Source organism: Flavobacterium sp. W22_SRS_FP1 (assembly GCF_052113685.1).
GTDB lineage: Bacteria > Bacteroidota > Bacteroidia > Flavobacteriales > Flavobacteriaceae > Flavobacterium.
Map to the genome: position 1 here is coordinate 1 of NZ_JBGQOE010000015.1, position 57,671 is coordinate 57,671.

Below are 57,671 nucleotides of genomic sequence, written 5' to 3' on the forward strand. Positions count from 1 at the left end.
GAAAAAAGGAGCAAAAAACTATAGTTTTCTACTCCTTTTTATTAACAATTAATTCCTAAAAAGACTTTTTCAGTGCCTTCGTTTTAAACTGAAGCGGTTTTTTAGTCTAAATTGTCCTATCCTGAAATTCAAGAAAATTTTCTGAATTTTGCATACACATTTTTAAAACTTTAAAAATTTGAAATTTAGATTATAGTATCGCAATCATTGAGATTTCTACATTCACATTTTTTGGCAAACAGGCCACTTGAACCGTTTCACGTGCTGGAGCGGTTTTTTCGTTAAAATAAGATGCGTAAACGGTATTTATCTTGCCAAAATCATTCATGTTCATAATGAATATAGTCGTTTTTACTACATTTTCAAATGTCATTCCTGCAGCATCCAGTACCGCTTTCATGTTTTGCATTACCTGTTGTGTTTCGGCTTCGATGCTTTCTGTCACTAGTTCTCCCGTTTCTGGGTTTAGTGCTATCTGACCGGACGTGTATAGAGTGTTTCCTGTAAGTACCGCTTGGCTGTAAGGACCAATTGGAGCTGGAGCTTTTTCTGTAAAAATTATCTTTTTCATGCTATAAAAGGATTATTATTTGAGGGTAAAATTATGTTTAAACTTGAGCCGGCATAGAAAACCAAGAATTTATCGTGTTGTGTTTGTACTTCGTTTATCCCATTTGATGTCACTTAAGACACCTGATTTTATTCCAATAAAGAAGCCCCAATTTGCATTAGTTCCAAATGGAGTCCAATTAAAGTCCATTCTCCAACTCAGTAAGTCGCGCTCAAAACGCAGTTGGGTGAAGGTAACTCCATTTTGTACGAAGTCATAACCGGTCGATATTCCTGCTTTCCATTTGGGTGTCAAATCAGTATTGGCAGAAATCATTATGGAGTTTCCTATGATTTTTTTTTCTCTATTGTTGTTTCCATATGTTAGTGAGTAGGCGAATGTCATATCCCAAGGCAGTTTGGAATTAAAAAACTCCGATATTTTGTCTTCTCCTGTTTCTTCACTTCCGTCGAATTGGCTTTTGGTATTGTCGTTTAGCACAGTATTTTTCCCGAACAGATCATCCGCACGACCACCATTCCTTTGGCTTTGATTATTTTCATCTTTCTTTGCGTCGCCTTTATCCTTACTTGAGAGTGAGTAATTTAATGTCATGTTTGCGCTGGTCATCCTAAATAGGCTTCCCCCATTATTAATATTAAAAAGATTAATTCGGTTTCCAGAATTGTCTATAGCATAAGGGTCTAGGGTTGCTCCAAAATTTACATTCATTTTATTGTCTAACAACTGAGTTCCACCACTAACTCTGACTGGTGACCAGGCAAGGGCGGTTAGCCCGTCTGCATCCAAATTATAGCTAGTTGATAAATTTAAATTATTAAGCAGCATAATTTTTTTAGCTTCTACTTTAGTGCTGTCTTTGTCTTTTACTTTAGCTTCAAAAGTATTGCTCAAGTCAAATCCCATTGTTTTAGAGTTGCTTAAGCCTGGGGCTCCAAATATTCCGCCTTCAAATCGGGAATACTGTTTACTTGTTGTTCCACTTGCGTCTAAAGCATAAGTGTCATAATACTTTTCGAAACTCGGAGTATAACCATAGGAAACTGATGGTCGCATTACGTGTCTAATGGATTGTATTTTTTTGTCTTCACCAAAATTGAAAGTCCCATAAATCGTGGTTCCTACACTAGATGAAAATGAATAGGTTCTAAAAGCATCAAAACCACTTACGGTTTTGTCGACTACTTTACTTTGATCGGCATCATAATTTCTTTCGATCGTTTTGGCGTACCAAACTTCTTCATAGTTTAAAGAAGTTGAAGCGCTAAAATATTTAAATATTTTAAAATTGGTGCTTAAAGGGATACTATGCTGCATTCCTAACTGTGCATCTCTAAACATTTGAGGTTTAAAGAACAACGAATCGGTTGTAGTAATTGTATTTCTACCGCTTAAATTGTACTGCAAATTTATATTCTTAATAAAACCTTTTTTAGTCCCATCCTTTCCTACGAAAGGATAGATGCGATCCAAGCTAAGCTGTAGTGTAGGCAACGTCATATTAATCACTTCCGTTTGTGTGTTTTGTGAATGTGTAGCAGATAGTGACATTCTAACTTGTGGCACGGTATTAAATGTTTTTGAATAAGAAATAGAGGAGTTTAACGTATTATTTAGATTAGAACCAATATTTGCTAGGTTTATCGATTGTTTAAAGTATTTACTACTTCCTAGGTTCACGGAGGCTGAGAATGTAGAGTTTGGATTTGCTTTTGAATCTCTGGAATGGGACCATTGTAGATTATAAATATTTTGTTTTAGATAATCAGGATAGCCTCTTTCACTAGTTATTAAATTTTCGAATCTGAAATTCAGATTGCCGCGGTAGTTGTATCTTTTTGCGTAATATGACTCAAAACGCATTCCGTAGCTTCCATTTGTATAATAATCTCCTGAAACTGTTAAGTCGTAATGATCGTTTAAAGCAAAATAATACCCTCCATTTTGTAACGAAAACCCCCTATTATTAGAATCGTTGTAACTGGGTAATATTAGTCCGGATATATTAGTCTCTTTACTCATTGGAAAATAAGCGAAAGGCAATGCTATCGGAGTAGGGACGTCTGCGATGACCATATTAGTTAATCCCGTTACCACTTTTTTGCCTGGAATAAATTTTACTTTATTGGTTTGAAAATAGTATTCTGGATTATCAATGTTTTTAGAAGTTGAGAATCGCGCTCCTTTTAAAAAGTAAACAGAATCGTTCTCTTTTTTTGTGATTTCAGCCTTAATTTTAAATTCCCCTTGATCTGATCTGGAATTCCAAATTAGAGCTTTTTGTGTCTTAAAATTAAAACGGATAGAATCCGGTTCCACCACATTATCACCTTGCTTAAAATTGGGGTATTGTGTGTATTTACCTGTAGAATCTTTAATTCTTCCGGCATACACTTCGTTTTTTTCGTAATTCAATACAATTATCCCTGCCTTTAACTCAATGTCTTGATAGTATAGTTCAGCTTTGTCGTAGAGTGTTATGAGTTTATTCTTTTGATCAATTCGGGCATATTGTTCCGACTTGTATTTCACTTTTCCGTCAAGAAATGCTTTAGCGGACTTGTTACTATCCTTTTTTTTGATAGAATCGGTTGCGGTTTTGGTGTCTGCAATCTTTTTCACTTCTTCATTAACAGTTGAATTAGAGTCTGTTGATTCTTTTTTAGGAGGTATTATGCTTGTTGCTTTTGAAATATCTTGCGCATATAAGTTTCCACATCCTATTGTTAGGAAAAATGATAGTAAAACGATATTAAATAAGTTTGTCTGCAAAGGTTTAAATGCTATTTTTGTATAACTGTGGCCTGTTTTTTGAAGTGTCAAACTTACAGATTATTTTTTGGCAAAAATAATCAAATAAAAGAATAAGTACCAGTGTGCCAATAAAATTAAATTTTACTTATGAAATTCAATTATTGTAGTTTTTGTTTGATAACAATTTTTATGTTTTTGACCAATACTTCCGCATTTTCTCAAAATGATGAAACCTTTACAATAGTGCTAGATGCTGGTCATGGTGGTAAAGATCCTGGAAATTCTTATCACGGATACACTGAAAAAGGTATTGCACTTAAGACAGTACTTAAAGTTGGTACTTTTTTGGAAAAAACTGATAATGTAAAGATTATTTATACTCGAACAAGTGATGTATTTATTGAACTTGCCAACAGGCCAAAAATAGCAAACAAAGCGAACGCTAATTTATTTGTGTCTATTCACTGTAATTCAGTCAAAAGTTTTCAGCCTAGTGGGACTGAAACTTTTGTAATGGGTTTATCACGAAGTGATCTCAATCTTGAGGTAGCAAAAAAGGAAAATTCTGTTATTTTATTAGAAGATAATTTTAAAGATACTTACCAAGGATTTGATCCAAATAAACCAGAATCTTTAATTGGGTTGACAATCTTACAGGAAGAGAATTTAAATAACAGTATTATATTAGCGACTGAAATTCAAGATAATTTCACAAATAATTTAAAGAGGAATTCGAGAGGTATAAAACAACAACCGCTATGGGTTTTAGATGCTGTATATATGCCCAGTGTTTTAATTGAGCTCGGTTTTTTATCAAACAAAGAGGAAGGTGAGTTTTTAAATTCAGAAGAGGGCCAAGATAAAATGGCTTTGCAAATAGCAAACGCAATTGTTGAATACAAGAAGAAATATTTTGGAACTGGACGGATTGTCGATAGAACGATTCAAAATACTAAATCAACTTTACCTACTGAAACGGCTTCGGATGGCAAAGAAAGCGTCTACAGGGTACAGCTTTTAGCGAGCTCTAAAAAGATTGCTTTAATACCTAGTAATTTTAGAGGATTAAATAATATAACGAGTACGTTTGACAGTGAAATATATAGATATATGTACGGTGAAACTTCTAGTCTTGACACAGCAAAAAAAATGCAGTTAGAAGCTAAGCTTACAGGATATCCAGATGCATTTGTAGTCTCATTTAAATAAAAGAGAATTTTTTTCTTGGGATAGCCATTGTTTTGGAATAATAATTAAATAAGTAAAAACAAATAAATTTTGAAATTGATAAATATTAATAATAACACTTTAAAAGTATTATTATTTCTGTCCTTTTGGACTAGCAGTCTTTCTTTTGGTCAAAACAGTAATTTTAAAGTAACCTTAGATGCGGGGCACGGCGCGCACGATTTTGGTGCGGTCTATAATGGGCATGTCGAAAAAAACATTGCTTTAGCAGTAGTATTAAAGGTAGGCAAATTATTAGAGGCTAATTCGAAAGTTGATGTGACTTATACTAGAAAAACTGATGTTTTTATCGACTTGGTTGAGAGAGCTAATATTGCAAATAGAGCCGATGCCAATATTTTTGTTTCTATTCATTGTAATGCAAATAGAAATACCGCCGCTGATGGGACAGAAACTTACGTAATGGGTATGAACAAGGTTGCTTCTAATTTGGAGGCTGCCAAAAAAGAGAATTCCGTTATAACATTAGAGAAGGATTACAAACGCAAATACGAAGGCTTCGACCCGAACTCTCCTGAAACAATGATTGGGTTGACTTTGATGCAGGAAGAGTACCTTGATAATAGTATATCATTAGCAAGTAAAATAGAAGATTCATTTGATGGACTTGGTAAACGAATAAGAGGTGGCGGTGTTAAGCAGGCTCCATTTATGGTGCTGCACAAGGCTTATATGCCAAGAGTCTTAGTGGAAATGGGCTTTATTTCAAACTATATAGAGGGAAATTTATTGGATTCTGAAGAGGGTCAAAATGAGATTGCCAAAGCGATTGCTGATGCAATCATCAGCTATAAAAATGAGTATTATGGTAATGGCGGAGTTGAAATTAACGAAACACGACCTTCGCAAAAAAATATAGAAAATAATAGCAAAGACAGTTCGATTCCGGTTGAACCTAAAAAAACAATACCTAAGCAAGTTAATTCTAATATTCTTTTTAAAGTTCAAATTTCAGCTAGCAGCAAAAAAAAGGAATTGAGACCTACTAACTTTAAAGGATTAAGCAATATCTCCATTGACTTTGATAGTACCATATATAGATACATGTACGGGGAAACTTCAGATTATAATGAAGCAATGAGGCTATTGGATCAAGCAAAAGAAAAAGGCTATGGTTCTGCTTTTCTGATTGCGTTTAAAAATGGGAAAAAGATTAGCCTGCAAGAAGCAATTAAATTATAACAAGTCCATTATTTTATATTAAATTTGTCAAAAACACTTACATTTTGAAATTAACGAGGGAAATAAAAACGTCAATCTTAGTTATTGCATCTATATTGTTATTTATTTGGGGATATAGCTTTTTAAAAGGAAGAGACCTGTTGACCAGTTACGTAACACTATTTGTAGAGTATGAAACGGTTGAAGGTTTAACTACATCTGCTCCAGTAACTTTAAATGGATTAGTTATCGGTAGAGTAAAAGATATCACAATACAGCCCAATACTGGGAAATTATTGGTAGAACTGCAAATCAAAACTGATTTTCCAATTTCTAAATCTAGCGTTGCAACTATTTATGAACCGGGCTTTATTTCAGGAAAACAGATTGCAATTGAGCCGAATTTTAAAGACAAATCTATTTCAGTAGATGGTCAAATAATAAAAGGTAATATAAGGTTGAGCCTTACTGAAACTGTTGGGGATAAATTAGTTCCAATAGAAGAAGAGTTAGAAAAAATTATGGCGAATGCGGATATTTTAATTACGGGGATCAATAATACCTTAGATAAGAAAGCTCAAGATGATTTAGGCAAAAGCCTGAGTGAATTGAGTGCAACTATGGTGCAATTCCATAAAGCTTCACTGAGCATGAATACAATTTTAGACGAAAATAAAGCTCAAATAAAAGGAGTTGTCAGAAACTTCAACAATATTTCTAACGACTTTTCAAAAATATCGGATTCATTAAATAAAGCTGACTTAGGCAAAACGGTTAAAGAGCTAAACAAAACGCTAGCCAAAGTTGACGGTATAATGAATGGTCTAAAATCTGGAAATGGGACAATGGGTAAATTGTTGAATGACGAAGCCTTGTATAACAATTTAAACAAAACTTCTCAAGAGTTGGAGCTATTGCTGCAAGATGTTCGACTACACCCTACAAGATATGTGAATGTTTCTCTTTTTGGAAAAAAGGACAAACCTTATAAAGCGCCAATTAAAGACACGATCTCACAAAATAAAAACTAATTTTAATGAGCTATCTAGACAATATATTATTTGCTGTATTATTGATTATTGGTTTTGGTTATTTTTTTATTAGCATAAAAAAAATCAAACGAAATATAAATCTAGGTATAGAAGTAGACAGGAATGATAATCCAGGTGCGCGTTGGAAAAACATGGCTATGATTGCCATGGGACAGTCCAAAATGGTAAAACGGCCGATAGCTGGAGCGCTTCATGTTGTTGTTTATTTAGGATTTATAATTATTAACATTGAGTTACTAGAAATAATCATTGATGGTTTATTTGGTACACATAGAGTTTTCGCTTTTCTAGGTTCAACATACGATTTTTTAATTGGCTCTTTTGAAATATTGGCGGTATTGGTTCTAGTTGCCGTAGTTATTTTTTGGATAAGAAGAAATGTAATAAAGTTGAGACGTTTCGTAATGGGAGACTTAAAAGGATTTCCTAAAAATGACGCCAATTATATACTCTACTTTGAAGTTGTTTTAATGACATTGTTTTTATTGATGGATGCTTCTGATCTACATTTACAAAACGTGTCAGGTGGTTTTTCCCATTTTATAAAAGCAGGTTCTTTTCCAATAAGTCAGTTTATTGAACCTATATTTAATGGAATGTCAAATGAATTGGTGATGCTTCTTTTTGAAGTCTTCTGGTGGTTGCATATTGCAGGGATTCTAGTTTTTATGAACTATTTGTATTTTTCGAAACACCTACACATACTTTTAGCTTTTCCAAACACATATTTTGCCGACCTAAACCCTTTAGGACGATTTGATAATTTAGAAGCAGTAACTAAAGAAGTTAAAATGATGATGGATCCTAATGCTGATCCTTTCGCTGCTGCTCCTGCCCCTGAAGACGATGTTCCAAGTAAATTTGGTGCAAGTGATATTCAGGATTTAAATTGGGTACAACTGTTAAACGCATATACCTGCACAGAATGTGGCCGATGTACATCCGCTTGTCCAGCCAATATAACTGGTAAAAAACTGTCGCCCAGAAAGATCATGATGGATACTAGGGATCGAATGGAAGAAGTGGGTAAAAATATTGATGCTAACAAGGGTGTTTTTATTCCAGATAACAAAACCTTGTTGAATGATTACATTACAGCTGAAGAACTTTGGGCCTGTACCTCATGTAATGCCTGTGTAGAGGAATGTCCGGTGAATATAAGTCCTCTCTCTATTATTATGGACATGCGACGTTATTTGGTCATGGAACAAAGTGCTGCTCCAATGCCTTTAAACGCGATGATGACAAATATTGAGAATAATGGAGCTCCATGGCAATACAGCCAGCAGGATAGGTTAAATTGGAAAAACGAAAACTAATACCATTCAAAAGTGGTTCTATTAAGGGGTTTATAGTTGTTTTTTAATAATTAGGTTAGAAACAAACTATTATAATTCTAGATAATTAAGTTAGCACTCAAGTTTATGATTACAGCAGACACCAATAAATATTAGATTTCAGATAGTTAAAAATTTGAAATTTGATTTTTAAACTTTAAATAATATATATATGTCAGAGAATTTAATAGTGCCTACCATGGCAGAAATGCTAGCCGAAGGGAAACAACCAGAGGTTTTATTTTGGGTAGGTTGCGCAGGAAGTTTTGATGATAGAGCAAAAAAAATAACCAAAGCATTCGTACGAATTTTAAACCGCACAAATGTCTCTTTTGCAGTGCTCGGCACGGAAGAAAGTTGTACTGGAGACCCAGCTAAAAGGGCTGGAAATGAATTTTTGTTTCAAATGCAGGCTATGATGAACATTGAAGTTCTGAATGCGTATGAGGCAAAAAAAATTATCACAGCCTGCCCGCATTGTTTTAATACTATAAAAAACGAATATCCAGAATTGGGAGGAAAATACGAAGTATTGCATCATACTGAGTTTTTGAAATCTCTTTTAGATGACGGAAGATTGACAATCGAGGGAGGACAATTTAAAGGAAAGAAAATAACATTTCATGATCCATGTTACTTGGGAAGGGCTAATAAAGTCTATGAAGCTCCAAGAGATTTAATTCGTAAACTCGATGTGGAATTAGTTGAGATGAAACGTTCTAAGGCTAATGGATTATGTTGTGGAGCTGGTGGAGCACAAATGTTTAAAGATGCAGAAGCTGGAAACAAGGAAGTCAATATAGAAAGAACGGAAGAGGCATTAGAAACCAAACCTGATATTATAGCTGCGGGTTGTCCGTTTTGTAATACAATGATGACTGACGGTGTGAAAAACAAAGAGAAAGAGGGAGATGTAAAAGTAATGGACATTGCCGAGTTAATTGCTAATGCGGAAGATTTGTAGTTAAGAAAGCATAGATATAAAAGAGGTTAAAACGTTAGTCGTTTTAACCTCTTTTTGTTTTTAGTGTCGATTGTAGTTGATCGAGATGCTTTTTTCAATGCTTTTCACAATAGAATGAATTTTTTATCGACCTAGGTTTAGTTATCTAAATTGAAAGCCTTATTTTTGTATTATAAATTTTTATTATGCTAGTAGATTTTAATACACTTCCTGAAGAATCCAGAATATGGATCTATCAATGCAATCGCAAATTTTCGGACGCTGAATTTTCAGAAATCGAAATAGGCTTAAAATCTTTTCTTGAAAATTGGGCCGCGCATGGCACTGGCCTTTCCTCGTCGTACCAACTTAGATACAATCGTTTTATAATTATTGCTGTTGATCAAGAGGTTCAGGCGGCAACTGGATGTTCGATAGATTCGTCTGTGGAGTTCATACAAGGTTTAGAAAAGAAATACAATGTTGATTTATTGGATAAAATGAATGTGACTTTCAAATTGGGTGAACACATAGCTCATAAGCCGTTAATTGACTTCAAAAAAATGGTAAAGGACAAAGCTGTTACTGAAAACACTGTTGTTTTCAATAACTTAATCAATAATATACAAGAGTACAATGAATCTTGGGAAGTTGCCGCAATTGATAGTTGGCATAGTCGTTTTTTCTAAAATAAAGATACCTTAATGAAAAATCTAGACATCAGAATTTATATTCTCTATGTCTTGTTTTTTTTTATAGCCAGTTGTAGTGGCATAAAACAAAATAAGCCAAAGGTAGTCTTTTCCCCTATTCCTACCGAGGTCGTTACCGCGGACATTGAACAAGTACAGAATAAAGCAACTCATTTTGATCTATCGGATAACGGAAAAAAATGGGTAGACAGTGTTTATTCTTCAATGAGCTTGGAGGAGAAAATTGGGCAATTGTTTATGGTCGCTGCTTATTCAGACAAGGACGATGCGCACGGTAACATCATTGAAAAACTCATAACAGAAAATAAAATTGGAGGTTTGATTTTCTTTCAAGGCGGACCAGTGCGTCAAGCTAAATTGACCAATCGTTTCCAAGAGAAATCAAAAGTACCGCTGTTTATTGGGAATGACGCTGAGTGGGGACTAGGTATGAGACTGGATTCAACTTATAGTTATCCTTATAATATGACACTTGGAGCGGTTCAAGACCTTAAACTCATTGAAAAAATGGGGGTTCAAATTGGTGAGCAAAGTAAAAGGCTTGGATTGCAGTTTAATTTTGCCCCGGTGATCGATATTAATACCAATCCCAAAAACCCTATTATTGGTTTTCGTTCCTTTGGTGAAGACAAATATAAAGTGACCGAAAGAGCAACCGCAATAATGAAAGGGCTGCAGCGTGAAGGTGTTTTTGCGACCGGAAAACATTTTCCAGGCCATGGTGATACCGAAACGGATTCTCACAAAGGCCTACCTACAGTAAACTTTTCGAAGGAAAGATTACAAGTCATGGAGTTTTACCCATACAAGAAAATGTTTGAGCAGGGACTTTCTTCCGTTATGGTGGCACACTTGAATGTTCCGAGTTTGGAATCAAGAAGGAATTACCCGTCTTCGATTTCCTATAACGTGGTTACTAATACCCTTCAAAAAGAACTAGGTTTCAATGGCCTTATTTTTACCGATGCACTTAACATGAAAGCAGTTAGCGACTTTAATAAAGAAGAAATAGTAGATCTAAAAGCTTTTATGGCGGGTAATGACGTATTATTATTTCCCAAAGATGTACGGGTAGCAATTGAAGTTTTTAGACAGGCCTACCAAGACTCCTTGTTGACGGAAGAACGAGTGGCTTTCTCCGTAAAAAAAATCCTGAAATTTAAATATTTGGCGGGTTTAAATTCTTATAAACCTATAGAAACAGCGAATGTGCATCAAGATCTTAATTCTTCAAAAAATGATGCCTTGCAATATGAATTGTACGAGGATGCCGTCACTGTTCTAAAAAACACAAATTCTATTTTGCCAATCAAGGAATTGGAAAATCAAAAAATAGCGTATGTGAAAATGGGTGACGCTACAAACAGTACTTTCATTTCAACCCTTAAAAAATATGCGGAAGTTACAGAGATATCGGAAGCTAATTTGGACAGCTTGCAATCAAAGTTAAAATATTTCACTACCGTAATTATTGGATACCATAAATCTGATGTAGCATTCAAGAATTACGATTTTACATCTGAAGAATTAGCTACTTTGGCTTTTTTATCCAAAAATAACAATGTAATACTAGATATTTTTGCATCCCCTTATTCATTACTTCCCATTACTAATTTTGCGGACATAAGAGGTTTGGTAGTTTCTTATCAAAATAGTGCAATCGCACAGGAAGTTTCTGCTGAACTAATTTTTGGTGCGATAAGTTCCAAAGGAAAGTTACCGGTTACAATCAATACTGATTTTGTTGCTGACTTTGGCCTTTCCACTGAAAAACTAAATGTATTAGGTTTTACTGCTGCCGAAAATGTAGGTATGAACCCTGCGATATTATCGAAGATTGACGGTATTGCCCAAAAGGCAATAAGCGGAAGAATGGCTCCCGGTATGCAGATCCTTGTGGCGAGAAAAGGAAAAGTTGTTTTCCAGAAATCGTATGGTTCTTTTACTTATGATGGTGATGTTAAAGTTTCAAACACCGATTTATATGATGTCGCTTCTCTGACAAAAATTTTATCTACTTTGCCCAATGCCATGTTGCAATATGATGCCCAGAAAATAAATATGGAAACGAGATTAGATTCTATGTTGCCTATTTTTAAGAATTCAAATAAAAAGGACATCCGCTTTAAGGAGTTATTATCTCATTATGCTCGATTACAGCCTTGGATTCCATTTTATAAAGCCACCATAGATAAAAACGGTAATCCTTTGGATGCATATTATAGAAAAGTTAGTGGAGTTCCGTTTTCAACGAAAGTAGCGGACAGCCTTTTTTTAAGGAATGATTACCATGATACCATTATGGAAATCATTGCGGACACTAAGTTGTTGCCTCAAAAAGGATACAAATACAGTGACTTCACTTTTATAATCTTAAAAGAATATTTGGAAAAGTTAACGGGAGAAAAACTGGATGTCTTAAGTCACGAAAATTTCTATAGTCGCCTTGGTGCTAATAATACCATGTATAATCCGTTGCAAAAAGTAAACAGGAATAGAATCGCACCTACAGAAATTGACACTTATTTTCGGCACCAAACTATACAAGGCTATGTTCATGATATGGGAGCTGCCATGGAAGGGGGAGTGGGAGGCCATGCTGGCATCTTTTCTAATAGTATGGATGTTGCCAAAATAATGCAACTTTATTTGCAGAAAGGAAATTATGGTAACCAGCAGTATTTCTCTAAAAAGACTTTCGATGATTTCAACACCTGTTATTTTTGCGCTGAAGGTAATCGTAGGGGTGTTGGGTTTGATAAACCACAGTTGGGAAACAGTGGTCCCACTTGTGGTTGTGCATCAATGACTAGTTTTGGTCATACCGGATTTACAGGAACTATGGCTTGGGCAGATCCCGAAGCCGAAATTGTCTATATCTTTTTATCTAATCGAACTTATCCAAATGATTCTGTAAATAAATTGTCAAAAGAAAATATTAGGGAGGACATACAAGAGATAATATATGATTCGATTGAGGATTAATATATTTCTCAAATGCCCAACTATAATTAGAATTTAAGATTTATAATTTTTCTGTTTTAAAAGAAATGGCATTCCTATTTTTCATAAATTCGTTACTTTAAAATTCATCCATGAAAATTGCAATAGTTTGTTATCCCACGTTCGGTGGAAGTGGCGTTGTCGCTACAGAGTTAGGTCTTGAATTAGCGCGTCAAGGTCATGAAGTTCATTTTATTACCTACAGTCAACCTGTGCGTTTGGCATTACTAAATCCAAATGTTCATTATCATGAGGTAAATGTTCCAGAATATCCTTTGTTTCAATATCAGCCTTATGAATTGGCTTTGTCCAGCAAGTTGGTGGATATGGTCAAGCTTTATAAAATAGAAATACTACATGTTCATTATGCTATTCCTCATGCCTATGCTGGATATATGGCTAAACAGATGCTAAAAGATGAAGGGATTGAAATCCCCATGGTCACTACACTTCACGGTACAGATATAACCTTGGTTGGGAATCACCCTTTCTATAAACCGGCTGTGAGTTTTAGTATCAATAAATCGGATGTCGTGACTTCTGTTTCCCAAAGTTTAAAAGATGACACTTATAAATTATTCAATATTAAAAAAGATATACATGTGATACCTAATTTTATTGAGTTAGACAAGAATAACAATGATCCTGATATTGCCTGCCACCGCTCAGTTATGGCAAAACCAAGTGAGCGTATTATTACTCACATAAGTAATTTTAGAGAAGTAAAAAGGATTCCTGACGTGATCGAAATATTTTACAAAGTCCAAAAGGAAATCCCCGCCAAATTAATGATGGTAGGTGACGGACCTGAAAAAGAAAAAGCAGAGTATTTGTGTCAAGAGCTAGGTATACTTGATAAAGTAATCTTTTTTGGCAATAGTAATGAGATTGATAAAATATTGAGCTACACAGATCTATTTTTGTTACCGTCAAAAACAGAAAGTTTCGGTCTCGCGGCACTAGAGGCTATGGCTTGGAGTGTCCCTGTAATTTCAAGTAATTCAGGAGGTTTGTCTGAGGTGAATTTTGAGGGGATTTCGGGCTATTTAAGCAATGTTGGCGATACGGACCAGATGGCAGAGAACGCCTTGAAGATTTTAAGGGATGATAAAATACTTTTAAAATTTAAAGAAAATGCATTGTCGGTGGCCAAAAAATTTGATATTAAAAACATTTTGCCGCTTTATGTGGATTTATATGAAAAAGCGATAAAGAAATATTCGAAAAAGAAGAAGTTATTGAACGCACCAAAATAAGTATGAGTTTTGAAACTATCCGTAAAAAAAATAAAGAAAATCAGTTTGTCATTACTCATACTACTGCTTGTTTCTTGCGGAACTAGTGCTCCTGTAAATTCAGAAAGAGAAGCTTTGTATGAAGTTTTGACGCAACAAACTGATGGTGGTGCAAACATTCGTTTTTTTGAAATCCTGACGGAACCAAACGAGATCAGAATGTTACAGAATGACAAAAAGTTAAAAAATAAAATTAGTCCAGCCGATGTCCAAAAATCAAACTTTGTTATTTTGAATATGGGGGAGAAAAACACAGGTGGTTATTCTATTGCAATTGAAAGTGCAGTAGAAACAGAAAAAAACATAATAATCACAGTAAAAGAGAGTAGTCCTGAGCCTGAGGCAATGGTAAGCCAAGGTTTCACTTACCCTTTTTGTGTAGTGAAGATAAATTCAAAAAAAGAGATTATCATTAAATAAAAAACGCCACTATTTCTAGTGGCGTTTTTTGTAATATATTTAATGTTAGAATTGGTACCTAAGTGCTAAAGCCACATCAGAACCATAATTGTTTTTGTAATATCCATTTCCACCAATTTCCGGTCTGAAATCTAATGAAATTAACAACGGGATATCAAAATTATATTCAACACCTATATCCCCAGCTGCAAAAACAAATGTGTCATTATAGGAATTCCCATTATTGTCATAACTGTAACTACCTACACCCCCACCTACACCAGCGTACCAGTTGAAACCACCGTCAATGTTCCAAACCCATTGGTATAAACCAGTTAATTTGATAGCATCATCATCATAACCATTATTGTTAAAATCACTTCTGTTTCTCCAACCTAAGTCAAATTCTAAACGATTATTACTAGACAAGGCTCTTTGATAAGAAAGTTCTCCTCCAAATCCACCATTGTCTCCGAAACGAAGTCCTAATGCATTCTTTGATATGTCTTGTGCCTGTGCGCTAAATGCTAATCCAATTAGCATAAAAGCAGATAAAATAATTTTTTTCATAAATAATTTTTTGTTAAAGCAAAAGTATAACGAAAGCATAGTAAAATAATTATAAAATAATTGTTAATTGTTTCAAAATTCACATATTAGTAGCGGTCTTTATTTTGCAATAATGAATGAATTGATCATTTGGTTACTTATGATATCTTCCATTTCAAACAGGTTTTCTTCAACTGCATAATTAGAATCTTCGTATCGGTGTAATTTCCATCGTTTTTTGTTATATTCTAATGCTGTGAGATTCTCCACCCAGTCTCCAGAATTTAAATATATGGTTGAACCATTCTTGGTTTCTTTTTTTGTGATTTTGGGCTCGTGAATGTGTCCGCAGATGACATAATCATATTTTTTTTCAATGGCAATATCGGTAGCGGTTTCTTCAAAATCCGAGATGTGTTTTACCGCTTTTTTAACGCTTGCCTTTATTTTTTTTGAAAAAGAATAAGGCTCTTTGCCCATTTTTTTTAGGCACCAATTAACAAAACGATTTGCCATTATTAAATAGTCATATCCCCAGCCTCCCATCTTAGCAATCCATTTAGCATGATGAACCGAGGCGTCGAATACGTCGCCATGAAATATCCAGGCCCTTTTGTCATCAAGTTCCAATACTAATTTATCAACTAAAGCAAAATTACCCATATTTATGTCGCTAAACTTGCGGAGCATTTCGTCATGATTACCAGTAATATAGTAGACTTTAGTGCCTTTAGTGGCGAGGCTTATTATTTTTTGTATTACTTTTAAATGGGTTTTTGGAAAATAGGATTTTCTGAATTGCCAGATGTCGATAATATCGCCGTTTAAAACTAAAGTTTTTGGTTTAATAGAGCATAAATACCTATTGAGTTCAATGGCATGACTACCAAACGTTCCAAGATGTACGTCAGAAATGACAACTAACTCAACTTTTCTTTTTTTCAATTAAATAAAATTTAAAGTTTTACAAATAAAGCAATGTTCAACTAGAGTTGTTTTAATATAATGTTATCAATTTGTTTTTAGTATTAACAAAAGCGAATGCTATCAGGTTAGCATTTTGTTTATTAATGCTATTTTAAAATTTTTTATTTTAGGGCATAAAACATATATTTGTGCAAAACTATTTACAATGGCAGGAAACAGCTACGGCACACTATTTAGGCTAACAACTTTTGGAGAATCACATGGAGAGGCCTTAGGAGGAATAATAGATGGTTGTCCATCAGGAATAGAGATAGACCTAGAGGCAATTCAACTTGAAATGTCTAGAAGGAAACCAGGCCAGTCTGCAATTGTGACCCAAAGAAAAGAGCCAGATGACGTTCAGTTTTTGTCAGGAATCTTCGAAGGTAAAACTACAGGAACCCCGATAGGATTTATTATTCCAAATACCAATCAAAAATCAGATGATTATTCTCATATAAAAGACAATTATAGACCTAGTCATGCGGACTATGTTTATGATAAAAAATATGGGGTACGTGATTATAGAGGAGGCGGAAGAAGTTCCGCTCGTGAAACTGCCAGTAGAGTAGTGGCAGGAGCAGTTGCAAAACAAATGTTGTCTGAGATCAAGATCAATGCTTATGTTTCTTCTGTGGGACCTATTTTTTTGGAAAAACCCTACCAAGAGCTTGATTTTTCTAAAATTGAAAATAATCCTGTAAGATGCCCTGATGAAGAATCGGCGATCATCATGGAGCAATATATTCGTGAAATACGCAAACAAGGAGATACGGTTGGAGGAACGGTAAGCTGTGTAATACAAAACGTGCCAATCGGATTGGGCGAACCCGTTTTCGACAAGCTTCATGCAGAACTTGGTAAAGCAATGCTGTCCATAAATGCCGTAAAAGGTTTTGAGTTTGGGAGCGGATTCGCTGGCGCCAAAATGAAAGGCAGCGAGCACAACGACTTATACAATGCTGACGGTACTACAAAAACAAATCTCTCTGGAGGTATTCAAGGAGGAATCAGTAATGGTATGGATATTTATTTTACAGTCGCGTTTAAACCAGTCGCGACTATTATGCAAAAACAAGAGTCTTTAGATAATAAAGGAAAGATAACCGAAATGACAGGTAAAGGACGTCATGATCCTTGTGTGGTGCCTCGTGCAGTTCCTATTGTCGAAGCAATGGCAGCAATAGTTCTCGCCGATTTTTATTTGATAAACAAAACTTACAGTAAATAATAGTTATCATAAACCACTAACCAAATAAATGACCACAACCCCAGAAACTAAGAAAAAATCAATTTTCGCTAACTTAACTAGCCAAATACTTATAGCCATGGTATTAGGGGGTATTTTAGGTATCATAATTCATAATACAATCTCAGAGGAAGCCGCTTTAGGATTTAGCAACAAAATTAAAATACTTGCCACTGTTTTCATTAGACTAGTGCAAATGATTATATCACCTTTGGTATTCACTACTTTAGTTGTAGGAATAGCTAAACTAGGAAACGTTAGTGCTGTTGGTAGAATTGGCGGGAAGGCTTTGGGTTGGTTTTTCACTGCTTCTTTTATTTCACTTTTATTAGGGATGTTTTTTGTAAACCTATTGGAGCCTGGAGTTGGACTTAATTTATCGAATGTTGATTTGACATCAGCCACAGAAGTTGCAGCTAAGACACAAAGTATTTCCTTCGAAAATTTTATAGAGCACATCGTACCAAAAAGTATTTTTGAAGCGATGGCAACCAATGAAATTCTGCAAATTGTAGTATTTTCAATTTTCTTTGGTTTGGCCGCTGCTGCTATAGGAGACTACGTAAAACCGGTTGTTAATGGTTTAGATAAAATGTCTCACATTATTCTAAAAATGGTAAACTATGTAATGAACTTTGCGCCAATTGGTGTTTTTGGAGCAATTGCGGGTGTTTTTGCCGTTAGGGATTTTCAAGAATTAGCGATTACATATTTTAAGTTTTTCGGTTCTTTCTTAATCGGAATTTCTTCACTTTGGGTTATACTGATTCTTGTAGGTTATATTTTTCTTAAAAGTAGAATGACCGTTTTGTTGAAACGAATTGTAAGCCCATTAATTATCGCTTTCGGTACAACGAGTAGTGAAGCGGTTTTCCCAAAATTGACCGAGGAATTAGAACGATTTGGAGTTAAGGATAAGATTGTTTCATTCATGTTGCCTTTAGGATATTCTTTTAATCTTGATGGTAGTATGATGTACATGACTTTTGCCAGTATATTCATTGCACAAGCTTATGGTGTGCATTTGGACTTGGGAACACAAATGACTATGTTATTAGTACTGATGCTGACAAGTAAAGGAATTGCTGGAGTGCCAAGAGCGAGTTTAGTTGTCGTTGCGGCTATTTGTGGCATGTTTGACATTCCAATCGAAGGGATAGCATTAATATTACCAATTGATCATTTTTGCGATATGTTTCGAAGTGCAACTAATGTTCTAGGGAATGCATTAGCTACGTCGGTGGTCGGGCAATGGGAAGAAAAAAATGAAACGGATATGATTGCAATAGATTAGATTGATTAGAAAACCCCTGATTTCAGGGGTTTTTTATTGATAATAAGTTAGGTTTCTTTAATATAATAAAAATTAAAACATGAAAAAGCTCGCAATGCACTGGAAAATTCTAATAGGAATGGTATTAGGGTTGCTTTTCGGATTGTTGATGAAAAATTTGGAACAAAATGGATTAGTAATTGATTGGATTAAACCTTTTGGCACCATTTTTATCAACCTGCTTAAAATGATAGCCGTTCCATTAATAGTAGTTTCTCTAATAGTAGGATTAGCAGATTTGAAGGATATTTCTAAACTTTCTAAACTGGGGAGTAGAACTGTTTTGTTTTATTTATGTTCAACAGTAGTAGCAGTTACTATTGGTTTGGTTTTGGCAAACACAATAAAACCAGGAAGTTATGTAAATGAAGAATCTAGAATAACTTTGCTCGAGAATTTTTCAGGCGACGCATCACAGAAAATAGAATTAGCTGTAAAAGCTAAGAATAGTGGACCTCTTCAGCCTTTAATAGATATTGTTCCAGACAATTTCTTTAAAGCCTTAAGTGATAACGGAAGTATGTTACAGGTAATCTTATTTGTCATACTAATCGGTATTGGACTCATATTAATTGAAGAAAAAAAATCAAAACCGGTTATAGAATTTTTTAAAGGACTGAATGAGGTAATTATGAAAATAATTGACATTATTATGTTGTTTTCGCCTTACGGTGTTTTCGCTCTTATGGCGGCTTTAATGGTTGAAATACCAGATTTTTCTACCTTAGGTGCGCTAGGAATTTACGGTTTAACCGTTTTGTTAGGCTTGTTTGTTATGGCTTTTGTTTTCTATCCGACATTATTGATGATTTTTGCAAAAGTAAATCCTATTAAATTTTTCAAAGCGATTGCTCCAGCTCAACTTCTTGCTTTTTCTACCAGCTCTAGTGCTGCTACACTTCCTATTACTATGGAATGTGTGACCGAGAACCTTGGCGTTGACGAGGAAGTGTCTAGTTTTGTATTACCTCTAGGTGCTACTGTGAATATGGACGGAACTAGTTTGTATCAAGCGGTGGCTGCCATCTTTATTGCCCAAGCAATGCTTCCTGAGGCATTAGATCTTCAGACACAGTTGATGATTGTTGTTACGGCGACTTTAGCTTCCATAGGTTCTGCAGCTGTTCCCAGTGCCGGTATGGTGATGCTTGTTATCGTACTTGGTCAAGCCGGTATTCCGGAGGCTGGATTAGCACTTATTTTTGCGATTGATAGGCCTTTAGATATGTGTAGAACTGTTGTCAATGTCACAAGTGATTCTACAATAGCAACGATTGTTGCAAAATCCGTAGGAAAATTAAAAACACCTAAGGGATTTTAAGTGCATTTTTTATTACGGCGATAGATGATTGTAATGGTTATTAAAAGTCTAGTTTAAGTTAGTCGATTAGATTTATTGATTATTTGAAGTGGCACCATAGTTAAGTGTTAGTTACATCTAATGCCTCATTTTAATTTTTTAAATGAGTGTGAAACAGTTCGTTTATTTCTTACGACTTTGCTTTAAAATGTATTAAAAACCAAGTGATTAAACAATTCGCACCTGTACTATTAGTTAAGACTATTAATCAATTAATATTTATAGAGAAATAGAATTTTCTTTAGAATAGTATTATTATTATTATTATTATTTAAAATAAAAAATCGCAAAATCATATGATTTTGCGATTTTTTTTGACTCCAAAGCTTGTTTTCTATTTTATAGCTATGGTTTTTGCTATTCTTTGTTGTGCTCCTTCTTTTTTATCAATTGCTACGTGAAGGATTCCATCTTTATAATCGGCAGTAATTTTATTTTCATCTGCATAGTCTGGCAAACTAAAGGATCTGCGGAATGATTGGTAATTAAATTCTTTTTTATAATAATTATCTTTTTTTCTTGTTTCCTCTTTCTCTTCCTCTTTTTCTGAAGAAATAGAAAGCATGTTATTGTCGATTTCTACTTTAAAATCTTGTTTTTTCAAACCAGGCGCTGCTAGTTCAATTTCAATTTTTTTATCTGTTTCTTTTAAATTTACTGATGGTAGATTACTTCCCAGTGTAGCCAGACTTTGATTAGTCCAGTCTATGAGATCTCTTGATCCGAAATCATCAAAAAAGGCATCTACAGATGGTAAAAACGGATTTGTCACTAAAGGCGCGAAGGCGTTTCTTTTTACTAAATTTTTCATAATTAAAAATTTTAAAGGGTTATTTGTTATACAATTAAAATTACAAAAAAATAATATTGTTAAAGATAATAATAACACTTAATTAACTATATATGAAGTATTTACCTAATAAAAAATGCCCCTTACCAAAATGGTAAAAGGCATTTCTTACAGCTTAAAGATTATCTTTTGAATCTAATTAGTACCAACGTTTTTTATTTTGTTTTGAAGCATCTGATTTTCTAGATTTATGAGCACCACCACTTCTATTTGAATTCTTAGGTTTGGTTGATCCTTCTGGAGCAGTCTCAGGGCTTCCAGAATGCCAGGGATAAGGATGGTCACTAACGGTTTTAACGTCTACTTTTATTAATTTTTGAATATCCTTCCAATAACCGTGCTCATCTTTACTACAAAAAGAAATTGCGACTCCACCGTTACCAGCGCGGCCGGTCCTTCCGATGCGATGTACATAGGTTTCGGGTATATTGGGCAAATCAAAATTAATAACAAATGGTAGTTGGTCAATGTCGATTCCACGAGCGGCTATATCTGTAGCTACAAGAACACCAATCTCTTTATTTTTGAATGCTTCTAGAACACGTTGTCTTGCATTTTGTGATTTATCGCCATGAATGGCTTCCGCTGCGATGTTGTTTTTGCGCAAAGCCTTAACAACATTGTCTGCACCATGTTTTGTTCTTGAAAAAACTAGTACATCTGACAAATCTTGATTCTTGATCAAGTGATACAGCAAGTTTCTTTTCTCTGTTTTTTCAACAAAGTAAACATGTTGCTCAACATTCTCTGCTGTGGATGAAACCGGCGATACGGTTACAGTTTCGGGATTAGTTAGAAACATTTCAGCTAATTCCCTTATAGCGATTGGCATAGTTGCCGAGAAAAACAGTGTCTGTCTGTTTTTAGGTGTAAGTTTTACTATTTTTTTGACATCGTTCACAAATCCCATATCAAGCATTTGATCAGCCTCATCAAGGACAAGAGCGTGCAAGTGATCAAGATCAATAAATCCTTGCTTATGAAGGTCTAACAACCTTCCTGGGGTTGCAACTAAAATATCGACACCATTTCTTAGTGCGTCTACTTGCGGGTTCTGAGAAACACCTCCAAAAATAGTAAGTTGCGTCAAATTGGTGTATTTGCCGTAAGTGTCAAAACTTTGGCCTATTTGAACCGCTAATTCTCGAGTAGGAGTTACAACAAGGGCTCGAATTTGTTTGGCTTTTTTTGACGACCCTACAATACGGTGCAACTGGTGTATAATAGGAATGGCAAACGCTGCCGTTTTCCCAGTTCCTGTTTGTGCACATCCTATTAAATCCTTTCCCGCTAAAACTAGTGGGATTGATTGTTCCTGGATGGGAGTTGGGTTAGTGTAGCCTTGCTCATATACGGCTCTTTGTATACTTTTTGAAAGTGATAGATCTTCGAATAACATGTTATTGAAATTAAATATCCTGTATTAAGTACATGGATAGTTTTTGCAAATATAGGATTATTATTTTTGCTGTCGGTTTCTTATGTATATGCTAATGAAGTTATACTTAGGTGTGCTATATGATACTGCATGTTTTTATTAGGCAATGGCGTTGTTTGACTTAATAAAGTCAGTGACCAGATAACCTATCAATTTACCTATCAGGTGATTATTTTTTCCATCGTCTAAATCAGGAGCCCCCTCACATATATGTATGTAAGTGGCGTTTTTATTTTTGGCAAAAAATGAAATAAACTGCCTTAGTTCTTCCACAGAAAAACCACTCAGGGTCATGGCACTACTTGCTATATTGGGAAGTGCATCCAAATCAATTTCGATTCCGAAGCCATCTGTTTCGACAAATGCTAATGCGGTATTCATTTCCAGATAAAAATCCTTTTCTTTTCTAATCTTTATGCTATCATACGTATTATAACGTACGCGATCTTCAGTTTTTTTAATGATGTCTAGTACACTTTTAGAAGTGTGATTCTCATGCAAACCAAAAACAAAATACTTTTTCAAAAAGCCTTCTTCAAAAGCATAGGAAAAACCATTTCCGCTATGTCGTCCTTCCAAGATTCTAAAATCAGAATGTGCGTCAAAATTTATGGCATTTACCGGTTTACCTTTAGCCAGAGCAGCACCTTTTATGTTACCATACGAATTATTGTGCCCGCCGCCAATAATTATAGGAATTTTGCCCGCTTTTATAATATTAAAAATTATGTGAGAAACATCTTTGTCGATTCGCTCTACTAACTGACTTAATTTGGAACGATCATCCACATCATTGAAGTCTAAATGTTCGACTTCCTTCATCTCTTCACAAACATCAACTTGTCCCAAAACAATCAGCTGACTTCCTTTAGAAAAACGATTGTGTTGAATATTGGCAATGTTTTTTATGGCGCTATCCCACGCGGATGCTGCACCTGGCCTGCCGTAATTGGCTCTTATCCCTATGTCTTCCGGAATTCCTAACAGCACATACTTTGCTTCACAAGTTTTTAAAAATGAGATTACATCAGTATCTTTAGGAAGAGTAATCATCTTTTCTCCAAATTTAATTTCCCCACTTCTGTGGTTAGTAATTTTGGCGAGATCATTCATTGTAAAAGGCAAAAGCTTTTCCATAAAAAACATAATTTTTCCAAAAATACTATAATTGTGTTAACAATTGTTTCATCTTTAATTTATTTTCTTAAATTTGGAAAAAAAAAATTAAAATGGAAAATCAAAAAAGTAGTTCGAGTCTAAAAGCAATAATTGCAGTATTAGCAGTTTTACTAGTTGGGAGTTTAGTCTATATTTTTAAAATCACATCTGATGTGACCGCGGTACAAACTGAATTGAAAACGACAATGACTGAAAAAGAATCAGTTATGATGGATTTGGAAAATTTAAAAACAACATATGATGCAGCCATTGCTGAGAATACATCTATGTCTGATGAATTGATTCAAGAAAGAGACAAGGTTGTGAATTTAATCGCAGATCTAAAGAAATCTAATGGAAATGTTGCTAAATACAGAACTCAATTTATTGCTCTTCAAAGTAATATGAAAGCTTTAATGGCAGAGAATGAAGTTTTGAAAGAGAAAAATATTACTTTAACTACTCAACGTGATAGTACTGTAGTTGTATTGGGTGAAACCAAGAAAAATGTCGAAGCATTAGCAGGACAAAACGAAGAATTGGCAAAAGTGGTAAAAAAAGGTTCAAAACTGACTGTGTTGAACACAGCAGGAATTGCTTTAAAAGTTAGAAATTCTGGAAAAGAAATAGAAACTGAGAAAGCAAGAAGAGCTGACGTTCTTAGAGTTAGTTTTACTATAGCTGAGAATCAAATTGCTCAATCAGGTGATAAAACATACCAAGTTCAGGTGATTGATGGTAAGAACAATGTGTTAGGTGATAAAAAAACAGAAACTTTTGGAGAGAATACTTTAACGTATAGTTTTTCTACTAAAGTGGCTTATGAAAACAAAACGGTTAATGTTTCACAAGATTTAAAAGGAGATGATTTTGCTGAAGGGACTTATTATATTAATATTTATAATAAAGGTGAACTAGTTTCTAAAACAAGTTTTGTTTTAAGATAACAACAGTAGTTAGTAGATAAAAAAAAGAGGAGCCTAATAGCTCCTCTTTTTTTTATGTAAGATATTTTCCTTCGAGCATTACGGCATCAATTAAGTTGCTTGCAAATGCATATGGTAATTGATAGTAAGACTCAATTGGTTTTGTAATGATTAAGTTTGCTTTTTTCCCGATTGTGATGCTTCCATGAGTATCTGAGACTCCCATGGCATAAGCACCGTTTATGGTAGCGGCATTTATCGCTTCCTCGGGAGTCATTTTCATTTTTATACAGGCAGTAGCAACAACAAAATTCATGTTCCCCGACGGGGTTGATCCGGGGTTGTAATCTGTTGCCAAGGCAATTGGAAGACCTGCGGAAATCATTGCGCGAGCGGGTGTGTAGGGAATACTTAGAAAGTACGAGCAGGATGGAAGTGCCACCGGCATAGTTTCTGTGTTTTTTAAATCCATGATATCTTTTGGTTTCATAACTTCAAGATGATCTACAGACAACGCATTGTATTTTATGGCTGCTTGAATTCCTCCAATTGAATTGAATTGATTCACATGAATTTTTGGCTTTAAGCCAAAACGGACTCCTGCTTCCATAATTTGTTCTGTTTCTGCAACAGTGAAATAGCCAGTTTCGCAAAAAACATCTATGTACTCTGCTAGGCGGTTCTCAGCGATTTTAGGAAGCATCTCATTTATTATCAAATCAATATAGGCTTTTCTGTTTTCTTTGTATTGCAATGGAATGGCGTGGGCTCCCAGAAAAGTAGCTTTTATGGTTATGGGATAATGCTTAGATAGCCGTTTGATAACACGAAGTATTTTTACTTCCCCTTCTAAGCTAAGTCCATATCCAGACTTAATTTCTACCGCTCCAGTTCCCAAACGCATTACCTCCTCTAATCGTTCTTTTGATTGCTGGTAGATTTCTTCTTCTGATGTTTCATTCAGTTTTTTAGCCGAATTTAATATACCGCCGCCACGATTGGCTATTTCTTCATAGGTCATTCCGTTGATGCGATCTACAAATTCTTGTTCTCGGTTCCCAGCATATACAATATGAGTATGGCTGTCACACCAAGCTGGTAAAATCATTTTTCCAGTTGCATCAATGACATTATCCGTTTTTAGTCCAGACATATTTTCCATTGAACCAAAATCGGTAATCAAATCGTTTTCGATTAGTAAGTAGGCGTTTTTGATGGTTGGAAGAATAGCCATTTCAGCACCAGAAATTTTTACAATTCCAGCTTCTCGCACTTGCAGCAATTCCTTGATATTGGTAATTAGAGTTGTCATTTAAATTTATTCAGAAACTTTAATTTCAAAGAGTTTGTCCCAGTTTTTACCAGTTACAAAAATGGTTTTGGTCTTTGGGTTATAGGCGATACCATTTAATACGTCATCAGGAGTAGCATTAATCAACTTTCTTAAGCCAGACAAATCCAAGATCCCTTCAACGGCACCATTTGTTGGGTTTACAACTGCAATGGCGTCTTTTTGCCACACATTGGTATAGATTTTTCCTTCAATCCATTCCAATTCATTGATAGATTTTATTTTTGAATCTCCCGAATAGACATTTATATAGTCAATCATCTTTTGAGTTTCGGGATCCATTTTCCATATTTTTTCAGTTTTATCAGTTTGATAAATGTATTTTCCGTCATTTGTCATTCCCCAACCTTCGATATCTTTGTCGTAAGCGAATGTTTTTTCCAGCTTTAATGTGTTTGCATTATAGATAAAGCCTGTTTTTTCCTGCCAGGTCAATTGGTACATCTTACCGTTTACAAAAGTGATTCCTTCTCCAAAATATTTTGAATCAAGATCAACTTGTTTGTATACTTTACCCGTTTTGTAATCGTATTTTCTAAAAAAAGAGGAGCCTTTTTGACCGGTGCTCTCATACAACGTATCCTTATAGAACTCTAAACCCTCTGTGAAAGCGGCCGTATCATGGGGATATGTGTTTACAATCGTGTACTTAAGTAATTTTGGTTTCACATTGGAAACTAGTTCCACTCTTGCAGTTGCTACTGAGTTTTCTCCCTCATAGTATACTAAAGCTTTTAGGTTTTGGTAGCCTAATTTTTGCTCTTTTAATTCAAAGATTATATTGTTTGCGTCTTTTTTAGACGCTATCTTTTCATCATTTACATAGTATATAATGCTATCGACTTTCTTGGAATTCGGATTCAAAATCGCTAGGTTAAGTGCTTCTTGTGGCTGGTATTTAGCAGCAAATTTCGAACTATCGAAATTAAATATACTGTTTTCTCCCTTTTTTTTACCTCCACAACTAGAAACCGCAATTCCTAATAAAATGATAGATAGTAAGTTATATTTTTTCATTGTTTAAATTTTGAATACGCCAATATACAATGTTATTTTAACAGCACAAAGCACTTGCAAAAATATAAAAAGATTGTATATTTGCACCGGCAAGTCCTACACGACCAGCTCCTGCAGACTCCCCCAGGATGGGAACATAGCAAGGGTACGTGGTTGAGCGGTGCGATGTAGGTCGCTTGCCATTTTTTAATCTGAACTTGGTTCAGATTTTTTTTTAATATTTTCACAAAAGTAGTCTTCCATATGGAGGATTTTTTTATTTTTGGATCTTTCATATATAATCAATCACACATTATGAATAAAGTTGTTCTAATAACTGGAGGTTCCTCTGGAATAGGGAAGTCTATAGGGGAGTTTTTATATAATAAGGGTTTTATTGTGTATGGAACTAGTAGGAAGCCGGAAAGTATACTTGATTCTGTTTTTCCGTTAGTGGCCCTAGATGTGCGGGACACGGCTTCGATCCAATCAGCTGTCGCAAAAGTAATAAGCATTTCTGGAAGATTAGATATTGTGATTAATAATTCAGGTGTTGGGATTACAGGGCCTCTTGAAGAAATTCCAAGCGATGAAATTAAGAATAATTTTGAGATTAATCTCTTTGGTCCTATAGAAGTGATGAAAGCGGTTTTGCCTCAAATGCGAACGCAAAATTCGGGTTTGATTATCAATATAACTTCAATCGCGGGCTACATGGGATTACCTTATCGCGGGGTGTACTCTGCTTCAAAGGGAGCGCTAGAGCTGATTACTGAAGCATTACGTATGGAGGTAAAGTCATTTGGAGTTCATATTACAAATGTCGCACCTGGCGATTTTGCAACTAATATTGCCGCGGGACGCTATCATGCGCCAATAATTGAAGGTTCTGCTTATGAAATTCCTTACGGGAATACGTTAAAAACGATGGATGAGCATGTGGATGGAGGCAGTAATCCGAATGAAATGGCCGAGGCGGTTTATAGGGTTATCCAGGCCAAAGAACCAAGGGTACACTACAAAGTTGGGGTTTTTATGCAGAAGTTTTCGATTGTGCTAAAGCGCATTCTTCCTGATAAAGTGTATGAAAAAATGCTAATGAACCATTATAAGTTGTAATTTTGCATCAAATTAGCGTGAGGGATAGCAGCGAAAAGCCCGCAGTATTGTGTAGCGAAAGCGTAACGATGCGCGGACTTGTAGCGAATAGCCCGACCTGAGGTTTTTTGCGAAGGTCACGCCCAAGAAAATAAACACATAAATAAATAGACATAATTATGAAATTTTTTATAGACACAGCTAATTTAGCTCAAATTAAGGAAGCACAAGCTCTAGGAGTTTTGGATGGAGTTACTACAAATCCGTCATTGATGGCTAAAGAAGGAATTACAGGGAAAAACAGTATTTTGAAGCATTATGTAGACATATGTAATTTGGTTGAAGGTGATGTAAGTGCTGAAGTGAATTCTTTAGATTACGATGGTATGATCAAGGAAGGTGAAGAATTAGCTGACTTACACGATCAAATCGTGGTTAAATTACCTATGACCAAAGAGGGAGTTATGGCTGCCAAATATTTCTCTGATAAAGGAATTAAAACAAATGTAACATTAGTTTTCTCTGTAGGTCAAGCGCTATTGGCTGCTAAAGCTGGTGCAACTTATGTTTCTCCATTTATTGGTCGTTTAGATGATATCTCTACTGATGGATTGGCTTTGATCGAAGAAATCAGATTGATTTATGACAACTACGGTTATGAAACACAAATTCTTGCTGCTTCTGTTCGTCACACAATGCATATTGTAAACTGTGCTAAAATTGGTGCTGATGTAATGACTGGACCACTTTCTGTTATTTACGGATTGTTGAAACACCCTTTAACTGATATTGGATTGGCTCAGTTTGTTGCTGATTTTGAGAAAGGAAACAAGTAAAAAGGAGTATATAGTGGTTCATTTTTTAACGATGACTAATTGAAATAAAAAAAGTCCCTTACGTTAAGTATGGGACTTTTTTATATTTATGATTTGGCTAAAATTATTTTCGTACAAAAGGTGGCAATAGTTTTGAAGAAACTTCTCCAAATCCTATTCTTACTTGTCCATTTTTGCAAAATCCTTTCATAATAACGGTGTCATTATCATTGATGAATTTCCGTTCCGTTCCATCGTTCAGTACAATTGGATTTTTTCCTCCCCATGTCAATTCTAACATCGAACCGTAACTATCAGGTGTTGGTCCCGAAATTGTCCCAGAACCCATCATATCGCCCGAATTTACACGACAACCGTTAGAAGTATGATGTGTTAATTGTTGGCTCATCGTCCAATACATATATTTAAAATTGGTTTTACTTATTACGGTAGGCTCCACATTCTCGGGCTTTATGGCAACTTCCAAATTAATATCAAAGGAATGTTTTCCTTTTTGTTGTAAGTACGGTAATGGACTTGGGTTTTGTTTTGGACTTAGAACTCTAAACGGTTCTAAAGCATCCATGGTCACAATCCAAGGTGATATAGACGTAGCAAAGTTTTTTGCTAAGAACGGTCCTAGTGGCACATATTCCCATTTTTGAATATCGCGAGCACTCCAATCATTTAATAAAACCATTCCGAAGATATACTCTTCGACTTCATTGATTGGAATCATTTCCCCCATCACATTAGCATCAGTGGTGATAAAAGCAGTTTCCAGTTCGAAGTCAATTAGACGTGAGGAACCAAAAACAGGAGTGGTGTCACCAGCAGGTAACGTTTGACCTATTGGTCTGTGAACAGGAATTCCTGAAGGGACGATGGTAGAGCTTCTACCGTGATATCCCACAGGGATGTGTAGCCAGTTTGGTAATAGTGCATTTTCGGGGTCTCTAAACATCTTTCCTACGTTAGTAGCATGTTCTTTACTGGAGTAAAAATCAGTGTAATCACCTATTAATACAGGCAACTGCATTTCGACATCGTCTATTTCGAAAATAACGATGTTACGGTGTTTTATGTTATCTCTTAATTTTGAATTGGTTTCATCAAAAATTTCTGCAATCCGGTTTCTTACTAATCGCCATGTTTTTTGTCCGTCAGAAATAAAGTCATTAAGAGTATCTTGCATGAACATATCGTCTGTCAATTCAATACCTGCAAAGTAATTCATTTGCTGTAAGGCCCCTAAATCAATGGCAGAGTTGCCAATCCTAGTTCCTACAGTTACCACATTTTCTTTTGTTAAGAATACGCCGAAAGGAATATTTTGAATTGGGAAATCACTATTTTCATGTACTTCTATCCATGATTTTCTGCTTGTATCGTTGGCTGCTATTGGCATAATATGTTAATTGTTTTGTTGAAAAATTATAATTCAAATATATCATTATCTAGCAATTTGACAAACGTTTTTTCGTATTTTTGCATCAAATTAACTAAAATCAAAGAAATGCAACGCGACAAACAAATTTTTGACCTTATTCTTGAAGAACAAGAAAGACAAGTACACGGATTAGAACTTATTGCATCGGAGAACTTTGTCAGTGACGAGGTGTTAGAAGCAGCAGGTTCTGTTTTAACTAATAAATATGCAGAGGGATATCCTGGAAAGAGATATTATGGTGGTTGCGAAGTAGTTGATATTGTTGAACAAATTGCTATTGATAGAGCTAAGGAATTGTTTGGTGCTGCTTATGCAAATGTGCAGCCGCATTCAGGTTCGCAGGCCAATACTGCCGTATATCATGCTTGTTTAAAACCGGGAGATAAAATTCTTGGATTTGATTTGTCTCATGGGGGACATTTAACACATGGTTCACCAGTAAATTTCTCAGGTCGCTTATACACTCCGTCTTTTTATGGTGTTGATAAAGAAACAGGACGTTTAGATTATGATAAAATTCAAGAAATAGCTACAAAAGAGCAACCAAAATTAATTATCGCAGGAGCTTCGGCTTATTCCCGTGATATGGATTTTGAGCGTTTTAGAGTGATCGCAGATAGCGTAGGAGCGATTTTATTAGCTGATATTTCTCACCCTTCAGGTTTAATTGCCAAAGGATTATTGAATGATCCACTACCACATTGTCATATCGTTACTACTACAACACACAAAACATTGCGTGGACCTAGAGGTGGATTGATTATGATGGGAAAAGATTTTGAAAACCCATTTGGATTGACGACTCCAAAAGGAGACATCAGAATGATGTCTTCTTTGCTTGACTTAGCTGTTTTTCCAGGAAATCAAGGTGGTCCCTTAATGCACATTATTGCTGCTAAGGCGGTTGCTTTTGGTGAGGCATTGAAAGACGAATTCTTCACTTACGCTTTGCAATTACAAAAGAATGCGAATGCAATGGCAGAGGCTTTTGTAAAAAGAGATTACCATCTTATCTCTGGTGGAACGGATAATCATATGATGTTAATTGATTTAAGAAACAAAGGAATTTCTGGTAAAGACGCTGAAAATGCATTAGTTAAAGCTGAAATTACGGTTAATAAAAACATGGTTCCATTTGATGATAAATCACCATTTGTAACTTCTGGAATACGCGTTGGAACGCCAGCTATTACTACTCGTGGTTTAGTTGAAGCTGACATGGACGCTGTCGTAGCTTTGATTGATAAGGTTTTAATGAATCACACAAACGAAGATATTATTGAAGAAGTGGCTAATGAAGTTAATGAAATGATGAGCGAAAGAGCAATCTTCGTTTTCTAAATGACTCTAGTTTAAAAAGGTTAAAGTTTAAAAGTTTAAGGTTTCGTCTTTGCCGGAAGGTATCGCGAAACTTTAAACTTTTTTAGTTCGTGGGTACACTTTATACTTTAAACTTTTTTTTAAAATTTCAAAAAAATAATATGGGAGTGTTACGATTAAAATTGCCAACCGATCCAAGATGGGTAAATATTGTAGAAAAAAATATCGAGGAAATCCTGACGGATCATGCGTGGTGTGAGCAAAAAGCAGCGACTAACGCGATTACAATAATTACTAATAATTCAGAACACCAGGATTTGGTCAAGGATTTATTGGCTTTAGCCAAAGAAGAAATAGATCATTTTGAACAGGTACATAACATTATCATCAAACGAGGGCTGAAGTTAGGACGTGAACGCAAAGACGATTACGTAAACGAATTGTATTTGTACATGAAGAAAAGTGGTACTGGGACTAGAGTTTCAAGTTTGGTCGAAAGGTTGCTTTTCTCGGCAATGATTGAAGCCAGAAGTTGTGAACGTTTTAAAGTCCTTTCAGAGAACATTCAAGATGAAGAGCTATCTGTATTTTATAGGGACTTGATGGAAAGCGAAGCCGGTCATTACACCACTTTTATTACATATGCTAGAAAATATGGAACCGGAATTGATGTAGAAAAGCGCTGGAGGGAATGGATTGAATATGAGGCTTCCATTATTGCAAATTATGGCAATGGTGAGACTATTCATGGATAATTTCGTGTTTTAATTAATTTCAATGGTTTCAAAATCAATTGTTTGTAATTATTAAACTAGCAATGCCTTTTTATTTTTTGTTTAAGGCTCGATTTTTGTTCTCGAATTATTATATTTAACTGCTGACTATTCAGCAAATATAAACGCTAACATAAATGAAGCTCTATTTAAAATATGATGGAATAGTTGCTTGTCGAGTAATTTTACAGGAGCAGCTCGAACGATTAAATATAAAACACCAGCTCCTTGACTTAGGAGAAATTGAAATTAGTGACAGTGTATCTGACGAGAGTTTTACTGAACTCCAAACTTGTTTAAATAGATATTCTATTTTTATTGTTGATAATGAAAAAAGTCAGCTTATTCAGAAAATTAAAGATTCTATTGTAGAAATGATTTATGGGAATGATAAATTGCCAGCTGTAACTATTTCTCATTATCTATCAGAAAAATTAAATTTCAGTTATGGATATTTGACTAATATTTTTTCAGAAAACACCTATTCTTCAATAGAAAACTTTGTCATTATTCAAAAAATTGAAAGGGCTAAAAAACTAATTGTTGAAGATCAATTGACATTAACGGAGGTATCCTATAAATTGAATTACAGCAGTGTGGCCTATTTATCAAGCCAGTTTAAAAAAGTTACAGGTTTGACGCCGTCCGCTTTTAAAAGAATAGTAGATAAAAGACGAAATTTATCTAATTTAAAAACATAAAATAATACCCAATAGTATGATTTCACATAAAGATCCAATGCGTATTTTAATTGCTGATGATGATGAAGATGATCGCACATTTTTCAGTGATGCAATGATGGACCTTAAAATGGATAATAAATTGACTTTGTTTAATGATGGCAAAGAACTCATGGATTATTTGGCAAACCCAGATCTTGTTTTACCACATTTACTTTTTTTAGATTTAAATATGCCGCGTAAATCAGGATTTGAATGTCTAAAAGAAATTAGAGCTGATTTAAGATTTAAGGAACTTTCAATTGCTATATATTCTACGTCTTCATCTGAAAAAGATATCGAGGAAACTTTTGTTGAAGGTGCAAATATTTATATAAAAAAACCAAATGACTTCAATAAGCTCAAAAAAGTAGTCAAAGAAGTGGTAAATGTAAATTGGCAATTTCATTCATCTGGTTTAAATAAAGAAACTTTTTTCTTTAGTATATAAAAGCAAAGATATGAAGCTACTTAAATTATACAAAAATTCTCAAGTCTTCAAACTAGCTTTAGGGATTGCTATAATTGTAGTGGGTTACATTGCATCTGTTTTTTATACTCAGATGCGTAGCTTGGATTCCTCGGTCGATTTAATAAATAATGCGACTGAAACACAGCTGGAATTAGAAAAGGTATTGTCAATTATTAGTATCTATGAAACAAACCTTAGAAGCTATATTATCACTAAAGATGAGTCTTATTTAGCAGATAGATTCATGAGAAGAGGGGAAATAGAGTCTAACTTTAAGCGGATTAATAAATTAGTAGCGAATAATCCAGCTAGAGTTAAGGATGTCAAAAGACTTAGAGAACTTATCGATTATCGATTCGCACTTTTTAGAGAAACACTTCTATTATCAAAAAGTACTTTACCTAATAGTGTCGCATTAAAGGATAAACTTCGCGAAAGTAACGAGTTTACAGAGTCGATGAAAAATTTCGTATATAAAACGATAAATGCGGAGGGGGACAAAGTCAAAATCCACAATGACAATCATCAATTTGAGTTGCAATATTCTATAATAAGTGCTTTTTTACTAGTTATACTTTCATTATTGATTTTGTTTTTGTCTTTTAATAAAATGAATGTTGACATCGATGAACTTAAGAAAACGAATGATGAATTAAAGTTCTTAAATCATTCTTTTAATGAAGCCGAGAAGATTGCAGGATTTGGCCATTGGAAAATTAATTTAGAGACTAATAAATATACTTTTTCAAATAATTTCTATCGTCTTTTGGGAGTAGAACCACAATCATTTGTCCCTAGCTTAGAAAACATATTAAAGTACATTCATCCAGATGATGTTGAATATGTAAAGCAAATGCATCTTGATTCATTAAGTACTTATATACCTACTTCATTAATGTATCGCTTCGTTTTACCAAATGGTGATTTAAAATACGTAATGTCTGTTGGAAGTTTCACTACCAATGGCAAAGGCGAAATGGTAAAAACAGGTTTGAATTATGACATGACCGATCAGTTCAAAAAGACAGTTGAATTAGAAGAAAGCAATAAAGAATTAATAAGTATTAATGAGGAATTAGAGTCTTTTAATAATATCGTAAGTCATGATTTACAGGAGCCACTTCGTAAAATTCAAATGTTTGTTTCAAGAATCGAATCTGAAGATATAGATTCGATTTCGGCCCAAGGCAAAGTTTATTTTGCTAAAATAAGAACTTCTGCAAACAAAATGCAAACCTTACTTATTGATTTGGTAAACTATTCCAGAACAATAAAAGGAGATAAAGTTTTTGAAGAAACAAATTTAAGAGAATTAATTGATCATGTAATCGACGAATTATCACCCGATATTGAAGATAAAGGGGCTAAAATAAATATAGGCACTTTACCTACTGTTAAGGTAATTTCTTTTCAAATTGAGCAATTATTTATTAATTTAATCTCTAATTCTCTTAAATACAGTAAAGAAGGTTTAGCGCCAGAAATATCAATTTTATCTAAAAAAATTGAAGAAAACGAGGTGTTTAATAATGAGATAATTTCTGACGAAGACTATTATAAAATAGTAGTTAAAGATAACGGAATTGGATTTAAACAGGAGTATGCTGAAAAAATATTTGTTTTATTTCAGCGACTTGAAACGGGCTCAAAGTATTCTGGTACGGGTCTTGGTTTAGCAATTTGTAAGCGGATAGTTGACAATCATGATGGCTTCATAAAGGTAGTCTCAGAAATTAATGTAGGATCTGAGTTTTCTATTTTTCTATCTAAGAAAGTTTAATTTTGGACGCAAGGTTCAAATTGATAAGTATAACTTATTTTGACTCCCAATAGATGTTATTTAACTACATATAATTAGCTAATTAAGGGGCTTTATTATAATTATCAGCTGTTTTTCTGTTTGTGGATTTAGTATCTATATTGGTGTGAAGGAATAATGAAATTTGATTTTTTAAATGAATTATTTTATCCTTTTTAAATATATATTATCACAACTATTTCCGAGCCTACTTCCGGGAATTATAAAACACGACAAGAAATTACACAGCAAACTTGGTTAGAGAAAACTATTCAATGGTACTTTTGTTAAACCAAAACAGGTTTAACAAAGCTTTTATATTTTATCATGAAAGGGGTTTTTAAGTCATTGAAGAAGTGGACATTGAAAATATTCGCGGCTATTTGATGGGGTATTACGTGATGGAATAACGCTTGTAGTTTAATTATAATTAAACAGCCTTACTTAAACCTGTAATAGAAAAATGCGATATTCTAGACTAAAAAACAGTGTATAACAACTTTAACTTTATTAAAATTATTTTGTTAACTGTCTGTGGTACAGAAAAAAGCGGTAAATTTAATTGTTTGATTACCATTATTTTCTTAAAATTATCAAGATGAAATTTGGAAATATTTTTGTAATAGCTATTATATTTTTGACGCAATCTTGTTCCAAAGCACGGGACAGTATAAAACCTAAGATCGGCACCGTGACGGAAAGCGTTTATGCTTCAGGAATCATAAAAGCGGATTATCAGTACACCGTGTTTTCGACAGTAAGTGGTGTTTTACAAAAGATAAGTGTCGTTGCAGGACAGTATATTAAGGTAGGACAATTGTTGTTTGATATTGAAAGCGAAAAAGCAGCATTAAATACAGAAAATGCGCGGTTAGCTTATCAATTAAGTGAGGAAAGCAGCCGCTACATCAAGGATAAAATCGCTGAAATGGAATTAAAAGTCCAGTCGGCTAGGGACAGAATGACCCTCGATGAGTCCATATTCAACAGGAATAAAAAGATAAGAACTCTTGAGGGCATCTCGGAAATTGATTTTGAGGTGATTGAACTAGCATACAAAAGTTCCAGACTCAATTACGAAACTACCAAAAAACAATTGGCGCAACTCCGAGCTCAATTGGACAATGAGCAAAGACGCAATAATGTCAACCTTAAATTAAATCAAAAGTTCCAAAATGATTATAGTGTAAAAAGTGCTTTTGCAGGCCAATTGTTTGATGTTTTGGTCAAAGAAGGGAGCTTAGTAACAACTCAGACTCCACTTGCGATTATTGGGAAATCAAATGCTTTTGTTTTAGAACTTGAAGTGGATGAAAATGATATGGTGCAGGTGGCTCTGGGCCAAAAAGTACTCGTGACAATGGATAGCTATAAAGCCGAAGTCTTCGATGCGACAGTGGATAAAATTTACCCTATAATGGACGAGCGTTCCCGAACATTTAAAATTGAGGCACATTTTAAAAATCCGCCAAAAAAACTATATCCTAATCTCACTGCAGAAGCTAATATCATCATTCGTACAAAAGATAATGCGATCACAATTCCCAAAAGTTATTTGATAGACAACGAATATGTTTTGGTCCATAAAAACGAGCGGAGGAAGGTAAAAATTGGCCTGACCGATTACCAAAAAGTCGAAATTTTGGAAGGTTTGAAGAAAGATGAAACCATTTACAAACCCAAATAATGAACTTTAAACTTATTTTAAACGTTGCTTTCCATTTACTTAGAGCCAGACTAAAACAGACCGTGGTTGCTGCAGTAGGGGTAACTTTTAGTATTGCTATGTTTATCGCTTTGGTCAGTTTTATGAACGGCTTAAATGAATTATTGGATGGACTAATGCTTAATAGAACGCCTCATATCCTCTTGTATAACGAAGTAAAACCCTCTGAAAATCAGCCACTGGATCTATCTAAAGACTATAAAAACGGGACGAATTTTATCAATTCAATTAAGCCAAAAGATAGAGGGAAATCGATATATAATGGCAAGGCCATAATCAAAGTGTTAAAGGAGGACCCTCGTGTCATAGACGTTGCGCCCAAAGTCACCTCGTCCGTTTTGTTCAATTCGGGCACTATCGAAATTGCGGGCTTTGTTAATGGTATTGATATTATTGCAGAGGACAAACTCTTTAAGATTAGCGATTACATTAAAGATGGGAAAGTTATTGATTTACAGCAGAACAACAGTATTATAATTGGTAAAGGATTAGCGGACAAAATGCTGCTTACAGTAGGTGATATTATAAAGATATCAACTTCCAACGGGAATTTGGTATCGTTGAAAATTGTTGGTTTGTCTGAAATCGGAATTGCTGAGATCGACAATGTGATTAGTTATACCTCTTTGGCAACAGCCCAAAAGATATTGGGACAACCAACGAATTATATTACAGACATTCAGCTGAATTTGTATGATCAGGAATCAGCAGCAGCCGTAGCGAAAGAATTTCATAAAGCATTTAATTTAGATACTATAGATTATCAAACTGCAAATTCCCAGTTTGAAACAGGTAGTACGGTAAGGAGCATTATATCCTATTCAGTTGGAATTGTGTTGCTGATTGTAGCTGGGTTTGGAATTTATAATATTTTAAACATGATGATCTATGAAAAAATGGATAGTATTGCCATTCTTAAAGCCACTGGATTTTCAGGAAATGATGTAAAAGGGATCTTTATCTCATTGTCATTAATCATAGGGTTGACGGGAGGTGTTTTTGGATTATTATTTGGATACATCTTTTCTTTTATTATCGACATGATCCCTTTTGAAACGACTTCTTTGCCCACGGTAAAAACATATCCCATCGATTACAATGTACTTTATTATATAATAGGGATAAGCTTTGCACTATTTACAACAGTTATAGCAGGTCTTTTTCCAGCTTTGAAAGCGAGCAAAGTAGACCCAGTAGAAATTATTAGAGGAAAATAAATATGGATAATAATACAGTTATACAAACCATTGGTTTAACCAAATATTTTTATGATCCTGTGAAATTTAAGGTGATTAAAGAAATAGATTTAAGTATTAATCATGGTGAATTTGTTTCTATTGTGGGCAGATCTGGTTGCGGTAAATCCACTTTACTGTATTTACTTTCTACAATGGATACAGACTATGAAGGGGAATTGTATATCCATAATGAACTCGTAACTGGGCAAATGGATTCTAAATTAGCAAAGATTCGAAACGAGAAAATTGGTTTTGTGTTTCAATTTCATTACTTGCTAACGGAGTATAATGTTTTGAAGAATGTAATGCTTCCTGGCCTAAAATTAGGAAGGTATTCTAGTGAGGAATTAGAAACTCGTGCCATGGGTCATTTAAAAACCTTGGAAATGGAAAAGCATGCGCTTAAAATGACAAATCAGTTGAGCGGTGGGGAGAAGCAGCGCGTGGCGATAGCTCGAGCATTAATCAATGATCCTTTAATTATTATGGGAGACGAACCTACTGGCAATTTGGATAGCAAAAATGGGGAACTCGTGTTTGATATCTTTAAAAAATTGGCGGTAGAGTTTAACCAAACGATACTAATTGTTACCCACGACACTGATTTTGCCGATAAAACAGATAGAATAATTACAATGGAAGATGGCAGGATTCTTTCATAACAACACCTACTGTACTATAATGTCATGCTTTGCCAGTAATCCTTTTAAACCAGCGAGAGAAAACTGTGCTTTTTTGAGTTTTGTTCTTGCAGGGTCGATCGTGTAATTATAACTACTTCTAAAATCGGCTTTGTTGGCAATTGCTTTTTCAAATTCAGCGCGATACAAATCACAATTATCAAAAATAGCGTCAGTTAAATCAGCACTCATAAAATCCACAGCCAGCAGACTACAATCCATAAACGTGGTGCCTTTCAGCTTCAAGGTGTAAAATTTGGAGAAATCCAAATTGCATTCTTTAAAATGGATTTCAAAAATAAGTTTGTCGCACATGGAAAAATTGATTTCCGTCATTTTGCAATTATTAAAAAAAACAGTTCTTAATGCAACATGATTTATTTTTGAAGCATTGAAATTGCAATCGTTAAAGCTGCAATCAATGAAGGTTACTGCGACAAAACTGCAAAGGGAGAAATCGCAGCGATTAAAAGTGCAGGATTCAAATTCCTTGAAATTGACTTCGTCTTCAGCATAAGTGATGTCATTGTATTCTACGTCAAGGTTATATTCAGGCATTGTATGGGTTGGAATTGCTTAGGCAAAAAGAGATTTTTACGAGGGCTAAATTATTGTTTAATTGTGTAAAGGGCACTATCTATTGGCTCCTGTTTTCAGTTTTATTTAGGGTTAATTAAAAACTGGAATTTGTTTTTAAATGGATTCGGTCCAGATATTTGTCCAATAACTCACCTTGTTTGAACATCTTTTTGTAAAGGAGTTCAGTAGTGTTGCGTTCATAATAAATTTCAACATAAAAAGTGTTTATTGCATACAGTTCGATAGCAATATTATCTTTTAAATACAGATCTACATAGGCACCTTTTTTCCAGGTTGCAATGTATTGTTCTTCTTCTGAAAGTTTTAAAAAATCAAAAAGTTTCATGTATAGCAATTTTTAAAGTTTTATCCCAGCTTATACTTTTCAGTTTACGACAGTACTAATGCTAAAAGTAACATTATAGTTGTTATCAAAAAAAAATAGAACACAACAGTTTTCAAATTTGTCCCGCTTCAAATATAGTGAAAAGCAGTAATTGATTTATTTGAAATGTGTGGAAACTTCTGTTAGAAATATCACTTTCTCTTAAGTCGATAAGCTTTGCTGGCTTGTAATCTCTTTTTAATAATACAATCTAAAATCGAGTAGTTTACAAAGAGCATACTGTTTTTGATGCAACTCTTCTACAATTGCGATGATGTTATCTTCATCCTGACATAAACTGAAGAAAGTTTTATCTAAATTCATGCTGGTTAGTCTATTGAATACCGTTCCGTAACCCGAAATGGCCCGCGCGCCTGTAACATCTATAAAATATTGCGCTTCTTCCTCGCTTAATTCTAGTGCTTTGGTGTTTGCAAAATGTAAAATTTTACCAGTTAATTTCCCTTCAAAAAGCTCGGCTATTTCATCTATGCTATAGTAATAGTCATTCAGGCAAATGTTATTTTCTTCCCCCTCCATGACTAAATAGATTATTTCATAATCTTTAAAATTATGGTCGTCGTAACGCAAAGCGTTTAAACTTTCTTCTAAACCTTCAGTTGTATCGCAGGTTTTGTAAATACTGTTTATGCCATATTCAATTGCTATTTGCTCTAAGTTCTCAACAACGTCTCGACTACTGCCAATTTCAATATCCGTAACAGCTTCTAGGCAGAAAACAAATTTATCATGATCCAAGTAATTCTGTGGGTCTAAGCTTTGTAATTTCATATTACAAAGCTACTAAAGATTGAATTTTCTTGTTAGTATTTATTGTTAAATAGTTATTAAGGGATTGGGTTTAACTTCGCATTTTATGAAATTATAAAACTCATAATTAATGGAGTTCTGATATTTTTTATTTTGGTCTAGGAATATGTCGAGGAATTTGAGTAATCTCTCTAAAATAACAACAATATCTGCTAGACTTTTTTGGCCCTAATTTCAGGATACCAAATATTCGAATAGATTTGATAGCTATGCTGAAGATTGATTAATATTAAAAAGAAAATGAATTTAAGCTAGTCTATTATGACAGAGCGAGTAAATAAAGAATTAGAATACCTGTTAGTTTCCTTTTAATCGCTTGGCTATTTTTAAAAGTAGACGCTTTCCGTCTCTTTTGCTTTTTGGAACTTCAACTGCTTTTAATCCGGATTCAGTTGCAATAAATTTATAGCTAAAAGCAAATTGAGGGTTTTCTGGATTGTCATTTAACAGTCCAAATCGTAAATCATTGAAATATAAAGATTTGTTTTTTTGAGAGATAATATACCACCCTTCACTTGCTTTTTTTAGTTTTTCAAAATCTGAATTTCCATTTAACTGCGATTCTAAAGCTTTGTTCTTTTTGTAGTTTGTAAAAGTGATAGCTTGGCTGTCTAATAATGAATAGTCAGATAATAAATAACTAGCTTCGGTCGCTACATTAGCATTCCATAAAATGATATTGAAAGCTGTGGGTTTTACAATAATTTCAGAATAATGGATTCCCTGTTTATCCAATGCTTTTTCAAATTGGTGCAAAGCATATAGTTTTATAGAACAAGATAAAAGCAGATAAAAACTACTAATGAATAGGCCTTTAGTTATGTGTTTTTTGCGAACTATAGCATCTTTTGTTTTCCAAACCATAATCAATGCAATGATAAGCGGAATAGTGTAGAGCGGATCTACTACAAAGATTATTTTTAGTGCAAATCTATAGTTTAAAGGCCATAAAATTTGTGTTCCCCAAGAGGTAAACATATCTAATAATACATGGGTAAACAAGCACCAGAAAACCATATTGGATGCGTGAAGGAAGTAAATTCTGTTTTTTTCTGTTTTTGCAACAATCCAACCTCGAAAAGACTTACAACCCCTTTTTTGTTTTTAATTTCTTTCATAAATGGTTTTCAACTGCGTACCATTAAACGATTTTGCAACAAGGCAAACGAAAAAAGGCAGAATAATAAAAGTACTAAATTCAAAATAATAAAAGTAGAAAGCACGCCTTTAAAAAAGCTTGCTCTGATTAGCTTATCAACAAGTAAACGTATCCTCGAAAGAGTATTAAGATGGCTAGAGTCTAAAACTTCAAGTGAAAAAAGTAAGCTGAATACCTATGAATTGGGTGCGGAGGGACAAGTGGTTAGTATACTTAAATTGATTAACCTAGCTATTATAAATCTACGAGTATTTCCAAATATAGGAATGATGCGGATATAAAAGCGAAGCGGATATGCAAATAAAACCCGCAGTATTAGTTAAGCAACATTTTTAAAAATATCTTTCTGTTTCCAGAATTCTTCAATTGTTTTATAATCTAAATTAGAGTGCCTTCTTTTTCTGTTGTGCCAAATTTCAATAAATTCAAATATATCAAGTTCCATTTGTTCTTTTGATATAAGCTTATTACCATAAATTTGTTCCGTTTTCAAAGTCTTAAAAAAACTTTCAACCACTGCATTATCCCAACAATTCCCTTTTCTGCTCATGCTCCTTGTAATCATTTTATATGAATCGATCATATTGGTAAACTTCTTTCTGGCATATTGAATTCCTCTGTCCGAATGAAATACCAATCCTTTTTCAACACATCGATTTTTGATTACCATTCTCCAAGCAGCCAAGAAAGTCTCTTCTACACTCATTCCATTGCTTAAAATCCAACCTATAATTTTTAGATCATAGAGGTCTAAAACACTTTTTAATTATAAAAACCCTTCTTTTACTCGGATATAAGTGATGTCTGACACCCAAACTTTTGACGATTCTGTAACTGAAAATTCTCTATTTAAAATATTCGGTACAATTAAGTACTTGTGCTTAGAATTAGTTCTAACCTTGAATTTCTTACTTAATTTACTTCTTAGTCCTAGTTCTTGCATGTATTTGGCAACTGGAATTGCTTCGCCTGTTCGAGCAGAGCTCTCGGGTCTTGGTAATTTAGTGCCTAGAGAAGCTAATTCTGCTGTTATTGGTGGACTTCCATATCGCTGTTTTGAATCAAAATAAATGGAAATTATCTTTCCTTTCACAAGTAAGACTCTTTGTTTTCGCTCTGAAACGCACTGGCTTTTCCAATGATTATAACTTCTTTCTCCCACTTGCAATATTTTGCACATCTTTTCAATCGGAAATATCTTTTCATGGTTTCTAATGAAAGTCTATATCATCGACCGTTTTTGGAAAAGATGCCTATTGCTTTTTTTAATATATCACGTTCTAGTTCTGCATCTTTAAGTTTTCTTTCAAGCTCTGAAATCCGTTCCTGTTCGGGCATTTGCTTTAAATTGCCGTTACCTGGAAAACTTCCTTGTCCGAACCCTTCATACTCTTTTCGCCATTTATACAATTGTGTAGCAGAAATACATAATTCTCTGGATAGTTCTAAGATATTGGCTCTCTCCTAACTCAATTGAACTGCTTTCTCTTCGAAAACGCGGTCATAAATTTTTCGATTCTTTTTCATAATTTAAAATTAGTGTTTTTATTCTTAACTTTTTATGCGGGTAAAGTTAGCACGCCCACTAGACACAATTAAATATTTTTTTAGTTGAATGTGTAGCTATTTATAAAAAATATTCACGTAAAAAATTAATTTCAAGATGGTTAAAAACATTTGGAGTTCGTTATAACCTATATGTGGTGATAAAAGTTTAGTTAATTGTGAATTGAAAACATTAATTAAATGTGTGTTCAGTCAGTTTTTTTTAACATTATACTTTATTATCAGAGGGTTTATAAATGATTAGTGCGGTGGAATGCTAATTATTATTTTCACGGGTAATGATTTTTTTATGATGCATAATTGTTGCTTTTATTTTAACATATATTTATATCAGTTTGTATAATTAGAAATAATTGCTACTTCAACTCTATTTAAAATGAATCGAAAATATTTTTTTATCTAATATAAAAACCTTCAAAATGAATAGATCAAAACTTATTGGATTTTGGGTAGGGATTTTAGTCCTTTTAATTTCAATATTAATAACTCCACCAGAAGGAATGAGACCTGAGGCTTCCAGGGCATTGGGTGTTGCTTTACTGATGGCCATTTGGTGGGTAACTGAATGCATACCAATTTATGCTACAGCTTTTGTTCCAATTGCATTATTTCCATTGTTAGGAATTCTTGAAGCTGGGAAAACATCAGAAAATTATGGGCACAATTATGTAATAATGTTGTTGGGCGGTTTTTTTCTTGCTAAGTCTATCGAGATTAGTGGTCTTCACAAAAGAGTAGCTTTATACATTATAAAAAAAATTGGATCCAGTAGAAGAAGAATTATGTTAAGTTTCATGATTTCAACCGCATTTTTATCCTTTTGGATTGCAAATGTAGCTGTGGCCTTGCTTATGTTACCTATTGCACTTTCGATTATTGAAAAAGAAGAACAAAACACACAAAAAAAATCTCAATTTGGGATGGCTTTAATGTTATCGATTGCATATGCAGCAAGTATTGGAGGCACAGGGAGTTTAATAGGAACTCCAACTAATCTTGTGTTTGCAGGAGTATTTTCCAAAATGTTCCCTGAATTACCTGAAATTGATTTTCTTGAATGGATGAAAATAGGAACTCCAATAGTAATAATAATGTTACCCATAACTTGGTTTTATCTAATAAAATACTTTAAAATAAGGGGAAACTTTGTAGGTAGTAAGGGAATTATTAATGAAGAAATCAGATTATTAGGTGAAATTTCTACTATGGAAAAAAGAGTTTTTGGAATTTTTATTTTTACAGCGATGGGGTGGATCTTCCGAAGAGATATAGAGTTAAATAGTTTTGTAATTCCGGGATGGACCTCTCTCGTAGGATTTGAAGATTATATCCAGGACTCAACAGTCGCTATCATCTCCGCATTATTATTGTTTTCGATACCCTCAGGGGATAAAATTTGTAAGTCAAAAAGACTTTTAGATTGGAATGCTGCTTCAACTGTTCCTTGGGGTGTTGTTATGATTGTCGGTGGGGGTTATGCACTTGCGGAATCATTTAAACAAACTGGCTTAGCGGCATACTTGGGCACGACTTTAATCTTTATTAGTAACTATCCTTCTATCTTGGTATTGATTATCGTAATAACACTAATGATTTTTATAACAGAAATAAACAGCAATACTGCAACCGCAAATATATTTCTTCCAGTACTAGCTTCAATGGCAATTGCGGCTCACATCAACCCACTATTACTCATGATACCTGCAACATTTGCTTGCTCATTTTCATTTATGCTTCCGTCAGGCTCAGGAACAAACGCTGTTATTTTTGGTAGTAATAGAGTTAGTATTTCCGAAATGGCTAAATGTGGATTTGGGCTCAATTTTTTATGCATAATATTATTAACAATATTGATGTACGGTTATGTATTACCAATTTTAAATCTGTGACAAATTTATAAGTTTAAATTATAAACACGATTAGACTTAGCTCCTCTTAGTCATAAAATATTTAACAAAATTTAATATTAATTAAATAGCTAAAAAAATGAATTTTTTTAAAATAATAATTGTCAGCATTTTGTTTTACACTCCATTACTAATTACTGCACAAGAGACAATTCCTATTATCAAAAATTTATCAGTGCTAAATAGGGATAAGATCGGAGTGAGTAAGTATTGGTTGGAAATGGGTACAAATACCTATAATCAACCACTCTTAGTTCCAGTTGTTGTAATTCAAGGCAGCTCAGACGGCCCAACATTGGGATTGACTGCCGCTATACATGGTGATGAATTAAACGGGATACCTATTATTTTTAGTATTGTAGAATCTATTAATGCAAACCTGTTGAAAGGTAGAATCATCGCAATTCCCGGTCTAAACGCAGTTTCTGTTCAATTAGATGAAAGGAGATTTATAGATGGCGAAGATTTAAATAGAATCTTCCCTGGTAAAAAAAATGGAAGCAATAGCGAGCAATATGTTTATAAAATTAGTCAAAGCATACTCCCTTTTTTTGATATTCATATAGATATGCATACAGCCAGTTTTGGCAGAGTCAACACCATGTATGCAAGAGCTGATTTATCAAATGATACACTAAGAACACTTGCAAAACTCCAAAAACCTGATATTATTTTGGATAGTAAAGAGTCTTCAGTGGGGTCTGCATCTGCTAGAACAATGAGAGCCGAAACAGTTTTGAGAAAAATCCCAAGTATTACAGTTGAATATGGAAACCCTCAGGTGTTCCAAGATGAAATGACAGATAGAGGGCTGAAAGGGATATTGAACACACTGGGTTGGATGGATATGTATGGAAAAATTAAATTACAAGATGTCGAAGATGAAGCGACTTACTGTAAGAAGTCATATTGGATTTACATGGAAGAAGGTGGGATGCTTGAAATTAAGGTAGGATTAAATCAACAATTAATTAAAGGCGAAAAAATCGCAGTTGTCAGAAATGCTTTCGGTTCAATAATAAGGGAATATTTAGCTCCTGAGGATGGGGTAGTTATAGGAAAGAGTACAAATCCAGTAAACATGAGTGGAGGAAGAATTATTCACCTTGGTATTATAAATAAATAATCATTTGGTAACTATTTTGCTTAAGACGAGCTATGGTTTTTATAAGCCCTGTCTCATCTTAAAACAAGTTTTTTTTCTTTTACGTTTATTTTACTCTGTCGCAAATATTCAAGACCATTATTATATAAACTGATTATCTTTTAAAACTAGATTTGCTCTCAGTTTACCAGATACTGAAGAAACAGTGAAATCGTAATCCATTATTAATTTTATAATTCGGAGCTGAGAGTATATGCTTCATTAATGCTTTTAGCTAAAGTATTTTAACAAAAATTTAGGATATTATAGAAAATTGTATATTTTTGTTTTTGTATGCTTACTCAACTAAAAGTAAATAATAACGTTATATTTTGGTTAATAATAAAGACAAATTTTTATTAGTAGATTTTAGAAATGGCGACGAAAAGGCTATGAGAAAACTTTACACGCTTTATTATCTACCATTGTGTTATTTCAATCAAAAAATAATTAACTATTCTCAAGAAGCGGAAGATATTTCAACTGAATCATTTTTGAAATTACTACAAAAAAGAAAAGATTTTGAAAGTCTTGCTGAAATAAAATCTTTTTTATTTACCGTATCTAAAAATGCTTGTTTGGACTTCTTAAGAAAGGAAAAACGACACAATAAATTCAATCAGGAAATTTCTCTATTATCTCCGTTGGAAGAATTATTTATAGATCAGGAAATGATTTCGGCAAAAGTGTTGCAGTCCGTCTACGCCGAAATAGAAAATCTACCCAATAAATGCCAGCAAGTTTTTAAATCCATTTACATAGAGGGCAGCAGTACTTCAGAAATAGCTAAAGAAATGGGAATAAGTGTTCAAACTGTTTTAAATCAAAAGGGAAAAGCACTGCGGAAAATCAGATTGGCTTTGAGTTATGAAAACCTGTTTTCTATTGCTATTCTTTTAAAGACTTTGTCCTTAATCGCTTTAGATTCGAAAAAATAAGCACTAGAAGTCAAATATTAGTTGCTATTTTTTCAAGGTAGGAAGAGAAGGACTCCAGTTAATCCTCTTCCGTCAACAAAGTTACCTTGATTAACTATAAACAATCATAGAGTACTGAATTTGATCAGTAATCTATGATTTTTTTGTTTTACTCTCAATGTAAAACTTTTTTTGATAAAAAGTTGCTTTAGGATGGTTAAAAACATTTTGAGTTCGTTTTAGTTTAAATATAATAATACAACGTTAGGTTTATGTCAAATATACAGCCCCAAATGGATGAGTTAATTATCAAGTTTCTTAACGGAACACTTGATAGCAATGAGCGCACTATACTTGACGCGTGGGTTAAGGCCTCAGATACTAATACAAAAGTATTTGAAAATTTGACAAATAAAAAATGGGTCACAACGGAGATTGGAAAAATTTATTCATTTAGTAAAAATGCAGGATGGAGTGACATAGTCAAAACATTACATTTTGAAGCTGAGAATTCGTCCAAAAAATATTTACGGTATAAATGGGCTGCAGCTGTACTACTTTTTGTAGCATTAGGCTCTGGATATTTGAGCTATCTAAGTAGTAGTTCAGATTTATATGAAATGAAAGAAGAACAAATGGTTATGGATGTACTAGCTCCAGAATCTAGTAAAGCCCTACTGACACTTGCTGATGGAACAAAAATTATTTTAGAAGAAGCTTCAAATGGTAAATTAGTTGCAGAAGGTGATGTTCAAGTGACAAAAACTGAGGAAGGCAAAATAATCTATGAAGATACTAAAAACAATGGTAGTACTGTTGCAAACGAAAATACTTTATTTGTTCCAATGGGAAGTAAACCGGTACAATTGGTCCTGTCTGATGGCACAGAAGTATGGTTAAATTCAGGATCTTCCTTGACTTACCCATCTAAGTTTGTTGGTTTCGATAGAAAGGTGAAAATGGCAGGAGAAGTTTTCTTTGACGTGGCCAAAATTCCCGCAATGCCATTTAAGGTTGTATCAAATGGAATTGAAACGCGGGCTTTGGGAACGCAGTTCAATATTAATGCTTATTCAGACCAACCTATGACCAAAATAACCTTGATTGAAGGAAGTATTAAGGTAGAGCTCAAGAAAAACAACAATGTAAATGAACAATTAATTATTAAGCCAGGTCAACAGGTAATAGGGGTAGATGAGTTGAAGTTAATAGATCGCCCAAACCTAGACGAAGTTATGGCTTGGAAAAATGGAAAGTTTCATTTTGAAGGAGCCAATATTAGGACAATTATGGGACAAATATCCAAATATTACAATGTTAATGTTGAATATAGAGATGATATAAATTATTCTTTTGTTATGAAATCATCTAGATCGGTACCAGTTTCAGAATTGCTCAAAGTAATGGAGTTAACTGATTTAGTACGTTTTAAAATTGAAGGAAATAAGATTATTGTATTGGGAAACAAAAAATAGGAAGGACAATTATTCCCTCTCTTAGTCTCTTTCTGTAAAATGGGATACTTTGATTTTAAATAAAACCAAAGTTATGAAGTTACATTCAAATTGCAGCTTTCGTCTGGAAGATGGAAGCAAAAATTTTAAATAGCGTTAAAGATGAAAATTACTTTAGTCCTACTATTTATAGCTACAATGCAAGTTTGCGCCATAGGAAAAGAACAAAAGGTTAGCCTGAAGTTTAAGAACGTCGACATACTGACCGTTTTTAGAGCAATCGAAAAGCAAACCAATTTTAGTTTCGTTTATGGAGAGGAGCAATTGGCGCGAACAAAAAAAATTGACCTTTCACTACGTAATGAAAAATTAGAAATTGCTCTAATACTTATTTTTAAAGAGCAGCCTCTTACTTATACTATAATGGGGAGTCATATTGTGTTAAAGGAAAAAACAACTACAATAATCGGAAACGGAAGATTGATTTTTCCAATTACAAAGCAAGTAAATGGTAAGGTTACCAATGAAATGGGAGAGCCGCTGCCTGGAGTCAATATCCTTGAAAAAGGAACTACAAATGGTATGCAATCTAATATTGATGGGAAATTTTTCATCAGTGTGTTAAATAATAAAGCTGTGTTGCAAATGAGCTTTATAGGTTACAAAACTATAGAAGTCCCTGTGAAAGAAAAGGACACACTAGAGGTCATATTGACAGCGGAGGAACAAACTTTAGATGAGATAGTCGTAAATGTCTCTGGTTTTAAAGAAAAACGCGATAACATGGCTTCCTCTTATTCAGTAATCGGTGTAGAAAGTATATCGGCTGCCAAAGAGCCAACCTTAATTAATAGTTTGGCAGGTAAGGCTGCAGGACTATCAATTACAGGTAGTAGTGCTGATCCAGGAGCGGGGTCTAACATTCAGATAAGAGGTGTTAGTTCTATCAATGGAAGTTCTCCGTTAATAGTAGTTGATGGTATTCCACTTAATAATAGCAATCTTGAAGGGTTAGCAAGTGCTGCTGACGGTGGAGTTTCTCAACAGTCGCGATTAAATGACATCAACCCGGATGATATCGAAACCATTCAAGTTTTCAAAGGTGCTTCTGCAGGATCTTTATATGGATCTCAAGCTTTAGGTGGGGTGATCGTAATCACTACTAAAAGAGGAAAAGCAGGTAAATTGAAGGCGTCATTAAGCTCTACTGTTTCTATTGATCAAATTAACAGAAGACATTCTTTACAAAGTAATTATGGTCAGGGTGCAGCGGGAAAATATAGTGCTACAGCTGCGAATTCATGGGGAGATAAAATATCAGATAGAGTTGGAGGAGATGATGTAGTGAATACTTCTGGAAGGTATTTTGAAGCAGCAGATGGTACACTATATTATCCGTTAATCACTAAGAATTCTAAGGACGTATATCATGATAGTAATTTTGATCAAGTCTTTCAAGATGGAATGGCACAAGATATTAAATTAAGTTTATCGGGAGGGAATGAGAAAGGAACGTTCTATTTCAGTGCTTCACATCTAGATCAAGAAGGTATAATGAAGCAAAGTAATTATTTTAAAAACACAATTACTTTTGGTAATACTTACAAATTTAACGACTGGTTAAATACTTCAGCTAAAGTTTCTTATATCAATAGTTCTTCAAATAGAATACAACAAGGGTCAAATACGGCAGGGATTTATTTGGGTTTGTTACGCAATCCTGCTGATTTTGATATTAGTGATTACATTGGCACTTATTATGACAATGTAGGTACTCCGACACCTTTAAGGCACAGAAGTTATAGAAGGTATTTGGGAGATACTGCAAACCCGACTTATAATAATCCACTGTGGACTATTAATGAGCAGACTAGTGAAACAACAGTAGATAGATTTTTTGGGTCGATAGATTTTAATATTAAGGCTACGCCGTGGTTAAATTTCGTACTAAGATCAGGGCTTGATACTTATAATGATGACAGAGTGTATTTTTTTCCAATGTTCTCAGGAGACGGAGCTAATAGCGGAAGGTACCAGAACGAAATTTATAAAAATACAGAGTTTTCAGCTGATTTAATCTCTTTGATGAATTTTAATTTGACTGAAAAGCTGTCTGCAAAAGTAACGCTAGGAAGTGCTATTAATGATAGAAAAAGAAAACAAATCTATGTCGAGGCTATTGATTACCTTTTTAACAGCAGACTTAAAAACCCATCAATTGCGTCTCTTAGAGATGCGCAAGAGCAAAATAGAAGGATTAGAAACGTCCGGTTTTATGGTCAATCCAGTTTTGACTACAATGATCTATTGAATCTAAATTTGGGACTTACCTATGAAGATGCGTCATCTAGTGTAAAGTCAATAGTTTACCCTAGTGTTGAAGTTGGTTTTAAATGGAGTGAATTACTTCAATTAGATAACGATAGTCCACTTTCATTTGCAAAGCTTCGTTTAGCTTACGGAGAGGTTGGTTTGGCTCCTGATCCACATGGTTGGGAAACTGGATATGAGAGTGCAAGCTATTCTGGGTATTCAGACGCCATTTCTTTAACTGCTTTTGGCGGAGGTTTTAGATTGAATGATGATCAAGGAAATCCCTATTTAGAATTTGAAAAAAAGAAAGAATATGAGGCTGGATTAGATTTCAGATTCTTTAGAAATAAGCTGAAGCTGTCTGGGACTTACTATTTTAATAAAACAGAGGATATGTTACTCCCGATTTCTTTAAATCCCTCTTCTGGATTTGATAGTTTGTTAGGTAATGTGGCTTCACTTCAAAATAATGGTTTTGAATTTGAGTTTGACTATAATTTTCTAAAGAAAAAGGACTTCTCATTAAACTTATATGGTAATATTTCAACCAATAAAAGTGAAGTTACAGATTTGGCAGGTGTAGCATCAGTTGATTTTACACCAGGTTCTTCGATAAAATCAGCTGCAGTTGTAGGCCAGCCAGTGGGTGTTTTATTAGGAAGTGCTGCATTGCGCAACAGTGATGGTTCGTTTGACTTAGATGCTAACGGATTTCCACAATTAGACACAACGGGAGATAAAGTCCTTGGAGATCCAAATCCGGACTGGAGAGGTGCTGCAGGAATAAGAGCTAATTATAAAAACTTTTCATTAAACGTATTGTTTGATACTAGTCAAGGCAATGATATTGGAGAACGTACAAGATATGTATTGTATGGTTTTGGTACACATGCTGATGTTGGTAATGAAGTAACACTGACTCAAGATCTAAAAAACTTCAGAGGTACTGTTATTCCCGCCGGATCTACAGTAAGGGGAAATGTTAAAGATTATGGCAGCGGTCCTGTATTGTTAGATGAAAGTTGGTACACTTCACTTGGAGGTGGTTTTGGAGGGTCTGTGATTAATGAATTTGCGATAGCAGATGCAAGTTGGACTCGGTTAAGAGAAATTAGTTTAAGTTATAGTTTAAGAGGTACACTAATAAAAAAGACAGGTATGGAGTCTATTGATTTATCAGTAACTGGGCGGAATTTAGCGTTATGGACTAAGATTAAGGGAATTGACCCAGATGTTAATCAATTTCGAACAGGTGTAGCCAAAGGATTAGATTATTTTACGAATCCAAGTTCAAAGTCTGTAGTTTTTGGAATGAATATTAACTTTTAGAGTAAATAATCTAACTGACGTATTAAATAATTAAGCCAAAGAATTATATAAATATGAAAATTAAGTATAGCCAATTATTTTGTTTTGTATTATCACTAGTTTTAGTTGCTTGTACAACAGTAAAGGAAGTTGTGTTTAAGACACCAGTAGATACAACGTCAAAACATATAGAAATACAAAAGAAGCAAACTTATCAGTTACAGGATATGGGTGTTTTTGCGAGTAATGATTTCGATGGGGCGCGTTTAAACGGTTTTATTAAAGAAAACGATAGTACTGCAGTAGTTGTAATAAATCCTGAAAATGTACCAATAAATAATAGTGCCTATTATGCTTTTAGCACTTGGTCAACTGATCCGAAAACCTTTTATTTTAAATTCAAATATCCAGAAGGCTATAGTCATCGATACATCCCTAAGTTAAAGATCGAAAATAACTGGGCCATCCTTGACTCCTCTTTTATCTTTAAAAAAGATAGTATTGTAACTATTCAATTAAACTTGAGTAAAGATCCAATTCTAGTTGCCTCGCAAGAAATCGAATCCTCGTCAGACGTCAAAAAATGGTACACAGATTTAATAAAAGGAAAAGAGGATTTAGTTAAACTAAAAAGTGTTGGAAAATCTAAACAGGGTAGAGAATTACCAGTATTAGACATATATAAAGGAGCGAAAAAAGAGAAAGAAATTATAATATTATTGACGCGTCAACATCCTCCAGAGGTTACGGGGTATTATGCGTTTCAAAGTTTCCTGCAAACAATTTTAAATGAATCAAAAATTTCAAAAGAGTTTTTAGATCGATACAGAATTTTAGCTTTTCCGATTATAAATCCAGATGGAGTTGATATGGGACACTGGCGGCATAATGCAGGAGGAGTCGATTTGAATAGAGACTGGTCTAAATACAAGCAGCGTGAAATAAAAAATATTGTTGCATTTGTAGATGAAATTATAAGAAAGGATTCTGGTAAAATAATACTTGGACTTGACTTTCATTCTACTTGGCACGATGTTTTTTACACAAATAAAACTAGAAAGGGAACTTCACTTCCTCATTTTATTGAACATTGGTTTGCAGCTCTGGAAGAAAAAATACCCAACTATAAAGTTAATGAAGAAGCCGCAAATAGTAAAAAGCCCGTCTCTAAAGGCTGGTTTTTATATGGTCACAAAGCAGTTGGAATTACCTATGAAATTGGAGACGCAACACCTAAAGAATCTATTGAACTTTTCGGCAGGGTATCCGCCGAACAAATGATGAGTATTATACTAACCAAATAAATATTAACTAAACTAAAATTAACATGATTAAAAAACTTATTTTATGTACGTTAACCGTATTTTTATCAAGCGGTTTTCTGTTTGCGCAGCGCGCAGTGAAGGGGTCTGTAAGTGACAATGCGGGGCCATTGCCAGGAGCGACAGTATCTGTAAAAGGGGGGTCAATTGCTACCACAACTGATTTTGACGGAAAATTTTCCCTTAATGTTTTAAACAATAATACGGTATTGCAAGTGAGCTATATTGGCTACAAAACTATTGAAGTAGCTGTTGGAGAAAGAACCACCTTAAATATCACTTTGTCTGGTGATGCACAAACTTTAGATGAGATAGTCGTAAATGTCTCTGGTTTTAAAGAAAAACGCGATAACATGGCTTCCTCTTATTCAGTAATCGGTGTAGAAAGTATATCGGCTGCCAAAGAGCCAACCTTAATTAATAGTTTGGCAGGTAAGGCTGCAGGACTATCAATTACAGGTAGTAGTGCTGATCCAGGAGCGGGGTCTAACATTCAGATAAGAGGTGTTAGTTCTATCAATGGAAGTTCTCCGTTAATAGTAGTTGATGGTATTCCACTTAATAATAGCAATCTTGAAGGGTTAGCAAGTGCTGCTGACGGTGGAGTTTCTCAACAGTCGCGATTAAATGACATCAACCCGGATGATATCGAAACCATTCAAGTTTTCAAAGGTGCTTCTGCAGGATCTTTATATGGATCTCAAGCTTTAGGTGGGGTGATCGTAATCACTACTAAAAGAGGAAAAGCAGGTAAATTGAAGGCGTCATTAAGCTCTACTGTTTCTATTGATCAAATTAACAGAAGACATTCTTTACAAAGTAATTATGGTCAGGGTGCAGCGGGAAAATATAGTGCTACAGCTGCGAATTCATGGGGAGATAAAATATCAGATAGAGTTGGAGGAGATGATGTAGTGAATACTTCTGGAAGGTATTTTGAAGCAGCAGATGGTACACTATATTATCCGTTAATCACTAAGAATTCTAAGGACGTATATCATGATAGTAATTTTGATCAAGTCTTTCAAGATGGAATGGCACAAGATATTAAATTAAGTTTATCGGGAGGGAATGAGAAAGGAACGTTCTATTTCAGTGCTTCACATCTAGATCAAGAAGGTATAATGAAGCAAAGTAATTATTTTAAAAACACAATTACTTTTGGTAATACTTACAAATTTAACGACTGGTTAAATACTTCAGCTAAAGTTTCTTATATCAATAGTTCTTCAAATAGAATACAACAAGGGTCAAATACGGCAGGGATTTATTTGGGTTTGTTACGCAATCCTGCTGATTTTGATATTAGTGATTACATTGGCACTTATTATGACAATGTAGGTACTCCGACACCTTTAAGGCACAGAAGTTATAGAAGGTATTTGGGAGATACTGCAAACCCGACTTATAATAATCCACTGTGGACTATTAATGAGCAGACTAGTGAAACAACAGTAGATAGATTTTTTGGGTCGATAGATTTTAATATTAAGGCTACGCCGTGGTTAAATTTCGTACTAAGATCAGGGCTTGATACTTATAATGATGACAGAGTGTATTTTTTTCCAATGTTCTCAGGAGACGGAGCTAATAGCGGAAGGTACCAGAACGAAATTTATAAAAATACAGAGTTTTCAGCTGATTTAATCTCTTTGATGAATTTTAATTTGACTGAAAAGCTGTCTGCAAAAGTAACGCTAGGAAGTGCTATTAATGATAGAAAAAGAAAACAAATCTATGTCGAGGCTATTGATTACCTTTTTAACAGCAGACTTAAAAACCCATCAATTGCGTCTCTTAGAGATGCGCAAGAGCAAAATAGAAGGATTAGAAACGTCCGGTTTTATGGTCAATCCAGTTTTGACTACAATGATCTATTGAATCTAAATTTGGGACTTACCTATGAAGATGCGTCATCTAGTGTAAAGTCAATAGTTTACCCTAGTGTTGAAGTTGGTTTTAAATGGAGTGAATTACTTCAATTAGATAACGATAGTCCACTTTCATTTGCAAAGCTTCGTTTAGCTTACGGAGAGGTTGGTTTGGCTCCTGATCCACATGGTTGGGAAACTGGATATGAGAGTGCAAGCTATTCTGGGTATTCAGACGCCATTTCTTTAACTGCTTTTGGCGGAGGTTTTAGATTGAATGATGATCAAGGAAATCCCTATTTAGAATTTGAAAAAAAGAAAGAATATGAGGCTGGATTAGATTTCAGATTCTTTAGAAATAAGCTGAAGCTGTCTGGGACTTACTATTTTAATAAAACAGAGGATATGTTACTCCCGATTTCTTTAAATCCCTCTTCTGGATTTGATAGTTTGTTAGGTAATGTGGCTTCACTTCAAAATAATGGTTTTGAATTTGAGTTTGACTATAATTTTCTAAAGAAAAAGGACTTCTCATTAAACTTATATGGTAATATTTCAACCAATAAAAGTGAAGTTACAGATTTGGCAGGTGTAGCATCAGTTGATTTTACACCAGGTTCTTCGATAAAATCAGCTGCAGTTGTAGGCCAGCCAGTGGGTGTTTTATTAGGAAGTGCTGCATTGCGCAACAGTGATGGTTCGTTTGACTTAGATGCTAACGGATTTCCACAATTAGACACAACGGGAGATAAAGTCCTTGGAGATCCAAATCCGGACTGGAGAGGTGCTGCAGGAATAAGAGCTAATTATAAAAACTTTTCATTAAACGTATTGTTTGATACTAGTCAAGGCAATGATATTGGAGAACGTACAAGATATGTATTGTATGGTTTTGGTACACATGCTGATGTTGGTAATGAAGTAACACTGACTCAAGATCTAAAAAACTTCAGAGGTACTGTTATTCCCGCCGGATCTACAGTAAGGGGAAATGTTAAAGATTATGGCAGCGGTCCTGTATTGTTAGATGAAAGTTGGTACACTTCACTTGGAGGTGGTTTTGGAGGGTCTGTGATTAATGAATTTGCGATAGCAGATGCAAGTTGGACTCGGTTAAGAGAAATTAGTTTAAGTTATAGTTTAAGAGGTACACTAATAAAAAAGACAGGTATGGAGTCTATTGATTTATCAGTAACTGGGCGGAATTTAGCGTTATGGACTAAGATTAAGGGAATTGACCCAGATGTCAATCAATTTGGATCAGGTGTAGGCAAAGGATTAGATTATTTTACGAATCCAAGTTCAAAGTCTTTAGTTTTTGGAATGAATATTAACTTTTAAAATAAATCAAGATGAAAATATATATTAAAAAAATTATATGCTTGACGTTACTATTATCTTTATTTGGTTGCGATCAGTATCTAGATATTAACGAAGATCCAAATGTATCTACGGATGTTCCTGCAGAATTGTTATTAAAAGGGATGGAATTGGCTGATGTTCAAATACAATCAGGACACCTAATGCGTATTTCCCAATTTTGGACAGGACAAATGCGGGGCGTCGATAATTTGTATGGACGAATTAATAATTATATTATATCACCTGAAGACTCTAATGATGTTTGGGCTTTTATGTACCATGGAATTATGACTCAGAACGATGTTATTCAAAAAAACTCAGAAGATGAGTTGGTTAAGGGCATTGCAAATATAGTTGAAGCACACGGAATTGGAACTATGGCTTCTATGTTTGGAGATATTCCATATTCTAAAGTTGGTGTTGAAACAAAGGCCGCATTTGACAGTCAGATTGAAGTTTTTCAAGCTGCTCAGGTATTGCTTACTTCAGCAATCACCCAATTAAGTAGCGTTTCACCTTCTCGAAAATTAAGTAATGATGTTTTATTAGGAGGTAATCCTGTTGCTTGGATACAAGTTGCTAATACTTTAAAAGCACGATACTATTTAATGACAAGACAATATCCTGAGGCTTATCAAAGCGCTCTTTTAGGAGTCACTTCAAAAGTGAATTCACTTAGATACGCAGCCGCATTTACTGGTTATGGATCTACAATGGAGAATAGTAATCTATATAATTTAATTTTAACGGGAAGTAGATCGGGCGACCTTACATCAACAGGTTCTTTCACTCAAGATTTATTGGATGTTTCA

The 57,671-nt window shown here is 34.3% G+C and carries 49 protein-coding genes and 1 other RNA gene (1 of these 50 running past the window's edge); 32 read left to right on the forward strand and 18 right to left on the reverse strand.

Annotated elements, in window-relative coordinates:
- Positions 1-190 precede the first annotated feature (190 nt).
- Both ACEN2H_RS09850 and ACEN2H_RS09855 read right to left on the reverse strand, forming a co-directional pair.
- Entirely contained in the window at positions 191-571 is a 381-nt protein-coding gene (locus ACEN2H_RS09850) for a RidA family protein (RefSeq protein WP_441732171.1), read from the reverse strand.
- Positions 572-640: 69 nt separating this feature from the next.
- Positions 641-3,394: a putative LPS assembly protein LptD gene (locus ACEN2H_RS09855; RefSeq protein ID WP_441732172.1), complete on the reverse strand. Its 2,754-nt coding sequence runs from the start codon at positions 3,392-3,394 to the stop codon at positions 641-643.
- 78 nt (positions 3,395-3,472) lie between these two features.
- Here ACEN2H_RS09855 and ACEN2H_RS09860 point away from each other — a divergent pair, with 78 nt between their 5' ends.
- The 9 genes from ACEN2H_RS09860 to ACEN2H_RS09900 all read left to right on the forward strand — a co-directional run bounded on the left by ACEN2H_RS09860 (position 3,473) and on the right by ACEN2H_RS09900 (position 14,497).
- Positions 3,473-4,534 carry an N-acetylmuramoyl-L-alanine amidase family protein gene (locus ACEN2H_RS09860; protein WP_441732173.1) on the forward strand — a complete coding sequence of 354 codons (1,062 nt, stop codon included), beginning with the start codon at positions 3,473-3,475 and terminating at the stop codon, positions 4,532-4,534.
- A gap of 78 nt (positions 4,535-4,612) precedes the next feature.
- Entirely contained in the window at positions 4,613-5,755 is a 1,143-nt protein-coding gene (locus ACEN2H_RS09865; RefSeq protein WP_441732243.1) for an N-acetylmuramoyl-L-alanine amidase family protein, read from the forward strand.
- Positions 5,756-5,799: 44 nt separating this feature from the next.
- On the forward strand, positions 5,800-6,765 hold the full coding sequence (locus ACEN2H_RS09870; protein ID WP_441732174.1) for an MlaD family protein: 966 nt from the start codon (positions 5,800-5,802) through the stop codon (positions 6,763-6,765).
- A 5-nt stretch (positions 6,766-6,770) separates the two neighbouring features.
- Positions 6,771-8,105, forward strand: a complete 1,335-nt coding sequence (locus tag ACEN2H_RS09875; RefSeq protein ID WP_441732175.1) for a 4Fe-4S dicluster domain-containing protein — start codon at positions 6,771-6,773, stop codon at positions 8,103-8,105.
- A 190-nt stretch (positions 8,106-8,295) separates the two neighbouring features.
- Positions 8,296-9,087: a (Fe-S)-binding protein gene (locus ACEN2H_RS09880; protein ID WP_441732176.1), complete on the forward strand. Its 792-nt coding sequence runs from the start codon at positions 8,296-8,298 to the stop codon at positions 9,085-9,087.
- Positions 9,088-9,272: 185 nt separating this feature from the next.
- Positions 9,273-9,755: an ABC transporter ATPase gene (locus ACEN2H_RS09885; RefSeq protein WP_441732177.1), complete on the forward strand. Its 483-nt coding sequence runs from the start codon at positions 9,273-9,275 to the stop codon at positions 9,753-9,755.
- Between the two features lie 15 nt (positions 9,756-9,770).
- Complete coding sequence (locus ACEN2H_RS09890) at positions 9,771-12,764, forward strand: glycoside hydrolase family 3 N-terminal domain-containing protein (RefSeq protein ID WP_441732178.1); 2,994 nt, start codon at positions 9,771-9,773, stop codon at positions 12,762-12,764.
- Positions 12,765-12,874: 110 nt separating this feature from the next.
- The gene (gene bshA, locus ACEN2H_RS09895) at positions 12,875-14,038 is read left to right on the forward strand and encodes an N-acetyl-alpha-D-glucosaminyl L-malate synthase BshA (RefSeq protein ID WP_441732179.1); all 1,164 of its coding nucleotides are present in this window, start codon (positions 12,875-12,877) and stop codon (positions 14,036-14,038) included.
- A gap of 45 nt (positions 14,039-14,083) precedes the next feature.
- Positions 14,084-14,497 carry a protease complex subunit PrcB family protein gene (locus ACEN2H_RS09900; RefSeq protein ID WP_441732180.1) on the forward strand — a complete coding sequence of 138 codons (414 nt, stop codon included), beginning with the start codon at positions 14,084-14,086 and terminating at the stop codon, positions 14,495-14,497.
- A gap of 45 nt (positions 14,498-14,542) precedes the next feature.
- Here ACEN2H_RS09900 and ACEN2H_RS09905 read toward each other — a convergent pair whose 3' ends face one another.
- Positions 14,543-15,046, reverse strand: a complete 504-nt coding sequence (locus tag ACEN2H_RS09905) for a hypothetical protein (RefSeq protein WP_441732181.1) — start codon at positions 15,044-15,046, stop codon at positions 14,543-14,545.
- 99 nt (positions 15,047-15,145) lie between these two features.
- A complete protein-coding gene (locus ACEN2H_RS09910) occupies positions 15,146-15,970 on the reverse strand; it encodes a UDP-2,3-diacylglucosamine diphosphatase (protein WP_441732182.1) in 825 nt (274 codons plus the stop codon).
- 187 nt (positions 15,971-16,157) lie between these two features.
- Here ACEN2H_RS09910 and aroC point away from each other — a divergent pair, with 187 nt between their 5' ends.
- The 3 genes from aroC to ACEN2H_RS09925 all read left to right on the forward strand — a co-directional run bounded on the left by aroC (position 16,158) and on the right by ACEN2H_RS09925 (position 19,894).
- The gene (gene aroC, locus ACEN2H_RS09915; protein ID WP_441732183.1) at positions 16,158-17,222 is read left to right on the forward strand and encodes a chorismate synthase; all 1,065 of its coding nucleotides are present in this window, start codon (positions 16,158-16,160) and stop codon (positions 17,220-17,222) included.
- 28 nt (positions 17,223-17,250) lie between these two features.
- Positions 17,251-18,534: a dicarboxylate/amino acid:cation symporter gene (locus ACEN2H_RS09920; protein WP_441732184.1), complete on the forward strand. Its 1,284-nt coding sequence runs from the start codon at positions 17,251-17,253 to the stop codon at positions 18,532-18,534.
- A gap of 79 nt (positions 18,535-18,613) precedes the next feature.
- Positions 18,614-19,894: a dicarboxylate/amino acid:cation symporter gene (locus tag ACEN2H_RS09925; protein WP_441732185.1), complete on the forward strand. Its 1,281-nt coding sequence runs from the start codon at positions 18,614-18,616 to the stop codon at positions 19,892-19,894.
- A 373-nt stretch (positions 19,895-20,267) separates the two neighbouring features.
- Here ACEN2H_RS09925 and ACEN2H_RS09930 read toward each other — a convergent pair whose 3' ends face one another.
- The 3 genes from ACEN2H_RS09930 to ACEN2H_RS09940 form a co-directional block, all read right to left on the reverse strand.
- On the reverse strand, positions 20,268-20,744 hold the full coding sequence (locus ACEN2H_RS09930) for an Hsp20/alpha crystallin family protein (RefSeq protein WP_441732186.1): 477 nt from the start codon (positions 20,742-20,744) through the stop codon (positions 20,268-20,270).
- A gap of 178 nt (positions 20,745-20,922) precedes the next feature.
- Entirely contained in the window at positions 20,923-22,182 is a 1,260-nt protein-coding gene (locus tag ACEN2H_RS09935; protein ID WP_441732187.1) for a DEAD/DEAH box helicase, read from the reverse strand.
- A gap of 138 nt (positions 22,183-22,320) precedes the next feature.
- Positions 22,321-23,358, reverse strand: a complete 1,038-nt coding sequence (locus ACEN2H_RS09940; RefSeq protein ID WP_441732188.1) for a formimidoylglutamase — start codon at positions 23,356-23,358, stop codon at positions 22,321-22,323.
- Between the two features lie 92 nt (positions 23,359-23,450).
- Between ACEN2H_RS09940 and ACEN2H_RS09945 the strand changes: the two genes are divergently transcribed.
- Entirely contained in the window at positions 23,451-24,326 is an 876-nt protein-coding gene (locus tag ACEN2H_RS09945) for a hypothetical protein (protein ID WP_441732189.1), read from the forward strand.
- A gap of 52 nt (positions 24,327-24,378) precedes the next feature.
- On the opposite strand, the gene hutI is transcribed toward ACEN2H_RS09945, so the two are convergent.
- A complete protein-coding gene (gene hutI, locus ACEN2H_RS09950; protein ID WP_441732190.1) occupies positions 24,379-25,617 on the reverse strand; it encodes an imidazolonepropionase in 1,239 nt (412 codons plus the stop codon).
- Between the two features lie 6 nt (positions 25,618-25,623).
- Entirely contained in the window at positions 25,624-26,673 is a 1,050-nt protein-coding gene (locus ACEN2H_RS09955) for a glutaminyl-peptide cyclotransferase (RefSeq protein ID WP_441732191.1), read from the reverse strand.
- 87 nt (positions 26,674-26,760) lie between these two features.
- Between ACEN2H_RS09955 and ffs the strand changes: the two genes are divergently transcribed.
- The 3 genes from ffs (at position 26,761) to fsa (ending at position 28,586) form a co-directional block, all read left to right on the forward strand.
- Positions 26,761-26,858, forward strand: an RNA gene (gene ffs / locus ACEN2H_RS09960) — signal recognition particle sRNA small type.
- 109 nt (positions 26,859-26,967) lie between these two features.
- The gene (locus ACEN2H_RS09965; RefSeq protein WP_441732192.1) at positions 26,968-27,771 is read left to right on the forward strand and encodes an SDR family oxidoreductase; all 804 of its coding nucleotides are present in this window, start codon (positions 26,968-26,970) and stop codon (positions 27,769-27,771) included.
- A 158-nt stretch (positions 27,772-27,929) separates the two neighbouring features.
- The gene (gene fsa / locus ACEN2H_RS09970; RefSeq protein WP_441732193.1) at positions 27,930-28,586 is read left to right on the forward strand and encodes a fructose-6-phosphate aldolase; all 657 of its coding nucleotides are present in this window, start codon (positions 27,930-27,932) and stop codon (positions 28,584-28,586) included.
- Positions 28,587-28,689: 103 nt separating this feature from the next.
- Here the strand turns inward: fsa and fahA are convergent, their stop codons facing one another.
- Positions 28,690-29,973: a fumarylacetoacetase gene (gene fahA / locus ACEN2H_RS09975; protein WP_441732194.1), complete on the reverse strand. Its 1,284-nt coding sequence runs from the start codon at positions 29,971-29,973 to the stop codon at positions 28,690-28,692.
- Positions 29,974-30,081: 108 nt separating this feature from the next.
- Here fahA and glyA point away from each other — a divergent pair, with 108 nt between their 5' ends.
- The 8 genes from glyA (at position 30,082) to ACEN2H_RS10015 (ending at position 38,723) form a co-directional block, all read left to right on the forward strand.
- Positions 30,082-31,356, forward strand: coding sequence for a serine hydroxymethyltransferase (glyA, locus tag ACEN2H_RS09980; RefSeq protein WP_441732195.1), 1,275 nt, complete (start codon positions 30,082-30,084; stop codon positions 31,354-31,356).
- A 146-nt stretch (positions 31,357-31,502) separates the two neighbouring features.
- Positions 31,503-32,090, forward strand: coding sequence for a tRNA-(ms[2]io[6]A)-hydroxylase (locus tag ACEN2H_RS09985; protein ID WP_441732244.1), 588 nt, complete (start codon positions 31,503-31,505; stop codon positions 32,088-32,090).
- Between the two features lie 155 nt (positions 32,091-32,245).
- Positions 32,246-32,809: a helix-turn-helix domain-containing protein gene (locus ACEN2H_RS09990; protein WP_441732196.1), complete on the forward strand. Its 564-nt coding sequence runs from the start codon at positions 32,246-32,248 to the stop codon at positions 32,807-32,809.
- 16 nt (positions 32,810-32,825) lie between these two features.
- Entirely contained in the window at positions 32,826-33,278 is a 453-nt protein-coding gene (locus tag ACEN2H_RS09995) for a response regulator (protein ID WP_441732197.1), read from the forward strand.
- Between the two features lie 10 nt (positions 33,279-33,288).
- Positions 33,289-35,079, forward strand: coding sequence for an ATP-binding protein (locus ACEN2H_RS10000; RefSeq protein WP_441732198.1), 1,791 nt, complete (start codon positions 33,289-33,291; stop codon positions 35,077-35,079).
- 616 nt (positions 35,080-35,695) lie between these two features.
- Positions 35,696-36,784, forward strand: a complete 1,089-nt coding sequence (locus tag ACEN2H_RS10005; RefSeq protein ID WP_441732199.1) for an efflux RND transporter periplasmic adaptor subunit — start codon at positions 35,696-35,698, stop codon at positions 36,782-36,784.
- Positions 36,784-38,040, forward strand: coding sequence for an ABC transporter permease (locus tag ACEN2H_RS10010; protein WP_441732200.1), 1,257 nt, complete (start codon positions 36,784-36,786; stop codon positions 38,038-38,040). Before ACEN2H_RS10005 ends, ACEN2H_RS10010 begins: the two co-directional genes overlap by 1 nt.
- A 2-nt stretch (positions 38,041-38,042) precedes the next feature.
- Positions 38,043-38,723, forward strand: coding sequence for an ABC transporter ATP-binding protein (locus tag ACEN2H_RS10015; RefSeq protein ID WP_441732201.1), 681 nt, complete (start codon positions 38,043-38,045; stop codon positions 38,721-38,723).
- Positions 38,724-38,729: 6 nt separating this feature from the next.
- Here the strand turns inward: ACEN2H_RS10015 and ACEN2H_RS10020 are convergent, their stop codons facing one another.
- The 8 genes from ACEN2H_RS10020 to ACEN2H_RS10055 form a co-directional block, all read right to left on the reverse strand.
- Entirely contained in the window at positions 38,730-39,299 is a 570-nt protein-coding gene (locus ACEN2H_RS10020; RefSeq protein ID WP_441732202.1) for a pentapeptide repeat-containing protein, read from the reverse strand.
- Positions 39,300-39,414: 115 nt separating this feature from the next.
- Positions 39,415-39,666, reverse strand: coding sequence for a hypothetical protein (locus ACEN2H_RS10025; protein WP_441732203.1), 252 nt, complete (start codon positions 39,664-39,666; stop codon positions 39,415-39,417).
- 237 nt (positions 39,667-39,903) lie between these two features.
- On the reverse strand, positions 39,904-40,464 hold the full coding sequence (locus ACEN2H_RS10030; RefSeq protein WP_441732245.1) for a DUF6642 family protein: 561 nt from the start codon (positions 40,462-40,464) through the stop codon (positions 39,904-39,906).
- Positions 40,465-40,833: 369 nt separating this feature from the next.
- Positions 40,834-41,553 carry a metal-dependent hydrolase gene (locus ACEN2H_RS10035; RefSeq protein WP_441732204.1) on the reverse strand — a complete coding sequence of 240 codons (720 nt, stop codon included), beginning with the start codon at positions 41,551-41,553 and terminating at the stop codon, positions 40,834-40,836.
- Positions 41,517-41,654 (reverse strand): hypothetical protein, encoded by a 138-nt coding sequence (locus ACEN2H_RS10040; RefSeq protein ID WP_441732205.1) that lies wholly within the window; start codon positions 41,652-41,654, stop codon positions 41,517-41,519. The genes ACEN2H_RS10035 and ACEN2H_RS10040 overlap by 37 nt, the downstream gene beginning before the upstream one ends.
- 360 nt (positions 41,655-42,014) lie before the next feature.
- Positions 42,015-42,401, reverse strand: coding sequence for a transposase (locus ACEN2H_RS10045; protein ID WP_441732206.1), 387 nt, complete (start codon positions 42,399-42,401; stop codon positions 42,015-42,017).
- Positions 42,402-42,461: 60 nt separating this feature from the next.
- Positions 42,462-42,875 (reverse strand): hypothetical protein, encoded by a 414-nt coding sequence (locus tag ACEN2H_RS10050; protein ID WP_441732207.1) that lies wholly within the window; start codon positions 42,873-42,875, stop codon positions 42,462-42,464.
- Between the two features lie 47 nt (positions 42,876-42,922).
- A complete protein-coding gene (locus ACEN2H_RS10055) occupies positions 42,923-43,105 on the reverse strand; it encodes a hypothetical protein (protein WP_441732208.1) in 183 nt (60 codons plus the stop codon).
- 575 nt (positions 43,106-43,680) lie between these two features.
- On the opposite strand from ACEN2H_RS10055, the gene ACEN2H_RS10060 reads away from it, so the two are divergent.
- The 8 genes from ACEN2H_RS10060 to ACEN2H_RS10095 all read left to right on the forward strand — a co-directional run.
- Entirely contained in the window at positions 43,681-45,150 is a 1,470-nt protein-coding gene (locus tag ACEN2H_RS10060) for an SLC13 family permease (RefSeq protein ID WP_441732209.1), read from the forward strand.
- 130 nt (positions 45,151-45,280) lie between these two features.
- A complete protein-coding gene (locus tag ACEN2H_RS10065; RefSeq protein WP_441732210.1) occupies positions 45,281-46,294 on the forward strand; it encodes a succinylglutamate desuccinylase/aspartoacylase family protein in 1,014 nt (337 codons plus the stop codon).
- 350 nt (positions 46,295-46,644) lie between these two features.
- A complete protein-coding gene (locus ACEN2H_RS10070) occupies positions 46,645-47,250 on the forward strand; it encodes an RNA polymerase sigma factor (protein WP_441732211.1) in 606 nt (201 codons plus the stop codon).
- A 251-nt stretch (positions 47,251-47,501) separates the two neighbouring features.
- Positions 47,502-48,704, forward strand: coding sequence for a FecR family protein (locus ACEN2H_RS10075; protein ID WP_441732212.1), 1,203 nt, complete (start codon positions 47,502-47,504; stop codon positions 48,702-48,704).
- 141 nt (positions 48,705-48,845) lie between these two features.
- Positions 48,846-52,325 carry a SusC/RagA family TonB-linked outer membrane protein gene (locus ACEN2H_RS10080; protein ID WP_441732213.1) on the forward strand — a complete coding sequence of 1,160 codons (3,480 nt, stop codon included), beginning with the start codon at positions 48,846-48,848 and terminating at the stop codon, positions 52,323-52,325.
- A gap of 53 nt (positions 52,326-52,378) precedes the next feature.
- On the forward strand, positions 52,379-53,608 hold the full coding sequence (locus tag ACEN2H_RS10085) for a M14 family metallopeptidase (RefSeq protein WP_441732214.1): 1,230 nt from the start codon (positions 52,379-52,381) through the stop codon (positions 53,606-53,608).
- Positions 53,609-53,631: 23 nt separating this feature from the next.
- A complete protein-coding gene (locus tag ACEN2H_RS10090) occupies positions 53,632-56,838 on the forward strand; it encodes a SusC/RagA family TonB-linked outer membrane protein (RefSeq protein WP_441732215.1) in 3,207 nt (1,068 codons plus the stop codon).
- A gap of 11 nt (positions 56,839-56,849) precedes the next feature.
- Positions 56,850-57,671, forward strand: the 5' portion of a protein-coding gene (locus ACEN2H_RS10095) for a SusD/RagB family nutrient-binding outer membrane lipoprotein (RefSeq protein ID WP_441732216.1). The gene runs 576 nt beyond the window's last position; the window shows 822 of its 1,398 coding nt (coding positions 1-822); it begins with the start codon at positions 56,850-56,852; its stop codon lies off the right edge, out of view.

Bases quoted from the DNA above. Each gene is read 5' to 3' on its own strand.
- ACEN2H_RS09850 (WP_441732171.1), bottom strand. From the start codon at position 571: ATGAAAAAGATAATTTTTACAGAAAAAGCTCCAGCTCCAATTGGTCCT.
- ACEN2H_RS09860 (WP_441732173.1), top strand. From the start codon at position 3,473: ATGAAATTCAATTATTGTAGTTTTTGTTTGATAACAATTTTTATGTTT.
- ACEN2H_RS09875 (WP_441732175.1), top strand. From the start codon at position 6,771: ATGAGCTATCTAGACAATATATTATTTGCTGTATTATTGATTATTGGT.
- ACEN2H_RS09880 (WP_441732176.1), top strand. From the start codon at position 8,296: ATGTCAGAGAATTTAATAGTGCCTACCATGGCAGAAATGCTAGCCGAA.
- ACEN2H_RS09885 (WP_441732177.1), top strand. From the start codon at position 9,273: ATGCTAGTAGATTTTAATACACTTCCTGAAGAATCCAGAATATGGATC.
- ACEN2H_RS09890 (WP_441732178.1), top strand. From the start codon at position 9,771: ATGAAAAATCTAGACATCAGAATTTATATTCTCTATGTCTTGTTTTTT.
- bshA (WP_441732179.1), top strand. From the start codon at position 12,875: ATGAAAATTGCAATAGTTTGTTATCCCACGTTCGGTGGAAGTGGCGTT.
- ACEN2H_RS09905 (WP_441732181.1), bottom strand. From the start codon at position 15,046: ATGAAAAAAATTATTTTATCTGCTTTTATGCTAATTGGATTAGCATTT.
- aroC (WP_441732183.1), top strand. From the start codon at position 16,158: ATGGCAGGAAACAGCTACGGCACACTATTTAGGCTAACAACTTTTGGA.
- ACEN2H_RS09920 (WP_441732184.1), top strand. From the start codon at position 17,251: ATGACCACAACCCCAGAAACTAAGAAAAAATCAATTTTCGCTAACTTA.
- ACEN2H_RS09925 (WP_441732185.1), top strand. From the start codon at position 18,614: ATGAAAAAGCTCGCAATGCACTGGAAAATTCTAATAGGAATGGTATTA.
- ACEN2H_RS09930 (WP_441732186.1), bottom strand. From the start codon at position 20,744: ATGAAAAATTTAGTAAAAAGAAACGCCTTCGCGCCTTTAGTGACAAAT.
- ACEN2H_RS09935 (WP_441732187.1), bottom strand. From the start codon at position 22,182: ATGTTATTCGAAGATCTATCACTTTCAAAAAGTATACAAAGAGCCGTA.
- ACEN2H_RS09940 (WP_441732188.1), bottom strand. From the start codon at position 23,358: ATGGAAAAGCTTTTGCCTTTTACAATGAATGATCTCGCCAAAATTACT.
- ACEN2H_RS09945 (WP_441732189.1), top strand. From the start codon at position 23,451: ATGGAAAATCAAAAAAGTAGTTCGAGTCTAAAAGCAATAATTGCAGTA.
- hutI (WP_441732190.1), bottom strand. From the start codon at position 25,617: ATGACAACTCTAATTACCAATATCAAGGAATTGCTGCAAGTGCGAGAA.
- ACEN2H_RS09955 (WP_441732191.1), bottom strand. From the start codon at position 26,673: ATGAAAAAATATAACTTACTATCTATCATTTTATTAGGAATTGCGGTT.
- ACEN2H_RS09965 (WP_441732192.1), top strand. From the start codon at position 26,968: ATGAATAAAGTTGTTCTAATAACTGGAGGTTCCTCTGGAATAGGGAAG.
- fsa (WP_441732193.1), top strand. From the start codon at position 27,930: ATGAAATTTTTTATAGACACAGCTAATTTAGCTCAAATTAAGGAAGCA.
- fahA (WP_441732194.1), bottom strand. From the start codon at position 29,973: ATGCCAATAGCAGCCAACGATACAAGCAGAAAATCATGGATAGAAGTA.
- glyA (WP_441732195.1), top strand. From the start codon at position 30,082: ATGCAACGCGACAAACAAATTTTTGACCTTATTCTTGAAGAACAAGAA.
- ACEN2H_RS09990 (WP_441732196.1), top strand. From the start codon at position 32,246: ATGAAGCTCTATTTAAAATATGATGGAATAGTTGCTTGTCGAGTAATT.
- ACEN2H_RS09995 (WP_441732197.1), top strand. From the start codon at position 32,826: ATGATTTCACATAAAGATCCAATGCGTATTTTAATTGCTGATGATGAT.
- ACEN2H_RS10000 (WP_441732198.1), top strand. From the start codon at position 33,289: ATGAAGCTACTTAAATTATACAAAAATTCTCAAGTCTTCAAACTAGCT.
- ACEN2H_RS10005 (WP_441732199.1), top strand. From the start codon at position 35,696: ATGAAATTTGGAAATATTTTTGTAATAGCTATTATATTTTTGACGCAA.
- ACEN2H_RS10010 (WP_441732200.1), top strand. From the start codon at position 36,784: ATGAACTTTAAACTTATTTTAAACGTTGCTTTCCATTTACTTAGAGCC.
- ACEN2H_RS10015 (WP_441732201.1), top strand. From the start codon at position 38,043: ATGGATAATAATACAGTTATACAAACCATTGGTTTAACCAAATATTTT.
- ACEN2H_RS10020 (WP_441732202.1), bottom strand. From the start codon at position 39,299: ATGCCTGAATATAACCTTGACGTAGAATACAATGACATCACTTATGCT.
- ACEN2H_RS10025 (WP_441732203.1), bottom strand. From the start codon at position 39,666: ATGAAACTTTTTGATTTTTTAAAACTTTCAGAAGAAGAACAATACATT.
- ACEN2H_RS10035 (WP_441732204.1), bottom strand. From the start codon at position 41,553: ATGGTTTTCTGGTGCTTGTTTACCCATGTATTATTAGATATGTTTACC.
- ACEN2H_RS10040 (WP_441732205.1), bottom strand. From the start codon at position 41,654: ATGAAAGAAATTAAAAACAAAAAAGGGGTTGTAAGTCTTTTCGAGGTT.
- ACEN2H_RS10045 (WP_441732206.1), bottom strand. From the start codon at position 42,401: ATGAGTGTAGAAGAGACTTTCTTGGCTGCTTGGAGAATGGTAATCAAA.
- ACEN2H_RS10050 (WP_441732207.1), bottom strand. From the start codon at position 42,875: ATGTGCAAAATATTGCAAGTGGGAGAAAGAAGTTATAATCATTGGAAA.
- ACEN2H_RS10060 (WP_441732209.1), top strand. From the start codon at position 43,681: ATGAATAGATCAAAACTTATTGGATTTTGGGTAGGGATTTTAGTCCTT.
- ACEN2H_RS10075 (WP_441732212.1), top strand. From the start codon at position 47,502: ATGTCAAATATACAGCCCCAAATGGATGAGTTAATTATCAAGTTTCTT.
- ACEN2H_RS10080 (WP_441732213.1), top strand. From the start codon at position 48,846: ATGAAAATTACTTTAGTCCTACTATTTATAGCTACAATGCAAGTTTGC.
- ACEN2H_RS10085 (WP_441732214.1), top strand. From the start codon at position 52,379: ATGAAAATTAAGTATAGCCAATTATTTTGTTTTGTATTATCACTAGTT.
- ACEN2H_RS10090 (WP_441732215.1), top strand. From the start codon at position 53,632: ATGATTAAAAAACTTATTTTATGTACGTTAACCGTATTTTTATCAAGC.